At 71.1% G+C, this 56,610-nt stretch carries 55 protein-coding genes, 1 pseudogene and 1 riboswitch (2 of these 57 only partly in view); of the genes and pseudogenes, 29 read left to right on the forward strand and 27 right to left on the reverse strand.

From position 1 onward, the window contains the following. Both RR3_RS08365 and RR3_RS08370 read left to right on the forward strand, forming a co-directional pair. Positions 1-471, forward strand: the 3' portion of a protein-coding gene (locus RR3_RS08365) for a metal-dependent hydrolase (RefSeq protein ID WP_059174729.1). 456 nt of this gene lie to the left of the window's left edge; the window shows 471 of its 927 coding nt (coding positions 457-927); the start codon falls outside the window, past its left edge; the stop codon is at positions 469-471. A 12-nt stretch (positions 472-483) separates the two neighbouring features. Beyond that, positions 484-1,629, forward strand: a complete 1,146-nt coding sequence (locus RR3_RS08370) for a hypothetical protein (protein WP_048770953.1) — start codon at positions 484-486, stop codon at positions 1,627-1,629. 104 nt (positions 1,630-1,733) lie between these two features. On the opposite strand, the gene glnA is transcribed toward RR3_RS08370, so the two are convergent. Continuing rightward, on the reverse strand, positions 1,734-3,170 hold the full coding sequence (gene glnA / locus RR3_RS08375) for a type I glutamate--ammonia ligase (protein WP_010594323.1): 1,437 nt from the start codon (positions 3,168-3,170) through the stop codon (positions 1,734-1,736). Positions 3,171-3,382: 212 nt separating this feature from the next. On the opposite strand from glnA, the gene RR3_RS08380 reads away from it, so the two are divergent. After that, a complete protein-coding gene (locus RR3_RS08380) occupies positions 3,383-3,859 on the forward strand; it encodes an RDD family protein (protein ID WP_026137663.1) in 477 nt (158 codons plus the stop codon). A gap of 72 nt (positions 3,860-3,931) precedes the next feature. Here the strand turns inward: RR3_RS08380 and RR3_RS08385 are convergent, their stop codons facing one another. From RR3_RS08385 to RR3_RS08410, 6 genes are all read right to left on the reverse strand, one after another. Then, positions 3,932-4,672 (reverse strand): DUF4191 domain-containing protein, encoded by a 741-nt coding sequence (locus tag RR3_RS08385; protein ID WP_010594325.1) that lies wholly within the window; start codon positions 4,670-4,672, stop codon positions 3,932-3,934. A gap of 56 nt (positions 4,673-4,728) precedes the next feature. Continuing rightward, positions 4,729-5,739, reverse strand: coding sequence for a lipoyl synthase (gene lipA, locus RR3_RS08390; RefSeq protein ID WP_026137664.1), 1,011 nt, complete (start codon positions 5,737-5,739; stop codon positions 4,729-4,731). Between the two features lie 66 nt (positions 5,740-5,805). Continuing rightward, positions 5,806-6,588, reverse strand: coding sequence for a lipoyl(octanoyl) transferase LipB (lipB, locus tag RR3_RS08395; RefSeq protein ID WP_017680361.1), 783 nt, complete (start codon positions 6,586-6,588; stop codon positions 5,806-5,808). A 46-nt stretch (positions 6,589-6,634) separates the two neighbouring features. Beyond that, the gene (locus tag RR3_RS08400) at positions 6,635-7,525 is read right to left on the reverse strand and encodes a TIGR01777 family oxidoreductase (RefSeq protein ID WP_017680362.1); all 891 of its coding nucleotides are present in this window, start codon (positions 7,523-7,525) and stop codon (positions 6,635-6,637) included. A 111-nt stretch (positions 7,526-7,636) separates the two neighbouring features. Further along, positions 7,637-9,394, reverse strand: a complete 1,758-nt coding sequence (sucB, locus tag RR3_RS08405) for a 2-oxoglutarate dehydrogenase, E2 component, dihydrolipoamide succinyltransferase (protein WP_064066133.1) — start codon at positions 9,392-9,394, stop codon at positions 7,637-7,639. 257 nt (positions 9,395-9,651) lie between these two features. Continuing rightward, a complete protein-coding gene (locus RR3_RS08410) occupies positions 9,652-11,160 on the reverse strand; it encodes a leucyl aminopeptidase (RefSeq protein ID WP_064066134.1) in 1,509 nt (502 codons plus the stop codon). Between the two features lie 74 nt (positions 11,161-11,234). On the opposite strand from RR3_RS08410, the gene gcvT reads away from it, so the two are divergent. After that, positions 11,235-12,335, forward strand: a complete 1,101-nt coding sequence (gcvT, locus tag RR3_RS08415; RefSeq protein ID WP_026137665.1) for a glycine cleavage system aminomethyltransferase GcvT — start codon at positions 11,235-11,237, stop codon at positions 12,333-12,335. Between the two features lie 33 nt (positions 12,336-12,368). Continuing rightward, the gene (locus tag RR3_RS08420) at positions 12,369-13,472 is read left to right on the forward strand and encodes a branched-chain amino acid aminotransferase (RefSeq protein ID WP_010594332.1); all 1,104 of its coding nucleotides are present in this window, start codon (positions 12,369-12,371) and stop codon (positions 13,470-13,472) included. 15 nt (positions 13,473-13,487) lie between these two features. On the opposite strand, the gene RR3_RS08425 is transcribed toward RR3_RS08420, so the two are convergent. Continuing rightward, complete coding sequence (locus RR3_RS08425) at positions 13,488-14,240, reverse strand: adenosylcobinamide-GDP ribazoletransferase (RefSeq protein WP_017680366.1); 753 nt, start codon at positions 14,238-14,240, stop codon at positions 13,488-13,490. Then, the gene (gene cobT, locus RR3_RS08430) at positions 14,240-15,343 is read right to left on the reverse strand and encodes a nicotinate-nucleotide--dimethylbenzimidazole phosphoribosyltransferase (protein ID WP_017680367.1); all 1,104 of its coding nucleotides are present in this window, start codon (positions 15,341-15,343) and stop codon (positions 14,240-14,242) included. The genes RR3_RS08425 and cobT overlap by 1 nt, the downstream gene beginning before the upstream one ends. Before the next feature lie 134 nt (positions 15,344-15,477). Here cobT and RR3_RS08435 point away from each other — a divergent pair, with 134 nt between their 5' ends. Then, complete coding sequence (locus tag RR3_RS08435; protein ID WP_040275257.1) at positions 15,478-15,693, forward strand: hypothetical protein; 216 nt, start codon at positions 15,478-15,480, stop codon at positions 15,691-15,693. 103 nt (positions 15,694-15,796) lie between these two features. Here RR3_RS08435 and RR3_RS08440 read toward each other — a convergent pair whose 3' ends face one another. Continuing rightward, positions 15,797-16,462, reverse strand: a complete 666-nt coding sequence (locus tag RR3_RS08440) for a DUF3043 domain-containing protein (protein WP_010594336.1) — start codon at positions 16,460-16,462, stop codon at positions 15,797-15,799. Positions 16,463-16,607: 145 nt separating this feature from the next. On the opposite strand from RR3_RS08440, the gene RR3_RS08445 reads away from it, so the two are divergent. Both RR3_RS08445 and RR3_RS08450 read left to right on the forward strand, forming a co-directional pair. Further along, positions 16,608-16,958, forward strand: coding sequence for a HesB/IscA family protein (locus RR3_RS08445; protein ID WP_010594337.1), 351 nt, complete (start codon positions 16,608-16,610; stop codon positions 16,956-16,958). 113 nt (positions 16,959-17,071) lie between these two features. Then, positions 17,072-18,043, forward strand: coding sequence for a carbohydrate kinase family protein (locus RR3_RS08450; RefSeq protein ID WP_010594338.1), 972 nt, complete (start codon positions 17,072-17,074; stop codon positions 18,041-18,043). Between the two features lie 63 nt (positions 18,044-18,106). On the opposite strand, the gene asnB is transcribed toward RR3_RS08450, so the two are convergent. Next, a complete protein-coding gene (asnB, locus tag RR3_RS08455) occupies positions 18,107-20,032 on the reverse strand; it encodes an asparagine synthase (glutamine-hydrolyzing) (RefSeq protein WP_010594339.1) in 1,926 nt (641 codons plus the stop codon). 272 nt (positions 20,033-20,304) lie between these two features. On the opposite strand from asnB, the gene ctaC reads away from it, so the two are divergent. Beyond that, entirely contained in the window at positions 20,305-21,369 is a 1,065-nt protein-coding gene (gene ctaC, locus RR3_RS08460) for an aa3-type cytochrome oxidase subunit II (protein ID WP_108754921.1), read from the forward strand. A 31-nt stretch (positions 21,370-21,400) separates the two neighbouring features. After that, the gene (locus RR3_RS08465) at positions 21,401-21,817 is read left to right on the forward strand and encodes a cytochrome c oxidase subunit 4 (protein ID WP_010594341.1); all 417 of its coding nucleotides are present in this window, start codon (positions 21,401-21,403) and stop codon (positions 21,815-21,817) included. A gap of 102 nt (positions 21,818-21,919) precedes the next feature. On the opposite strand, the gene RR3_RS08470 is transcribed toward RR3_RS08465, so the two are convergent. Further along, positions 21,920-22,381 carry a hypothetical protein gene (locus tag RR3_RS08470; RefSeq protein ID WP_017680369.1) on the reverse strand — a complete coding sequence of 154 codons (462 nt, stop codon included), beginning with the start codon at positions 22,379-22,381 and terminating at the stop codon, positions 21,920-21,922. Between the two features lie 17 nt (positions 22,382-22,398). Between RR3_RS08470 and RR3_RS08475 the strand changes: the two genes are divergently transcribed. Then, a complete protein-coding gene (locus tag RR3_RS08475; RefSeq protein ID WP_017680370.1) occupies positions 22,399-23,274 on the forward strand; it encodes a cytochrome c oxidase assembly protein in 876 nt (291 codons plus the stop codon). Positions 23,275-23,412: 138 nt separating this feature from the next. Here RR3_RS08475 and qcrB read toward each other — a convergent pair whose 3' ends face one another. From qcrB to ctaE, 4 genes are all read right to left on the reverse strand, one after another. Then, positions 23,413-25,062, reverse strand: coding sequence for a cytochrome bc1 complex cytochrome b subunit (qcrB, locus tag RR3_RS08480; protein ID WP_010594345.1), 1,650 nt, complete (start codon positions 25,060-25,062; stop codon positions 23,413-23,415). Beyond that, positions 25,059-26,186 (reverse strand): cytochrome bc1 complex Rieske iron-sulfur subunit, encoded by a 1,128-nt coding sequence (gene qcrA / locus RR3_RS08485; RefSeq protein WP_010594346.1) that lies wholly within the window; start codon positions 26,184-26,186, stop codon positions 25,059-25,061. Before qcrA ends, qcrB begins: the two co-directional genes overlap by 4 nt. Beyond that, complete coding sequence (gene qcrC, locus RR3_RS08490) at positions 26,183-27,052, reverse strand: cytochrome bc1 complex diheme cytochrome c subunit (protein ID WP_026137666.1); 870 nt, start codon at positions 27,050-27,052, stop codon at positions 26,183-26,185. The genes qcrA and qcrC overlap by 4 nt, the downstream gene beginning before the upstream one ends. Before the next feature lie 63 nt (positions 27,053-27,115). Then, the gene (gene ctaE / locus RR3_RS08495) at positions 27,116-27,727 is read right to left on the reverse strand and encodes an aa3-type cytochrome oxidase subunit III (protein ID WP_010594348.1); all 612 of its coding nucleotides are present in this window, start codon (positions 27,725-27,727) and stop codon (positions 27,116-27,118) included. A 137-nt stretch (positions 27,728-27,864) separates the two neighbouring features. Here ctaE and RR3_RS08500 point away from each other — a divergent pair, with 137 nt between their 5' ends. Together RR3_RS08500 and trpD are read left to right on the forward strand one after the other, a co-directional pair. Further along, on the forward strand, positions 27,865-28,311 hold the full coding sequence (locus RR3_RS08500) for a hypothetical protein (RefSeq protein ID WP_048770970.1): 447 nt from the start codon (positions 27,865-27,867) through the stop codon (positions 28,309-28,311). A 65-nt stretch (positions 28,312-28,376) separates the two neighbouring features. Further along, a complete protein-coding gene (gene trpD / locus RR3_RS08505; protein ID WP_026137668.1) occupies positions 28,377-29,450 on the forward strand; it encodes an anthranilate phosphoribosyltransferase in 1,074 nt (357 codons plus the stop codon). Positions 29,451-29,533: 83 nt separating this feature from the next. Here the strand turns inward: trpD and RR3_RS08510 are convergent, their stop codons facing one another. Both RR3_RS08510 and RR3_RS08515 read right to left on the reverse strand, forming a co-directional pair. After that, on the reverse strand, positions 29,534-29,809 hold the full coding sequence (locus tag RR3_RS08510; protein WP_003934124.1) for an Lrp/AsnC family transcriptional regulator: 276 nt from the start codon (positions 29,807-29,809) through the stop codon (positions 29,534-29,536). 42 nt (positions 29,810-29,851) lie between these two features. Continuing rightward, positions 29,852-31,633 carry a DEDD exonuclease domain-containing protein gene (locus tag RR3_RS08515; protein ID WP_017680372.1) on the reverse strand — a complete coding sequence of 594 codons (1,782 nt, stop codon included), beginning with the start codon at positions 31,631-31,633 and terminating at the stop codon, positions 29,852-29,854. Positions 31,634-31,828: 195 nt separating this feature from the next. On the opposite strand from RR3_RS08515, the gene RR3_RS24865 reads away from it, so the two are divergent. From RR3_RS24865 to RR3_RS08575, 13 genes and pseudogenes are all read left to right on the forward strand, one after another. Further along, entirely contained in the window at positions 31,829-31,990 is a 162-nt protein-coding gene (locus RR3_RS24865; RefSeq protein ID WP_155621879.1) for a hypothetical protein, read from the forward strand. A gap of 148 nt (positions 31,991-32,138) precedes the next feature. Further along, positions 32,139-32,305, forward strand: a riboswitch (cyclic di-AMP (ydaO/yuaA leader). A 14-nt stretch (positions 32,306-32,319) separates the two neighbouring features. Then, positions 32,320-32,901: a C40 family peptidase gene (locus tag RR3_RS08520; protein ID WP_010594353.1), complete on the forward strand. Its 582-nt coding sequence runs from the start codon at positions 32,320-32,322 to the stop codon at positions 32,899-32,901. A gap of 198 nt (positions 32,902-33,099) precedes the next feature. After that, positions 33,100-34,143, forward strand: coding sequence for an NlpC/P60 family protein (locus tag RR3_RS08525; RefSeq protein WP_174557560.1), 1,044 nt, complete (start codon positions 33,100-33,102; stop codon positions 34,141-34,143). 56 nt (positions 34,144-34,199) lie between these two features. After that, the gene (locus RR3_RS08530) at positions 34,200-35,528 is read left to right on the forward strand and encodes a gluzincin family metallopeptidase (RefSeq protein WP_082900297.1); all 1,329 of its coding nucleotides are present in this window, start codon (positions 34,200-34,202) and stop codon (positions 35,526-35,528) included. Between the two features lie 42 nt (positions 35,529-35,570). Beyond that, on the forward strand, positions 35,571-36,698 hold the full coding sequence (locus tag RR3_RS08535; RefSeq protein WP_017680375.1) for a glycosyltransferase family 4 protein: 1,128 nt from the start codon (positions 35,571-35,573) through the stop codon (positions 36,696-36,698). Between the two features lie 75 nt (positions 36,699-36,773). Next, positions 36,774-37,173 (forward strand): annotated as a pseudogene (locus RR3_RS08540) (polyketide cyclase / dehydrase and lipid transport). 124 nt (positions 37,174-37,297) lie between these two features. Further along, positions 37,298-37,735, forward strand: coding sequence for an SRPBCC family protein (locus tag RR3_RS08545; protein WP_010594359.1), 438 nt, complete (start codon positions 37,298-37,300; stop codon positions 37,733-37,735). Between the two features lie 32 nt (positions 37,736-37,767). Further along, the gene (locus RR3_RS08550) at positions 37,768-38,988 is read left to right on the forward strand and encodes an ArsA family ATPase (RefSeq protein ID WP_017680376.1); all 1,221 of its coding nucleotides are present in this window, start codon (positions 37,768-37,770) and stop codon (positions 38,986-38,988) included. After that, the gene (locus RR3_RS08555) at positions 38,985-39,425 is read left to right on the forward strand and encodes a hypothetical protein (RefSeq protein ID WP_010594361.1); all 441 of its coding nucleotides are present in this window, start codon (positions 38,985-38,987) and stop codon (positions 39,423-39,425) included. Before RR3_RS08550 ends, RR3_RS08555 begins: the two co-directional genes overlap by 4 nt. A 13-nt stretch (positions 39,426-39,438) precedes the next feature. Further along, a complete protein-coding gene (locus RR3_RS08560) occupies positions 39,439-40,413 on the forward strand; it encodes an ROK family protein (protein ID WP_010594362.1) in 975 nt (324 codons plus the stop codon). Between the two features lie 131 nt (positions 40,414-40,544). Then, the gene (locus RR3_RS08565; RefSeq protein WP_010594363.1) at positions 40,545-41,282 is read left to right on the forward strand and encodes a lysophospholipid acyltransferase family protein; all 738 of its coding nucleotides are present in this window, start codon (positions 40,545-40,547) and stop codon (positions 41,280-41,282) included. A gap of 82 nt (positions 41,283-41,364) precedes the next feature. Then, positions 41,365-41,856 (forward strand): polyadenylate-specific 3'-exoribonuclease AS, encoded by a 492-nt coding sequence (locus tag RR3_RS08570; RefSeq protein ID WP_010594364.1) that lies wholly within the window; start codon positions 41,365-41,367, stop codon positions 41,854-41,856. Between the two features lie 90 nt (positions 41,857-41,946). Next, positions 41,947-43,332, forward strand: coding sequence for a class II 3-deoxy-7-phosphoheptulonate synthase (locus RR3_RS08575; RefSeq protein ID WP_010594365.1), 1,386 nt, complete (start codon positions 41,947-41,949; stop codon positions 43,330-43,332). A gap of 13 nt (positions 43,333-43,345) precedes the next feature. Here RR3_RS08575 and pknB read toward each other — a convergent pair whose 3' ends face one another. Continuing rightward, on the reverse strand, positions 43,346-45,346 hold the full coding sequence (gene pknB, locus RR3_RS08580; protein WP_017681751.1) for a Stk1 family PASTA domain-containing Ser/Thr kinase: 2,001 nt from the start codon (positions 45,344-45,346) through the stop codon (positions 43,346-43,348). 134 nt (positions 45,347-45,480) lie between these two features. Here pknB and RR3_RS24870 point away from each other — a divergent pair, with 134 nt between their 5' ends. Then, the gene (locus tag RR3_RS24870; protein WP_156525158.1) at positions 45,481-45,624 is read left to right on the forward strand and encodes a hypothetical protein; all 144 of its coding nucleotides are present in this window, start codon (positions 45,481-45,483) and stop codon (positions 45,622-45,624) included. A gap of 35 nt (positions 45,625-45,659) precedes the next feature. Continuing rightward, positions 45,660-46,031 carry an Rv2175c family DNA-binding protein gene (locus RR3_RS08585; protein WP_026138005.1) on the forward strand — a complete coding sequence of 124 codons (372 nt, stop codon included), beginning with the start codon at positions 45,660-45,662 and terminating at the stop codon, positions 46,029-46,031. Positions 46,032-46,041: 10 nt separating this feature from the next. Here RR3_RS08585 and RR3_RS08590 read toward each other — a convergent pair whose 3' ends face one another. From RR3_RS08590 to RR3_RS08605, 4 genes are all read right to left on the reverse strand, one after another. Continuing rightward, on the reverse strand, positions 46,042-46,950 hold the full coding sequence (locus RR3_RS08590; RefSeq protein WP_010594368.1) for a phytoene/squalene synthase family protein: 909 nt from the start codon (positions 46,948-46,950) through the stop codon (positions 46,042-46,044). Then, the gene (locus RR3_RS08595) at positions 46,947-48,617 is read right to left on the reverse strand and encodes an alpha-(1->6)-mannopyranosyltransferase A (protein ID WP_072786378.1); all 1,671 of its coding nucleotides are present in this window, start codon (positions 48,615-48,617) and stop codon (positions 46,947-46,949) included. Before RR3_RS08595 ends, RR3_RS08590 begins: the two co-directional genes overlap by 4 nt. A 116-nt stretch (positions 48,618-48,733) precedes the next feature. Continuing rightward, positions 48,734-50,266, reverse strand: a complete 1,533-nt coding sequence (gene crtI, locus RR3_RS08600) for a phytoene desaturase family protein (protein WP_017681753.1) — start codon at positions 50,264-50,266, stop codon at positions 48,734-48,736. Further along, positions 50,266-51,312, reverse strand: coding sequence for a polyprenyl synthetase family protein (locus RR3_RS08605; RefSeq protein ID WP_040272706.1), 1,047 nt, complete (start codon positions 51,310-51,312; stop codon positions 50,266-50,268). Before RR3_RS08605 ends, crtI begins: the two co-directional genes overlap by 1 nt. Positions 51,313-51,519: 207 nt before the next feature. On the opposite strand from RR3_RS08605, the gene metF reads away from it, so the two are divergent. After that, on the forward strand, positions 51,520-52,488 hold the full coding sequence (gene metF, locus RR3_RS08610; RefSeq protein ID WP_172603580.1) for a methylenetetrahydrofolate reductase [NAD(P)H]: 969 nt from the start codon (positions 51,520-51,522) through the stop codon (positions 52,486-52,488). Positions 52,489-52,540: 52 nt separating this feature from the next. Here metF and RR3_RS08615 read toward each other — a convergent pair whose 3' ends face one another. The 4 genes in view from RR3_RS08615 to RR3_RS08630 are tightly spaced (at most 31 nt apart) and all read right to left on the reverse strand, a layout consistent with a single transcriptional unit that may run on beyond the window. Beyond that, complete coding sequence (locus tag RR3_RS08615; RefSeq protein ID WP_064066191.1) at positions 52,541-53,674, reverse strand: glycosyltransferase family 2 protein; 1,134 nt, start codon at positions 53,672-53,674, stop codon at positions 52,541-52,543. Between the two features lie 3 nt (positions 53,675-53,677). Then, on the reverse strand, positions 53,678-54,379 hold the full coding sequence (locus tag RR3_RS08620; RefSeq protein ID WP_010594375.1) for an LppM family (lipo)protein: 702 nt from the start codon (positions 54,377-54,379) through the stop codon (positions 53,678-53,680). A 31-nt stretch (positions 54,380-54,410) separates the two neighbouring features. Next, entirely contained in the window at positions 54,411-55,217 is an 807-nt protein-coding gene (locus RR3_RS08625; RefSeq protein ID WP_010594376.1) for a carotenoid biosynthesis protein, read from the reverse strand. Continuing rightward, positions 55,214-56,610 carry the 3' portion of a phytoene desaturase family protein gene (locus RR3_RS08630; protein ID WP_010594377.1) on the reverse strand. 193 nt of this gene lie beyond the right edge of the window, so 1,397 of the gene's 1,590 nt are visible here — the last part of the coding sequence; its start codon lies off the right edge, out of view — the gene reads right to left on this strand; its stop codon occupies positions 55,214-55,216. The genes RR3_RS08625 and RR3_RS08630 overlap by 4 nt, the downstream gene beginning before the upstream one ends.

The raw sequence follows: 56,610 nt of genomic DNA on the forward strand, positions 1-56,610 counted from the left end.
TCGCTGTTCATCTGGCACTTCGTCGAGGAGGTCGAACACCGGAGTTCGGCGCTCGTCGTCTTCGACTCCGTCGTCGGCTCCGACATCTACCGGATGCGCGTGGCCCCCTCGGTCTTCCGTCATGTGCTGCACGTCATCCGGCTGGCCTGCCAGGGCTTCAACGACCACGTTCCGTTGGAGGATCGCGGGATCGACGCGCTGTCGATGTTCGCGTCGTACCGGCGCGCCCAGCGTCTGCGCAGATGGTTGCCCCTCCTGCGCGCGCAGGACCACGGCCCGATGCCACGCGCCTTCGACGATCTGCCGCTCGCCGAGCAACTCGTCGCACTGGCGGGAGTGGTGCGCAGCCAGTTGCCGAAGCACGATCCGGCCCACGAGAAGTTGCCGGTACTCGCGGACGTGTGGTTCCGGCGCTACGAGGACGGCTACGACGTCACGCGCTGGTACACCGCCGACGCGGTCGCATCGTAGGGAGCCGCCTCGATGACCGACCTGTGCTCACCCACCTTCGCCGAACTCGCCGCGTCCCTGGGCTTCTCGTGCCAGGAGGCCGGTGGCCTCGTCGAGGTCCGCAACCCCTCGGCCCTGGAGAACTGGACCCTTCCCGTTCTCGAGGTCACCATCGTGCTCGGCGCGGTGCTCGCGCTCGTGCTCGCCGTCGTGCGCCTGCGCCGCCACGGCGACCCCACCACTCTGGTGCTCTGGTTCGGTGCCACCGCCTACCTGTTCGTCATCGAACCTCCGCTGTACTTCCCGGCTGCCTTCGGCATCGAGGAGCACGTGGACACGATGTTCGCCCACAACGTGTTCACCGTGGAATTCCTGTGGGGCCGGCTCCCGCTGTACATCGTCGCGATCTACCCGCTGATGGCCACGCTGGCGTTCGAGATCGTCAGAATGCTGGGGGTGTTCCGCCGCCACGGAGTTCTCGTCGGGGCCGTGTGCGTGGGATTCGTGCACCACGCGTTCTACGAGATCTTCGACCATCTCGGACCCCAGTTGCGCTGGTGGCACTGGGCGGTGACGAATCCGATCAACCAACCCCTGTTCGATGCGGTCCCGCTCCCGAGCGTGGTGGTGTTCGCCGCGCTCTGGCCGATGTCGCTGGCGCTGTGCGTGCAGTTCTTCGTCGGTCGCCACGTCGACCGCGGCCGACACTTCTCCGGTCTCGAGCTGGTGTGGCGCACCGTCGTGATCGGCCTGCTGGCGTCACTGGGCACGTTCGTTCTCCCGCTCCCGGCGACCGTCCTGGGCATGGGCAGTACCACGGTCCGGGCGGTGGTCTACGTGGTGGAACTGGCCGTCGTCACCGTCGTCGGGGTCGTGGTGCTCGTTCGCCGCTGGGTGTGCCTGCGACGGGGCGAGCCGGCGGTTCCCGCGTACACGAACCGATTCGTCCAGGTCTACAGCGTGGTGTATCTCGTCGTCATGGCGTTCCTGTGGGTCACCGCGCTGCCTGAGTTCTTCCGTGCCGTCGACGGCGTGACGAGCACCGGCGACCCGGTGGGCAACCTGTGGTACGCGCTGGCGTGCTTCGTCGTCGCGGCACTGTGCGTGGCCGCCACGCTGACCGTGCCGCAGGGCACGAGCGACACCACGCCCGCCCACGCGCGGGCGCCTGCCGCATAGCGGATCCGCGTACCCCGCAGGTACGAGGGGCCGCAGACACGAGTCCACCCGCCTCGCGGAACGCAAGGCGGGTGGACTCGTGACGAACGACGTGCGGAATCGACTCAGCAGTCGTAGTACAGCTGGAACTCGTACGGGTGCGGCCGCAGGTTGACCGGGGCGATCTCCTGCTCGCGCTTGAGCGAGATCCAGGTCTCGATCAGGTCGGAGGTGAACACGCCGCCCTCGGTGAGGTACTCGTGGTCGCGCTCGAGGTTGTCGATCACGGTCGCGAGGCTGGTCGGGGCCTGCGGGATGTTCCGGGCCTCCTCCGGCGGGAGCTCGTAGAGGTCCTTGTCGACCGGCGCCATCGGCTCGATCTTGTTCTTGATGCCGTCCAGACCGGCGAGCATCTGCGCCGCGAACGACAGGTACGGGTTGCCCGAGGCGTCCGGCGCGCGGAACTCGAGGCGCTTGGCCTTCGGGTTGTTGCCGGTGATCGGGATGCGGACCGCGGCGGAGCGGTTGCGCTGGCTGTAGACCAGGTTGATCGGGGCCTCGTAGCCGGGCACGAGGCGGTGGTACGAGTTGATCGTGGGGTTGGTGAACGCCAGCAGCGACGGCGCGTGGTGCAGGATGCCGCCGATGTACCAGCGCGCGAGGTCCGACAGGCCCGCGTAACCGGCCTCGTCGTGGAACAGCGGCTTGCCTTCCTTCCACAGCGACTGGTGCACGTGCATGCCCGAGCCGTTGTCGCCGAACAGCGGCTTCGGCATGAAGGTCACCGACTTGCCGTGCTTCCACGCGGTGTTCTTGACGATGTACTTGAACAGCTGCAGGTCGTCGGCCGCGCCGAGCAGGGTGTTGAACTTGTAGTTGATCTCGGCCTGACCGGCGGTACCGACCTCGTGGTGGCCGCGCTCGAGTTCGAAGCCGGCGTTCTGCAGGTTGGTGGAGATCTCGTCGCGCAGGTCCACATAGTGGTCGTACGGCGCGACGGGGAAGTAGCCGCCCTTGGGGCGGACCTTGTAGCCGAGGTTCGGCGAGCCGTCGGCGTTGGCCTCGACGCCGGTGTTCCACGCGCCGGAGACCGAGTCGATCTCGTAGAACGCGCCGTTCATCTGCGAGTCGTAGCGGATCGAGTCGAAGATGTAGAACTCGGCCTCGGCACCGAAGAACGCGGTGTCGGCGATGCCGGTGCTGGCCAGGTACTCCTCGGCCTTACGGGCGACGTTGCGCGGGTCGCGGCTGTAGGACTCGCGAGTGAACGGGTCGTGGACGAAGAAGTTGACGTTGAGCGTCTTGGCGGCGCGGAAGGGGTCGATGCGCGCGGTGGTCACGTCCGGCAGCAGCATCATGTCCGACTCGTGGATGGACTGGAAGCCGCGGACGGAGGAACCGTCGAACGCCAGGCCGTCCTCGAACACGTCCTTGGTGAACGCAGCCGCGGGGATCGAGAAGTGCTGCTGGATGCCGGGGAGGTCGCTGAACCGGACATCGACGTACTCGACGTTTTCGTCCTCGATGTACTTGATGACCTCTTCGGCCGAGGTGAACGCCACGCTTGTGCTCCTTCAGTCAATGCGCGCCATGGGGATGGGGCGTCTGCGTCGGATACAGACCGTATTGAGCTGGTGTTGCCCGACCATCAATCCCATGTTTCACCGATGTTACAGCTCGTCTTCCGGTGTCGTGAGGACTGCATTTGTGGTAGAAGTCACCGGCGGGCACGTGGGTCGGGCCGGTCCGTCCGTTGCACCCTATCCTGGACACCATGGCACGCATGACCGGCAGCTGGCTCTCCGGACCCGCTGCGGCGATCCCCAAGGGGCAGGACAAGGCCCAGGACTACCGCGGGCAGCTGCTCGGACTACCCGCGAGCGGGCGCGGTGCGCTCGCCGGTACCGGCCGGCGCGCGAGCGCGCTGGCGATCGACTGGCTCACCTCCGTCGGCATCGCAACCGCGATCGTGGGGGAGCGGCCCTTCGAGAATCCCCAGCTGTCCACCTACACCCTGCTCGTGTGGTTCGTGGTCGGGGTGCTCACGGTGACGCTGTTCTCGTTCACGCCGGGCCAGTATCTGGTCGGCCTGCAGGTCGCCCGGGTCGACGCGCCGGTGCGGGTGGGACTGATTCGCGCCCTGGCGCGGCAGCTGCTGCTCGTGTTCATCGCGCCGGCCGTCGTCACCGACGTCGACGGCCGCGGCCTGCAGGACCGGGCGACCGGCACGGCGCTCGTGCGGTCCCGCTGACGCGTCCGTCCCCGAAACGTCGAACGGGAGCCTGCACCGGGTAGGTGCAGGCTCCCGTCGTCGGGACGGACCTCAGCGCCGGCGCATGGTGCGCTGCACGCTGCGCATCTTCGCACCGGCGGGCATCGGACCCTTCGGGAGCGCGGCGCCGGACTTCTTCGTGCTCAGGGCGGCCAGCCGGCCCTCGATCGCGTCCATCCGCTTGGTGTCGATGTTGCGCGGCAGTTTCGACAGGTGCTTCTGCAGCTGTGACAGCGGGACCTGACCCTCGTCGTTGCCGACCACGATGTCGTAGATCGGCGTGTCGCCCACGAGGCGCGCGACTCGCTTCTTCTCCTGTGCGAGAAGGGCTTTCACGCGCTGCGGGGCTCCCTCGGCCACCAGGATCACGCCCGGGCGGCCGATGACGCGGTGCACGGCGTCGAGTTGCGTGGTGCCGGCCACCGCATGCGTGACGCGCCAGGAGCCCTGCAGGTTGTCCAGCGCCCACGCCGCCGCACCGGCCTGGCCCTCGGCCTTGCCGTACACCGTCTTCTGCACCCGGCGACCGAAGATGACGAACGCGAGCAGCACGCCCACGAGCAGGCCGACCGGCAGAAGGAACCACTCGATACCGAAGATCAGCCCGATCAGGAAGAACACCAGGGTGGAGACGACGATCGCACCGATCATCCACGGCAGCAGCAGCTTGTCTTCCTTGCGCTGCAGCTGGAACGCCTGCCAGAGCTGGGTTCGCCGCTCCTTCGACGCCTGCTTGCGCGCGGCCTTCGCTGCGGCCTTCGCTTCCTTGTCGGGTTTGCTGCCTCTCGCCATAGCACCCAGGATACTTTCCCCGCGGTGTCCTTCTCGCCACCGCGGGTCCGGTGCGGCTACGAGGTCAGACGCGCCAGCACGGAGCTGGCTTCCTGGGCCGCCGTGCCCCCCTCGGCCAGGTGCGCCTGTGCGGCGGGCAGCTCGCGGCCGTGGTGCGCCATCGCCTGCGCGTACAGGCGCCCCGCGCGGTACGACGACCGGACCAGCGGCCCGGCCATCACGCCGGCGAACCCGATCTCCTCGGCGGTCTTCGAGTGCGCCACGAACTCCTCGGGCTTGACCCAGCGCTCGACGGGATGGTGCCGCGGCGACGGGCGCAGGTACTGGGTGATGGTGACGATGTCGCAGCCGGCGGCGTGCAGGTCGTGCAGCGCCTCGGTGACCTCCTCCGGCGTCTCGCCCATGCCGAGGATCAGATTGGACTTGGTCACCAGCCCGAACTCGCGGGCCGCGGTGATCACGTCCAGCGACCGCTGGTAGCGGAACGCCGGGCGGATGCGCTTGAAGATCCGGGGCACGGTCTCGACATTGTGCGCGAGCACCTCGGGACGTGATTCGAAGACCTCGGTGAGCAGCTCCGGCTTGCCGTTGAAGTCGGGGATGAGATTCTCGACGCCGGTGCCCGGGTTGAGCTCGTGGATCTGCCGCACGGTCTCGGCGTAGAGCCACGCACCGCCGTCGGGCAGGTCGTCGCGGGCGACACCGGTGATCGTGGAGTACCGCAGGCCCATGGCCTGCACGGACTCGGCGACCCGGCGCGGCTCGTCGCGGTCGAGCTCGGCGGGCTTACCGGTGTCGATCTGACAGAAATCGCATCGACGGGTGCACTGCTCGCCACCGATGAGGAACGTCGCCTCCCGATCCTCCCAGCATTCGTAGATGTTGGGACAACCGGCCTCCTCGCAGACCGTGTGCAGGCCTTCGCGCCGCACCAGTCCCTTCAGCTCGGAGTACTCCGGGCCCATCTTCGCCCGGGTCCTGATCCAGTTCGGCTTACGTTCGATCGGCGTCTGTGCGTTTCGGGTCTCGATCCGCAGCAGCTTGCGTCCTTCTGGGGCCACAGTCACGGACCCGATCCTACGCCCGACGGTACGGACCGGGCTCACCCCGGGGCGGGCCCCCGGAGGCGCCGCTCAGCCGTACCGCACCGTGGTGAACTCCGGGCGCGGGGTCTGCGGCGGCTCGGCACCGACAGCCTGTTCGAACGTCACCCGTTCGATGTCGTGGTCCGTCACCGGCAGGCGGCCGTCGAGCGCGTCGATCACCGCCGCCGTCACCGCCGGCATCACCTCGGCGACGGTGACGTCCCGGCCGAGCTCACCGGTGAGCGAGGTGACGCCCGCGTCGCGGATGCCGCACGGCACGATCGAGTCGAACGCGTCCAGGGTGGCGTCGCAGTTGAGGGAGAACCCGTGCATCGTCACCCCGCGCTGCACCCGCACCCCGATCGCGGCGACCTTGCGCTCGGGCAGCCAGTGCCCGTCGCGCAGCTCGGCCGGCAGCCACACCCCCGAGCGGCCCTCCACGCGGCCGCACGTGAGCCCGAGGTCGGTACAGACCTCGATCAGTGCCTGCTCGAGACGTCGCACGTAGCCGACGACGTCGATGGGTTCACCGAGCCGGATGATCGGGTAGCCCACCAGCTGTCCGGGTCCGTGCCAGGTGATCTTGCCGCCGCGGTCGACGTCGATCACCGGCGTGCCGTCCGTGGGGCGGTCCTCCGGGTCGGTGCGCTTGCCGGCGGTGTACACGGGCGGATGCTCGAGCAGCAGCAGGGTGTCGACACCGCGGCCCTCGGCCCGGTCGGCGGCGATCTCCCGTTGCCGCTCCCACGCTTCCAGATAACCGATCAGCCCCAGATGCGCCACCGCGACGGGTTCGGAATCGAAACGGGCGGAGGAAGATGCGCTGCTCATAGTCCTCGACCCTACGCCGTCGGAGAGCCGTCGCGAAGAGGTGGCTTCAGGTTCCGAGCGTGTGTGCCAGGGCGGCTCCGATCGTCGGATACCGGAACTCGAAGCCCGCCGACTCGAGGACCGCCGGCAACGCGCGCTGCCCGGTGAGCACCAGGGCGTGCGCCATCTCCCCGACGACCGCGCCGACCACGAATCCGGGCGTCGTCCACGGCGCCGGGCGGTGCACCGAATGCGCCAGCGCTTCCGTGAACCGGGCGTTGGTCACGGGAGCGGGGCCGGTGACGTCGACCGGACCGGCGATATCGCCGCGGCCGAGGACGAAGCCCAGCGCCGCCACCACGTCCTCGAGCGCCACCCACGACATGTACTGCCGGCCGTCACCGAGCCGGGAACCGAGGCCGAGCCGGAAGAGCGGATGGAGGCGGCGCAGGATGCCGCCGTGCGGGCTGAGAACGATCCCGATGCGGAGGACGATCGTGCGCACCCCGGCGGCGCGTGCGGGCGCGGTGGCGGCCTCCCAGTCGCGGCACAGGTCCGCGACGAACCCCCGCCCGGCGGGGCTGCGTTCGTCCACCACGTCCTCGCCGGTGTTCCCGTAGACGCCGACGGCGCCCGCATTGACCAGCGTCGGCACCCCGGCGGAGGCGGCGGCGGTGGCGAGGACGTCGGTCGGGACGATCCGGCTGTCGCGCAGTTCCTGCTTGACCGCGCCGGACCAGCGACGCTCGTCCATTCTCGAGCCGCACAGATTCACCACGGCGTCGACGCGGTCGAGCGCCGCGGGATCGACCCGGCCCGTCGGCGGGTCCCAGAACCATTCGTCCGGCGCTGCCGGCGGACGGCGGACGAGGCGACGCACCTCGTGCTCGTGCGCTCGCAACCATGCCACCGAGGCCGTTCCGATCAGCCCCGACGAGCCCGCCACGAGGATGCGCATGCCGGTGATTGTCCCGCATTCGCAGAGGCCGGGACGCGGAAGCGGGGGCCTCGTCGGTGTGACGATGCCCCCGCTTCCCGGTCCGGTGAGTGCCGGGCTACACCCGGTGGATCACAGGCCCAGATCGGCGTCGAACGCCGCTTCCTCGAGACGGTGCTTGATCGTGGTGAGGAACCGGCCCGCGTCCGCACCGTCGATCAGGCGGTGATCGTAGGTCAGCGGCAGGTAGCACATCGACCGGACACCGATCGACTCGTTGCCCACCTCGTCGGTGACGACCACCGGTCGCTTGACGATCGCGCCGGTGCCCAGCATCGCCGCCTGCGGCGGCACCAGGATCGGCGTGTCGAACAGGGCGCCCTGGCTGCCGATGTTCGTGATCGTGAAGGTGCCGCCGGCCAGCTCGTCCGGCTTCAGGCCACCGCTGCGCGCCCGCTTGGCGATGTCCGCGATCGCGCGGGCCAGGCCGGCCAGCGACAGGTCGCCGGCGTTGTGGATCACCGGGGAGAGCAGACCCTGCTCGGTGTCCACGGCGATGCCGAGGTGCTCGGCGGCGTGGTAGGTGATCTCCTTCTTGTCCTCGTCGTAGGAGGCGTTGATGTTCGGATGCGCCTTGAGGGCCTCGACGACGGCCTTTGCGAAGAAGGGCAGGAAGGTGAGGTTGACGCCCTCACGTTCGGCGAAGGTCGCCTTCGCCTGCGACCGCAGATGCGCGATCTTGGTGACATCGACCTCGAAGGTCTGGGTGAGCTGTGCGGTGGTCTGCAGGGACTCGCGCGTCTTGATCGCGGTGATCTGGCGGATCCGGTTGACCTTCTGCGTGGTGCCGCGCAGGTGGGCGAGCTCGGGCCGGACGCCGGCGGTCGTGGCCGGAGCGGCGGCCGGAGCCTTGGCGGCGGGAGCCTTCGGGGCCTCGGCAGCGGGGGCCTTCGCGGCCTCGGCGGCGGCGAGCACGTCCTGCTTGCGGATGCGTCCGCCGACTCCGGTGCCGGACACCTTCGACAGGTCGACGTCGTGCTCGGCGGCGAGCTTGCGGACGAGGGGCGTGACATACGGCGTGGCGCCACCCGGGGTCTCCGCGGCAGCGGGCGCCGGGGCGGGCGCCGGAGCGGCCTGCTTCGCGGGCTCCGGGGCGGGCTGCTTCGCGGGCTCGGGGGCCGCCTGCTTCGCCGGCTCGGGCTCGGGCTCGGGCTTCGGTTCCGGCTTCGGTTCCGGCTTCGGTTCGGGCTTCGACGGCGCCGCGGCCGGGGTTCCCGACCCGATCACCGCGAGCTGTCCGCCGACCTCGACGGTCTCGTCCTCGTCGGCGTTGATCTCGAGGAGCACACCGGCCACAGGGGACGGGATCTCCGTGTCGACCTTGTCCGTGGACACCTCGAGCAGGGGTTCGTCTACCGCGATCTCGTCTCCGACAGACTTCAGCCACCGGGTGACGGTGCCTTCGGTCACGGACTCACCGAGCGCCGGCATGGTGACCGGAGTGCCTTCGGCGGAGCCGGTGTCGGAACCGGACGAAGCCGGCGCCGGCTCGGGTTCCGGCTCGGGTTCGGGCTCCGGGGTGGACTGCTCCTCGGGCGCCGCCTCCTCCGACGGGGCGGCAGTGGGAGCGGTCGACGATCCTCCGTCGTCGGCGGAGTCACCGATCACCGCCAGCTCACCGCCGATCTCGATCGTCTCGTCCTCCTGGGCGACGATCTTCACCAGCACACCGGCCGCGGGCGAGGGGATCTCGGTGTCGACCTTGTCCGTGGAAACTTCGAGCAGCGGCTCGTCGACTTCGACCGTGTCTCCTTCCTGCTTGAGCCATCGCGTGACAGTTCCCTCGGTGACGCTCTCACCAAGCGCTGGCATCTGGACGGAGAAGGCCATGTCTGTTGACTCCTCGACGGTTGTATTCGGGTGTGTTGAGTTGTGCCGACCGATGGTCGCGGACCATTGTGTGGTCGCTGACCATTGTGCTCGAGGCCACGGTCTCGTGCGGTGTCTTGCGGTGTTCGGTTGAGACCACACCCGATGCCGGGTATGACCTCGACCATCCTTGCACTGATCCCTCGGCGGCGTTCGACGAGGGTTGGGTCGCGTGCGCCCGCGCGTCCCCGCAACCCGGCAGGGACGCGCGGGACGGATCACCCGTTGTTCGCGATGTCCTCGATGACGGCGATGAGGGTGCGCACCGGGACGCCGGTGCCGCCCTTGCCGACATAGCCGAACGGGCTCCCGGTGTTGAAGGCCGGCCCGGCGATGTCGATGTGGGCCCACTGCACACCCTCGGCGACGAACTCCTTCAGGTACAGGCCGGCGGCGAGCATCCCGCCCCAGCGATGCGGCGTGACGTTGGCCAGGTCGGCGACCCGGGACTTCAGGTCCGCGCGCAGCTCGGCCGGCAACGGCATCGCCCACCCGTTCTCCCCCACCTCCTGCGAGAGCCGGGCGACGCGGTCCCGGAACTCGTCGGTGCCCATGACGCCGGGCGTCCGCGTCCCCAGCGCGACCATCTGCGCGCCGGTGAGCGTCGCGGTGTCGATCAGGTAGTCGGGCTCGTCCTCGCAGGCGCGGACGATGGCGTCGGCCAGGATGAGACGGCCCTCGGCGTCCGTGTTGATCACCTCGACGGTGGTGCCGCCGTACTGGGTCAGCACGTCGCCGGGTCGCTGTGCCGTCGCGGACGGCATGTTCTCGGCCATCGGTACCGTCGCGGTCACGTCCGCCGCCACGCCGAGCTTCGCGGCGAGCACGACCGTCGCGACCACCGCCGCCGCACCCCCCATGTCGGACGTCATGTTCTCCATCCCGGCGGCCGGCTTGATGGAGATGCCGCCGGTGTCGAACGTGATGCCCTTGCCGACGAGCGCGACCTTCGGAGCCTTCCGCTTCTTCGCCGAGTAGCTCAGGCGCACGAGCCGCGGCGGACGCGACGATCCCTTGCCGACCCCGACGATGCCGCCGTAACCCTGCTGCTCGAGCGCCTTCTCGTCCAGCACCTCGACCTTCAACCCGGCGGCGGTGCCGAGCGCCTTCGCGCGCTCGGCGAACTCGGCCGGGAACAGGTGACTCGGCGGGGTGTCGACGAACCGGCGGGCGGTGGCGACCGCCTCGGCGACGGCGACCGACCGGGCCAGCTCCGCCTTGGCCTCTCGGGCGCGGGGCGACGAGACGAGCAGTTCGATCCGGGCCGGCGGCTGCGCGTCGCCGGCGTTCGACTTGGTGGTGCGGAACTCGGTGAACGTGTAGGCGCCGAGCGCGAAGCCCTCTGCGGTTGCGCCGAGATCCACGGCGGACAGGGTCGTCGCGACCACGGGGACGCCGGCGAGGGCGCGCGCCGCAGCGCCGGCGGAGCGGCGCACCTGCTCGGCGTCGAGCTTGTCGGCGGCGCCGAGCCCGACGGCGAGGACGCTGGTGACCGGCAGGGCGGCGGGCGCGGGGATCCGGGTGACCTCCTCGGCTCTGCCCTCGGCGCCGACGGACTGCAGGGCGTCGAGCAGTCCGCCGAGGACGTCCTCGTCCACCAGGCCGTCGCCGAGCAGGGCCTCGGGGCCGCCGTCGCCGGCGGTCAGCCCGACGACGAGGACGTCCGCGCGCTTGGACACGCTTCCGGCGAGAACGAGTTCGGGAAGGGTGGGCGAAAGGGCACTCACAGGCGTCTCCTAGGGGGGAAGGGGGTCGTGGCACCGATGCTAGTGATCTCGGGGGGTGGGATAGCGTGGGGCACATGAGCGACCAGCCACTGCTGCAGGGCCCGATCCACGCCGTCCACACCGAACTCGGAGCGACCTTCGCGGCCTTCGGTGGCTGGCAGATGCCCGTTTCGTACGCCGGTACCGTGGCCGAGCACACCGCCGTGCGCGAGAACGTCGGCCTGTTCGACGTCAGTCATCTGGGCAAGGCTCTCGTCGCCGGACCGGGCGCGGCGGACTATGTCGACGCCACCCTCACCAACGACCTGCGCAAGATCGGGCCGGGCAAGGCGCAGTACACCCTCTGCTGCACCGAGTCCGGCGGTGTCACCGACGACCTGATCGTCTACTACGTCTCCGACGAGGAACTGTTCCTCGTGCCGAACGCCGCGAACACCGCAGCGGTCGTCGAGGTCCTCGCCGCGCATGCCCCCGAAGGCGTGACGGTGACGAACCAGCACCGGGACCACGGTGTGTTCGCCGTGCAGGGACCGAACTCCGAGGCCGTCCTGCAGGGGCTGGGGCTGCCCACCGACCTGGGCTACATGAGCTTCGTGGACGCCCGGTGGAACGATCTGCCGGTACGGGTGTGCCGCACCGGATACACCGGTGAGCGCGGCTTCGAACTGGTGCCGCGGTGGGCCGACGCCGAGTCGCTGTTCCGTGCCCTGGCCGACGCCGTGCGTGCGGCCGGCGGTCAGGCCGCCGGCCTCGGGGCTCGCGACACTCTGCGGACCGAGATGGGATACCCGTTGCACGGGCACGAACTGTCGGAGGCCATCTCGCCCCTGCAGGCTCGCTGCGGGTGGGCCGTGGGCTGGAGCAAGCCGGCCTTCCGCGGCCGCGCGGCGCTCGTCGCGGAGAAGGAGTCCGGTCCGGCGCGGCGACTGTGGGGCGTGCGGGCGCTCGACCGCGGGGTGCTGCGACCCGGCCTGAAGGTGTTGCGCGACGGAACTCCGGTGGGGGAGACGACGTCCGGCACGTTCTCCCCGACGTTGAAGGTCGGGATCGCGCTGGCGCTTCTCGAGACGGCGGGGGACCCGGCCGCCGGTGACGAGGTCACGGTCGACGTCCGTGGACGCGCCCTGCGCGCCCAGCTCGTCGCGCCTCCGTTCGTGCCCGACCACACCAAGTAGGACCGTGCGGGCGGTTCGATAGGATCAACGGTCATGACCGGTGTCCTCGAATTCGCCCATGTTCCGCACCCCTCGCCCGCTTCCGCGGAACGGCGCGGAGAAGTATTGGCGGATCCCGGTTTCGGCCGGTACTTCACCGATCACATGGTCACGATCGACTACACCGAGGGCCGCGGCTGGCACGACGCCACCGTCCAGCCGTACGGACCGATGCAGCTCGATCCGGCCGCGATGGTGCTGCACTACGGTCAGGCGATCTTCGAAGGTCTGAAGGTCTACCGTCAGCCCGACGGCAGCATCGCGGCCTTCCGCGTCTACTCCAACGCCGAGCGGATGCGCCGGTCCTCGCGGCGCCTGGCGATGGCCGAGCTGCCGGACGAATTGTTCGTCCGGTCCATCGCGGAGCTGGTCGACGCCGACCACGAATGGGTGCCGGCCGCCGGGGGTGAGGAGTCGCTGTATCTGCGGCCGTTCATGTTCTCCACCGAGGCGGGTCTCGGCGTGCGGCCCGCGAACCAGTACCGGTACGTGCTGATCGCCTCCCCGGCCGGCGCGTACTTCCCCCGCGGCGTCAAGCCGGTGAGCGTGTGGATCTCGCAGGAGTACGTGCGGGCCGCCCCGGGCGGCACCGGCGACGCCAAGTTCTCCGGCAACTACGCGGCGTCGCTGCTGGCGCAGGCGCAGGCCGTCGAGCAGGGGTGCGACCAGGTGGTGTGGCTCGACGCCGTCGAGCGCCGCTACATCGAGGAGATGGGCGGCATGAACCTGTGCTTCATCTTCGGTTCGGGCGCCGACGCGAAGCTGGTGACGCCGGAGCTGTCCGGCTCGTTGCTGCCCGGCATCACCCGGGACTCGCTGCTCACGCTGGCCAGGGAGGCCGGCCTCGAGGTGGAGGAGCGCAAGATCTCGGTTCAGGAGTGGGAGTCCGAGGTTGCCGACGGGCGGATCACCGAGGTCTTCGCGTGCGGGACCGCGGCGGTGATCACCCCGGTCGGCACCGTCAAGAGCCGTGACGGCGAGTTCACCGTCGGCGACGGCGAGCCCGGCAAGGTCACCATGGCGTTGCGTGACACCCTCACCGGGATCCAGCGCGGCACCTTCGCCGACACCCACGGCTGGCTGACGACGCTGCGCTGAGGCCGGCGGCCGTCGCTACCCGACGGCCGCGCTCAGCGCCGCCGCCACCACCGTCACCGTCGTCTCGAGGCCGGCTCCGAGCGCGTCGCCGTTGAGGCCGCCGAACCTGCGCACGCAGTGCCGCACCAGCAGCAGTGCGGCCACGAGCCCCACGGCGACCGTCGCCGGACCGGTCCACCAGGCGCCGGGCACGCACCAGGCGGCCGCGACAGCAGCGACGACGGCCCACAGGACGCCCACCCCCAGCGGCTGCGTCCCGGCGACCAGGGCACCGAACCCGCTGCCCGGTGCTGCGGCCACACCGCGGCGGCATGCGAGCACGACCGCGACCCGGCCGGCGGTGACCGCGAGGACCACGGCGAACCAGGATCGAGCGTCGGCGAGCGCCCCGAACGAGGCCGCCTGCGCTCCCAGCACGAGTACCAGGGTGGCCACCCCGAACGGCCCGGCGCCGCCCGACTTCATCACCTCACGTGCCCGCTCCGGCGGCCCGTAGCAGCCGAGCCCGTCGGCGGTGTCGCACAGGCCGTCGAGGTGCATGCCCCGCGTCGCGAGGCCCAGAAATCCCACCCCGATCAGGCCGGCGAGCAGGGGAGTGCAGCCGGCGGCGACGGCCGCCCAGAGCGCGCCCGCGGTGCCCAGGCCCAGCACGAGGCCGGCCACCGGTGCCGCAGCGATGGCCGCGCCCGCCGCGCTGCGATCGATGTGCCCCGGCCCCCGGATCGGCAGCACCGTGAGCCAGGACAGAGCGAGAGCGACGCCGCGCATCAGTCGCCGCGCGGCTCGGCGACCGGCGCGCCGTCCTCGTCGCGGGTGCTCACGCCGGCCTCGGCGAACGTGGCCATGTTCGTGAGCACCGCGACCGCACCGTGCAGGATCGGCAGCGCGGCAACCGCTCCCGAACCCTCGCCGAGACGCATTCCCAAGTCGACGAGGGGGTCGAGGTTCAGGTGCCGCAGGGCCAGCGTATGGGCCGGTTCGGTGGAGCGGTGCCCGGCGACCCACCAGTCCCGGGCCCCGGGAGCCAGCTCCTCGGCGACGAGCGCGGCAGCGGTGACGACGACCCCGTCGAGCACGACCGGGGTCCGGCGCACCGACGCCTGCGCGAGGTAACCGGCCATCGCGGCGAGGTCGGCACCGCCGGCGGTGCGCAGCAGGGCCACCGGGTTGCGGGCGTGAGGCCGGGCGCGGCGCATTGCGTCGCGGATCGCGGCGACCTTGCGCATCCAGGCGGCGTCGTCGATCCCGGTGCCACGGCCCACCGCCGCGACGGGTTCGGTGCCGGTGAGGGTGGCGATCAGCGCCGTGGCAGGGGTGGTGTTCCCGATACCCATGTCGCCCGCGACGAGGAGGTCGGCTCCCGCGTCGACCTCCTCGTCGGCGACGGTTCGTCCGGCGGCGATCGCCTGCAGGGTCTCCTGCTCGGTGAGCGCGTCCTCCCGGTCGACGGCGCCGCTCGACCGGCGCACCTTGTGCGCGGAGACGGCCGGATCCGTGTCGCCGTCGACGGCCATGTCCACGACCCGGACCCCGGCGCCGGCGACCCCGGCGAGCACGTTGACCGCGGCGCCACCGGCGAGGAAGTTGGCGACCATCTGAGCGGTGACCTCGGGGGGGTACGCGGAGACGCCGCCGCGGGCTACCCCGTGATCACCGGCGAACACCACCACGCGGGGGCGGGCGAACGGCCGGGGCGGGACCTGCCCCTGGCAGGACGCGACCCAGCAGCCCAGTTCCTCCAGCCGGCCGAGGGAACCGGCAGGCTTGGTGAGGTCGCGCTGTCGGCCTTCGGCGCGCCGGCGGACCTCCGGATCGGGCGCGACGACGGGCGGGAAGACGACGTCGGCGGAGGAAACGGATTCGCTGCTCACGGGGCACCTTTCACGAAGTCGCGGAGGCCGAAGCCACCGCTGGACGCTATCAACCCGCTCTGCGGCAGAAAATCGACGGTAGATGGCCTTGCTGCCACTGTCTCGGCCGGGTCGCCGGCGACAGACTGTCCGTCATGAGCCAGGTCGTCGTGATCGTCCTCGTGCTGGCCACGCTCTTCGCCGGGCTCGAGCTCGCGCGGGCCCGTTCCCGTCCCGCGCCGCGCTGGGTGACCCGGGCATGGTGGCGCTGTGACCATTTCCGGCCGCACGATCCGTCGCCCCACGGTGGCGACCCGTCGGCCGGCTGGGTGCGCACCACGATCGACGCGCGCCGGTCGCCGCAGCACTGATCGGCGTGCCGGTCGCCGCAGCACTGACCAGTGTGCCGGTCGCCGCAGCACTGACCGGTGTGCCGGTCGCCGCAGCACTCACCGGCGTGCCGGTGGGCTGCGGTCAGACGGCGTCGCCGGGGGAGACCCGGGGCAGCGGCGCCCGGAGCTTGCGGATCTGGGAGGCCCGCACGAACGCGTACCACCCGAGACCGAAACCGCCCTCGGTGGTGTCGGGGAAACGGGCCCGGACCTTCTTGTTCACGAGACGGCCGAGGTAGATCCCCTCGATCACCATGAGCACGATCATCGCGAACATCGCGAGCGTCACGTACTGCTGGACCACCGGACCGAGGAACATCGTCATGATGAGGATGAGCGCCATCGGCATGAACAGACCCACGAGGTTGCGGCGGCTGTCCACCAGATCGCGGACGTAGGCCCGCACGGGACCCTTGTCGCGGGGCAGCAGGTACTTCTCCTCGCCGGCGAGCATCCGGGTGCGGCGCTCGCCCGCGGCGGCGCGGCGCTCGGCGGCTCGAGCCTTGCGTTCGTCCTTGGAGAGGGACTGCTTGGCTGCCTTGCGGCGTGCCCGCGCCTCCTTGGCGGTCAACGGAGCCGGAGCGACGGGACCGCGCCGACGCGCTTCGGCCTCCCGGCGCTTCGGAGTGGGACGGCCCTTGCCGGTCGTCCCCTTGCCCCCCTCGGACTGCGGGGCGGCGACGGACTCGGACACACCGAGGTCCTCGTTGTCGGATTCGTCGGAACCGCCGCGGCGTAGCAACTTCACCCCTCCAGGCTATGGGAAAACCGGCCCGGCCGGGAAATCGCCCCCGGTCAGGCCCCCGCGCGGTCCGGTACCGCGCATGAGGAATAGATCCGCGCGCGGTACCGTTGAGGGAACCGGGTTTCACACGAAAGACGAGGGAGCGCCCATGACTGTGCAGGACGAGACCGCCACTCACGGCGTCACCATGACCGAGGCCGCCTCCGCCAAGGCGAAGGCACTGCTCGACCAGGAGGGCCGCGACGACCTCTCGCTGCGCATCGCCGTGCAGCCGGGTGGGTGTGCCGGCCTTCGCTACCAGCTGTTCTTCGACGACCGGACGCTCGACGGTGATCTCACCCGTGACTTCGGTGGCGTCGTCCTCGCCGTCGACCGGATGAGCGCGCCCTACGTCGAAGGCGCGTCGATCGACTTCGTCGACACGATCGAGAAGCAGGGCTTCACGATCGACAACCCGAACGCCACCGGCTCCTGCGCCTGCGGCGATTCGTTCAACTGACGCAGGTCCCGTAGTGCGGCCCCGGCGCGATCTCGCGTCGGGGTCGCACTGCTGTCCGGTGGGTGCGGGTAGCGTGAGATCGATCCCAGTCCTCCGCTGAAAGGCCCAGCCACGTGACCATCGCCGTGACCGGTTCCATCGCCACCGACCACCTCATGCGTTTCCCCGGACGCTTCGCCGAGCAGCTCGTCGCCGACCAGCTCAGCCACATCTCGCTCAGCTTCCTGGTCGACGACCTGGTGGTCCGCCGTGGCGGTGTGGGCGGCAACATCGCCTACGCGATGGGCGTGCTCGGCGGGGCACCGGTGCTCGTCGGAGCGGTGGGCGCCGACTTCGCCGAGTACCGCGCGTGGCTCGAGGGCAACGGCGTCGACTGCAGCCCCGTGCACGTGTCGCAGACCGCGCACACCGCGCGTTTCGTGTGCACGACCGACGAGGCGATGGCCCAGATCGCGTCGTTCTATCCGGGCGCGATGTCCGAGGCGCGGGACATCTCCCTCGCCGGGGTGACCGGGGCGCACGGTGTCGACCTGGTCCTGATCGGCGCCAACGACCCGGAGGCGATGGCCCGGCACACCGACGAATGCCGGCAGCTCGGCGTGCCGTTCGCGGCCGACCCGTCTCAGCAACTCGCCCGCCTCAGCGGTGAGGAGGCTGCGCGGCTGATCGACGGCGCCGCCTACCTGTTCACCAACGAATACGAGTGGGGACTCCTGCAGCAGAAGACCGGCCTGACGGAGGAGCAGATCCGCGCCATGGTCGGGTTGCGGGTCACCACGCTCGGCGGTAACGGTGTCGAGATCGTCGAACGGGACGGCCGCCGGACGCACGTGGGCGTCGTGCCCGAGCGGGCCAAGGTGGACCCCACCGGCGTCGGCGACGCGTTCCGGGCGGGGTTCCTGCTGGGACACCGGGCGGGCCTCACCCTCGAACGCGCCGCCCAGCTCGGCTCGCTCGTCGCGGTTCTGGTGCTCGAGACGACCGGCACCCAGGAATGGACTTTCGACCGCCCCGACGCGGTCAAGCGGCTGACGGTCGCGTACGGGCAGGCGGCCGCGGACGAGATCGCCGCAATCCTGCCGTGACCGGCCGGTGTGCCTTTTGGGCGGTCCCCACCGCCCAAAAGGCACACCGGCCGCGGAGCGGCCCTACACCTCGACGGGGTACGCCGGCTCCTGGATCTCCGGCACGATGCGCTGCTCGACGAAGATGCCGTGCCAGATCATGAACACCAGCACCGTCCACAGCCGTCGGCTGTGATCGGTCCGGCCCTCGCGGTGCTCGTCGAGCATCCGGGCCACGGCCGCCTTGTCCAGCAGGTGCTCGGTGCCCGACTCGGCGATCACGTCGCGTGCCCAGTCGAACAGTTCGGGTCCGCGCAGCCAGTGCCGCAGCGGCACGGGGAAGCCGAGCTTCGCGCGGTGCAGCACGTGCGGCGGGACGATGCCCTCGAGGGCTCGTCGCAGCGCGTACTTGGTGGTGTTCTTCGTGATCTTCTGATCCAGCGGCACCTGTGAGGCGACGCGGAAGACCTCCGGGTCGAGGAACGGCACGCGCAGCTCCAGCGAATTCGCCATCGTCATCTTGTCGGCCTTGACGAGGATGTCGCCGCGCAGCCAGGTGAACAGGTCGAGATGCTGCATCCGCGCGACAGGATCCCACCCGGCCGAGCGGGCGTAGATCGGCGCGGTGACGTCCTGGTGCGTCCACTCCGGACGGAAGTCGCGCAGCACGGCCCGCAGCTGCGCGTCGTTGAAGCTGCGGGCGTTGCCGTAGTACCGCTCCTCGAGCGTCATCGACCCGCGATGGAGCAGGCTCTTCCCGCGGGTGCCCTCGGGGATGCGCTCCGACAACTTGCCGGCCGCACGCCGCATCGGCTTCGGCAGGTACTCGAACGGCTTCAGCGACAGCGGCTCGCGGTAGATGGTGTAGCCGCCGAACAACTCGTCGGCGCCTTCCCCGGACAGCACCACCTTCACGTGCTTGCGCGCTTCCTTGGCGACAAACCACAGGGGCACCAGCGCGGGATCGGCGACGGGGTCGTCCAGGTACCACACGATCTCGGGGATCGCGGCGGCGAACTCGGCGGGGGAGACGACCTTGACGACGTGGCGCGCGCCGATCGCGGCGGCGGACTCGGCGGCCACGTCGACCTCCGAGTAGCCTTCGCGCTCGAACCCGGTGGTGAAGGTGATCAGATTCGGGTTGTGCCGCATCGCGAGAGCCGCGACGGCCGTGGAGTCGATACCGCCGGACAGGAACGATCCCACCGTCACGTCGGCGCGCATGTGCTTGGCGACGGAGTCCTCGAGCGCCTCCGCGATCTCCCGGTACCGGTCGTCCTCGCGACCCGCGGCGAAGGGACGGACGGGGAACGTCGGCTCGAAGTACCGGGTGATCTCGGGGCGGCCCCCCGGACGCACCCGGGCGAAGCACCCGGACTCGAGCCGCCGGATCTCCGCGTGCAGGGTTTCCGGTTCGGGCACGTACTGCAACACCGTGTAGTGCTCGACGGCGCGGGGATCGAGTCCGGTGCCGATCCCGATCACCTCGGCCAGCTCGAGCAGGCTCTTCTTCTCGCTGCCGAACGCGGTGCCACCCGTGCCCGTGGCCAGGAACAGCGGCTTGATCCCGAACGGATCGCGGGCGAGGAACAGCTCGCGCGTCTCGGTGTCCCAGACTGCGAACGCGAACATGCCGCGAAGTCGTCGCACCGCGTCGGCACCCCAGTGGTGGAACGCGGCGACGATCGTCTCGCTGTCGCCCTCGGTGGCGAACTGTGTCCCGTACTTCTCGGTCAGCTCGGCACGCAGCTCCAGATAGTTGTAGATCTCACCGTTGAAGGTCAGGGCATAGCGCTCCGGAGACTCCGGCGGGCCCCAACGCAGCGGCTGGTGCGAGTGCGCGATGTCGATGATCGACAGCCGATTGAAGCCGTAGACCAGGTCACCGTCGTGCCAGGTGCCGTGCTCGTCGGGTCCGCGGTGGCGCAGGCAGTGCATCGCGGAGTCGACCTTGGCGACGGCGTCGTCGCTGGTGCCGTCAGTGGTCAGTAACCCGAGCAGTCCGCACACGGCGTCCGATACCTCATTCCGGTTGGGATGGATTCGGCCCCCGGGAATGTTGCCGCGGCAGGGACCGACGGTCTGCATGGCAGTATGCCGCAGCCCGGGGGTTGCGGCAGCCGGCGGCCGGTGTCGACCCTGTCGTGAGCAGCGGGCACGCAACGACGCGACACGTTGTGTGCGCCCCGGGGATGGATCGCAGCCGGGTTTGGTCTACGCTGCGTAGTAATTGGGTCTGCCCTCCGGGTGTGCCCTAGTGGAATTGCGGCGATCAGGAAGGCGTGAACGTGGCGCAAGGTCGGATCCTTCGGCGGTTCGGGCTGGCAGCATCTCTCGGTATTGCAGCCCTGCTGCTGACGGGATGCAGCAGCGAGGAAGTCCTGCGTTTCGGCTGGCCGGAGGGGATTACCCCGCAGGCCGAGCGTATGCGTGAGCTGTGGACGTGGTCGGTCGTCGCCGCCCTCGTCATGGGTGTGCTGGTGTGGGGCCTGACCTTCTGGGTGGTCATCTTCCACCGCAAGAAGAAGGACTCGCCGGAGTTCCCGCGGCAGACGGCGTACAACGTGCCGCTCGAGCTGCTGTACACGGCTGTGCCGTTCGTCATCATCGCGGTGCTGTTCTACTTCACCGTGGTGGTGCAGAACTACGTCCTCGAGAAGGAGGACAACCCGAACGTCGTGGTCGACGTCACGGCGTTCCAGTGGAACTGGAAGTTCGGCTACCGCACGATCGATCTCGGTGAGGGCACGGCACGCTACGAGGGCACCGACGAGATCGCCCAGGCCGCGGTCGCCGGTGACGACGAGGAGCATGCCGGCGGCGAGCACGAGGTGCCGGCACCGATCCACGGTCAGGAGGCCGAGGACCTGTCGTACCTGCACTACAACAAGATCGAGACCGTCGGCACCAGCAGCGAGATCCCGGTCCTCGTCCTGCCGACCGACCGCCGGATCGAGTTCGTGCTCGCCTCCTCCGACGTGATCCACTCCTTCTGGGTGCCGGAGTTCCTGTTCAAGCGGGACGTCAATCCGAACCCGCTGAACAACAGCTCCGATCCCGTCTTCCAGATCTCCGAGATCCAGGAGGAAGGCGCGTTCGTCGGCCGCTGCGCCGAGATGTGCGGCACCTACCACGCGATGATGAACTTCGAGGTCCGCGCGGTGAGCCCGGAGCGGTTCGCGGAGTACATCGAGCTCCGCAAGCCCGTCGAGGACGGCGGTCAGGGCCTGACCAACGCGCAGGCGCTCGAGCGTATCGGCGAGTCCCCGGTCGCGACGTCCACCACCCCGTTCAAGACCGACCGCACCGACCGGGCGGCCAGCGGCGTCGTCACCGCGGGCAACTGACCGGTAACCCTCCGACCAAGGACAAGCTGATATGAAGATCGAAGCCAAGCTCTTCGAAGTCGTGACGGTGTTCTTCGTGCTCGTCGCCATCGTCTACGGAGTGTTCACCGGACTGTCCCGCACGGGCATCGAGTGGGCCGGCCTCACGGCGATCGTGCTCTCGGCGGGCCTGACCCTGATCGTCGGCACCTACTTCCGCTTCGTGGCCCGTCGCCTCGACACCCGCCCGGAGGACTACGAGGAGGCCGAGATCAGCGACGGCGCAGGCGACCTGGGCTTCTTCAGCGCGGGGAGCTACTGGCCGATCCTGCTGGCGGGGGCGGCCGCCTTCGCCGCCATCGCGCTGGCCTTCTTCCAGCCGTGGCTGATCGTCCTCGCCGTGGTGCTGATCCTGGCTGCGGCGGCCGGCCTGGTGTTCGAGTACCACGTCGGACCCGAGAAGCACTGAGCGCACGCAGAAGCACGACGCCCGCGGGGCGGCCTCATCGTGAGGCCGCCCCGCGGGCTTCTGCGTCTCCGGGAGCACCGTGCTGCGGACGACGGTCGGGGGTCACCGTGGCGACCGGCCCGAGGCGAGGTCGCGGGGCACGGGACCGACACCGGCATGCCGGCCCGGCAGAGTCGCGGCGTGCAGCTGTCCCGGTCCGCGGCCCCGGCGAGCTGCCAGAGCGTCCGCGACCACCCCGGTGACGAAGGCGTACACCGCCTTGTGCAGGACGTCGACCACCAGTTCCGAGCGTGGCCACGTCTGTGGCGGGGCACCGACCCCGGTGGCGTTCTCCAGGATCTGATCGTTGGTCAGCCGCAGAACCGTGAACTTCGCGGACGCCCACGGCCCTCGTAACCCCACCTCCGACATCACCGACCGCACGACTCCCAGCACGGCACCCTGCCCGTAGTCCACGGCCCGGTTGTCGAGCTGCTGCCGTACGACCTCGCCTGGAACGGTTTCGCCCTGGTGCTCCTCGTCGTGGGCGCGGTCCTGCTGGTGCGGGCAGTCCGTGCGGACCACCGGTAGGCGGCGACGGCATGCACGACCACTCGATGCTCGCCCCGGGCAGTCCGGGGCTGCTGCACCTGCTCGTGGTCGTCGTCGCCGCGGCAATCGCCGGTACCTACCTTGCCGCGTCGAGCCGTCTTCGGCGGCGCGGCGACGTCTGGTCGCGGGCACGGGATGCGTCCTTCGTCGCCGGGTGTGCGATCGTCGCTGCGGCGACCGTGCCCCTGCCGGTGCCGGCTTTCACCGGCCACATGGGTGTCCACTTGGGGGTGGGGATGGTGGGCCCGGTGCTGCTCGTGCTCGCACGCCCCGTCACGCTCGCCTTGCGAGCGGTGCAGCCGGGTCCCGCGCGACGGGCGCTGGTGTCGGTAGCGCACTCGGGGCCCGTCGCGGTGCTCACAGCTCCGCCGGTCGCGGCCGTTCTCGATCTGGGTGGGCTGTGGCTGCTGTATCGCACCGGCCTGTTCGCGGTCATGCACCATAGTCCGCTGCTCGGGGCGGTCGTCCATCTGCACGTGTTCGCGGCCGGGGTGCTGTTCGCCTACGCGATCTGCCAGGTGGACCCCGTCCGGCACCGCTACGGTCTCGGATCGCGGGCAGCGGTCCTGTTCCTCGCCGGGACGGCACACGCGATCCTGGCCAAGAGCCTCTACGCGTCCCCACCGCCCGGTCACGAGGTCGCCACGTCGGATCTGCAGGCCGGTGCGTTGGTGATGTACTACGGCGGTGACCTCGTCGAGGTGGCGCTCGCCGTCGTGCTGGCCGTGGAGTGGTACCGCCGTACCGGCCGGGACCGGGCCCGGAGCGTCCGCCGGGACGCAGCCGAGGGCCTCCACGCTCCTCCTCGGACCGGTGTCGGCGCGACGCCGCGTGGGCACCGGAGTGCCGACACACCCGGACGGTAGCGGGCGGTCGCCCCGGGCGTCTGCCGAGGTGGGGGAGCGGTCGGATGCGCGCACGCGGCTCGGAGGGGTGCGGGATGCCCGCGAACGGCAGAGGCCCCGAACCGCGTGCGGTTCGGGGCCTCCGGCTTCGGACGGGCGTCAGTGCGTCCGGCCGTCACCGTCCGTCGGCGTGCCGTGGACGCGTTCCTGGTACTCGCTCAGGATGGCACGCTGCTCGACCTCAGCCTCGTGGTGCGCGGCCTCGAGGGCGGTCGCCTCCTCGGCCGGGTCCGCGCTCCACCAGCTGCCCGCGCCGGGCTTGCCGGCGGTGCCGAGCTTGTTCATGCGCTTGGGCACCGGAGCGCCCTGGTACTCGAGCGGGATCGGATGGCCGTGCTCGTCCACCGGGCCGAGCGGCTGGTGGATCTCGATGTACTCGCCGTGCGGCAGGCGACGGACGATGCCCGTCTCGATGCCGTGCTCGAGCACCTGACGGTCGCTGCGCTGCAGGCCCAGGCAGAACCGGTAGGTCAGGTAGTAGGCGAGCGGCGGGCCGAGCAGGATGCCGATGCGGCCGATCCACGTCATCGCGTTCAACGAGATGTCGAACTTGTAGGCGATGATGTCGTTGATGCACATGATGGTCGCGATGGCGTAGAAGGTCAGGGCCATCGCGCCGATCGCGGTCCGGACCGGGACGTCCCGCGGACGCTGCAGCAGGTTGTGGTGCGCGTCGTCCTTGGTGAACTTCTTCTCGATCCACGGGTAGGCGATCAGCACCGCGAAGACCAGGCCCATGATCACCGCGATCCAGAACACCGCGGGGATCGTGTACCGGCCGAACAGGTAGATCTCCCAGGCCGGCCAGATCCGGGCCAGGCCGTCCGTCCACATCATGTAGATGTCGGGCTGCGAGCCGGCGGACACCTGCGACGGGTTGTACGGGCCGATGTTCCAGACCGGGTTGATCTGGAGCAGACCGCTCATCAGGGCCAGCACCGCGAAGGTGATGGCGAAGAACGCGCCGGACTTGACGGCGAACACCGGCAGGATCCGGACGCCCACGACGTTCTGCTCGGTACGGCCGGGGCCGGGGAACTGCGTGTGCTTCTGGTACCAGACGAGCGCGAGGTGGGCTGCGATCAGGGCGAGAATGATGCCCGGAAGCAGCAGGACGTGCGCGACGTACAGGCGCGGGATGATGAGCATGCCCGGGAAGTCGCCGCCGAAGATCAGCCAGTGCATCCACGTGCCGATCACCGGGATGCTGATGGTGATGCCGGACAGGGCGGCGCGAAGACCGGTGCCGGAGAGCAGGTCGTCGGGCAGCGAGTAGCCGAAGAAGCCCTCGAACATCGCGAGGATCAGCAGCAGCGAGCCGATCACCCAGTTCGCTTCGCGCGGACGGCGGAACGCACCGGTGAAGAACACGCGCAGCAGGTGCACGATGATCGACGCGGCGAACATCAGCGCAGCCCAGTGGTGGATCTGCCGGACGAACAGACCGCCGCGCACCTCGAACGAGATGTCCAGGGTCGTCTCGTACGCGCGCGACATCGTGACGCCGCGCAGCGGGGTGTAGGCGCCGTCGTAGACGACGTGCGCGAGGGACGGATCGAAGAACAGCGTCAGGTACACGCCCGAGATCAGCAGGATCACGAAGCTGTACAGCGCGATCTCACCCAGGAGGAAGGACCAGTGGGTGGGGAACACCTTGTTGATCTGACGCCGCAACCCGGCCGCCGGGTGATAGCGCGAGTCGATGTTCTCCGCCGCGTGGGCGGCGCGGGACGGTGTTGCAGTACTCACGGGCGACGCTCCCAAAATGCCGGACCGAGAGCCTCGATGAAGTCGCCGCCGGCGACGAGGAAGCCCTCTTCGTTCACTGTAATAGGCAACTGCGGCAGTGCGCGAGCAGCAGGACCGAACAGGGGCTTGCCGTACTCCAGAGCATTGAACTGCGACTGGTGGCAGGGGCACAGGATGCGGTTGGTCTGCTGTTCGTACAGCGAGGTCGGGCAGCCCAGGTGGGTGCAGATCTTCGAGTAGGCGAAGTAGTCGCCGTAGTTGAAGCTCTCCTGGCCCTTGCGCTTGATCACCTTCGCGGTGTCCTCGGTGCGCAGGCGGATCAGCATGACGGCGTTGCGGATGCCGCGCAGGCCCTCGAGGAGGGCGTGCTCGTCACCGCGGTCGGACTCGCGGAACGGGAACACGGTCTCCATGCCGCCGGCGTCGAGGTCCTCCGGGCGGACCAGGACGATGTCGTTCACGCGCCCGGTGTCGCGGCGCAGGTAGATCGTCTCGCCCGGGTACCGGGGGGTCCAGCCCGAGACCCACAGCGGGGAGTCGTCGCCTTCGGCCCAGGGGTTCTTGATCAGGCCGCCGAGCGGCATGATCAGGCCGAGGCCGAGGGCACCGCCACCGAACAGCGCCGTGCGCTTGATCAGCTTGCGGCGCGGCAGCGTGGAGGTGTCCAGCGAGTCGGAGAGCTCGGCGACGATCGTGCGCCGGTCGACCTCCGAGGAGACACCGTCGTGCCGATCCTGGATCGACACCTCCTCCGGAATGAACTTCTTGGTGAACTGCACCGCACCGACGCCGACGCCGAGGATGGCCAGACCCAGGGTCAGGCCCAGCAGCGGCGTGTACAGGTTGTACAGCGCGTAGTTGTCCTCCCCGGGGCCCTGGTACTCCCACGGCCAGAAGATGAACACCGCGATGAACGCGAGGGCCGACACGCCCGCCAGCCCGAACCAGAAGGCGACGTTGCGTTCCGCGCGCTTCTCGGCGCGGGTGCCGCCGACGGGCCAGCGATCCTTGCGGAACGCCACGTCCACACCGTCGAGGTTGGTGCCGAGCGCGACGAGATCGTCGCGGCTCATCTGATCGAGATTCTCGATCGTGTGCTTGTTCGGCGTTTCGCCGCCACTCATGACCTTGCTCCGATCCACAGTGCCGCACCCACGACGGCGACGATCCCGACCACCCACATCGTCGGGCCCTCGGAGGCGGGGCCGAAGCCGCCCAGGCCGTATCCGCCGGGGCTCTGCGTCTCGCTGGACGCCTTGACGTAGGCGATGATGTCCTGCTTCTCCTCCAGCGTGAGCTGACGATCGGAGAACTTGGGCATGTTCTGCGGACCGGTCAGCATCGCGGTGTAGATCTGCTGCTCGTTCGCCGGGTCGAGGACGGGCGCGAACTTGCCGGACGACAGTGCGCCACCCCGGCCGGTGAAGTTGTGGCACGAGGCGCAGTTCTGGCGGAACAGTTCGCTGCCGCGCGCGACGTCGTCGCCGCGCAGCGAGGACTGCGCGATCTCACCGTTCTCGTCGCGGATGAGCGTGGGGCCGCCACCGTTGGCCTGGATGTAGGCGCCGAGGGCGTCCGTCTGGGCCGCGTCGAACTTCGGCGTCTTGCGCAGGGCCTGGGCCTCGTTGCGCATCATCGGCATGCGGCCGGTGGAGACCTGGAAGTACACGGCTGCCTCGCCGACACCGATCAGGCTCGGGCCGCGGTCCTGCACACCCTGCAGGTTGGCGCCGTGGCACGTGACGCAGGAGGTCTCGTAGAGCTGCTTGCCTTCGCGGATCAGTGCCGACTGATCCTCGTTCGCCGTCGCCACCTGCGGCGCGGGGGTCAGCGCGGAGGCGAGGAAGCCCGCGCTGAGCAGGCCGAGGGCGAGCACCAGCGCACCGGTGACGCGGCGGCGCAGCTTGCGCTGACGGCGGGACTTGGCGGACGCGGCCGCGGACTGACCGGGCATGTCACCCTCGGAAGCGAGAGGTGGGGATGAACTCATCTGTATCCCTTTGGTATGTCGGGACGGACTGGACGTCAGGGGGCTGCCTGGGCGTTCAGCTGGCTAACGGATGAAATAAATCGTGGCAAACAGCGCAATCCACACGATGTCGACGAAGTGCCAGTAATAGGAGACGACGATCGCTGCGGTGGCCTGCGCCGGCGTGAACTTGCTGACCCTCGTGCGTACGAGGAGGAACACGAAGGCGACGAGGCCGCCGATGACGTGGAGGCCGTGGAATCCGGTCGTGATGTAGAAGACCGACCCCCAGACCATGCTCGAGATCGTCACGCCTTCCGCGACCAGCTGGGTGTACTCGAAGCCCTGGCCGAGCACGAAGAACGTGCCCATGGCGAGGGTGATGAGGTACCACCGCCGGAGGCCGAACACGTCGCCGCGTTCGGCGGCGAACACGCCCATCTGGCAGGTGAAGGAGGAGGCGATCAGCACGAGGGTGACCGGCACCGCCAGCGCCAGATTGAGATGGACAGGCTCCGGCGGCCAGTTGCCGTCGGCCTGTGCCCGGGCCACGAAGTACATGGCGAAGAGCCCTGCGAAAAACATGAGCTCACTGGACAACCACACGATGGTGCCGACGCTGACCAGATTGGGCCGGTTCAGCGAGTGCACGCGCTGGGTGATTGCAGTTCCTGAAGTCCCTACTGCGCTCGTCACGTTCGCAAGTATGACTGGTCGTAGTAACTCTTGGGCACTCGGGGCTGAAATCGGCGCGTCTTTGCTGGTGACCGGCCTGTGAGTCCCCGATCCGGGGGGTCGTCGCGCCCCGTCGCCGAGCATGGGATCGTGGTGCGATGAGCAGTGGTGCAGGGGTGTGGAGCCGGGTCCGCCGGGTGTTCTCACGCAGGCGTCCGGAGCCGCTCGATCCGTCGCGGCCGGACCTGGTGGTGGTGGTCTCGTCCTTCGACGACGTCGAGGCCTGTTCGACCGCCCTCGAGCGGGGCTCGGCGTCGGAACCGGCCTGGTCCCCGGAAGCGGAAGCCGTGCTGCGCCATCACCTCGAACTGCCGGCCGATTCGGTGGATCAGGCGATCGCCCTCTGTGGACGGGACGGGTACGCCCCCGCACAGCCCGCGCGTCCCGCCGGGACCGGCCTCGAGGCCGTCCTGCTGCAGCGGGTGCAGGTGCTCGATGCGCTGCACTGTTCGCAGGAACGGTCGCGGATGGCCTCCCTCGCCCAGCGCCTGGGCGGCACCGCGCTGGGGTGGGACGCCCTGCAGCCGGCGACGGGCGCTGACTAAGCTCCTCCGTGCGCCGCCGACGACGGCGTCGGACAAAGGAGCGAGATGCGGCGAGGGCAGGTGCGATGAACGCTGGACGACAGGCGGATGCGGTGGCCCGGAGCTGGCCGGCGGTCCTCGGTGCGCTCACCGCCGGACGCGACCTCGCCCGGGCGGAGGCCCAGTGGGCGATGGACGAGATCATGTCCGACAACGCCACGGCCGCGCAGATCGCCGCGTTCGGCGTCGCGCTGAAGATGAAGGGCGAGACCCCCGAGGAACTGCTCGGCCTCGCCGACTCGATGCTCGCTCATGCGCGCCTGGTGCCGGTGGACGACGACGTCGTCGACATCGTGGGCACCGGAGGGGACCGGGCGAACACGGTCAACATCTCCACCATGGCGTCGCTGGTGGTGGCGGCGTGCGGGATCCGGGTCGTCAAGCACGGCAACCGGGCGGCGTCGTCGAAGAGCGGCGGCGCGGACGTGCTCGAAGCGCTGGGCGTGCACATCGACCTCGGTCCCGAGGCCGTCGCGGAGTCGGTCGCCGAGGCCGGTATCGGCTTCTGTTTCGCACCCGTCTACCACCCGGCGCTCCGGTTCGCAGCCGCACCGCGCAAGCAGATCGGCATTCCCACGGTGTTCAACGTGCTCGGGCCGTTGACCAACCCGGCCCGGCCCCGCGCCGGCCTGATCGGATGCGCCTTCCCGGAGTTGATCGGCACGGTCGCCGGGGTCCTCGCCGAGCGGGGCAACTCGGCCCTCGTCGTGCGCGGCGACGACGGTCTCGACGAACTGACCACGTCCACGACGTCGACGGTGTACGTCGTCCGGGACGGCCACGTGAGCACCGTGAGCCTCGATCCCACCGACCTGGGCGTCGCCCGGGTGCCGCTCGAGGCGCTGCGCGGCGGCGACGCCACCGACAACGCCGTGATTGCGCGGGCGGTCCTCGCCGGGGAGCACGGCCCGGTGCGCGATGCGGTCCTGCTCAACGCCGCCGGGGCGATCGCCGCCTTCCGGGGGTTCGAGGGGTCGCTCGCCAGTGCCCTGGCGGCGGGGATGCAGACCGCAGCCGAGGCGCTGGACTCGGGCGCTGCGGCGGCTGTCCTCGCTCGCTGGGCCGAGGTGACCACCCGGCTCGCCGCCGGGTCGAGGTGACCACCCGGCTCGCCGCCGGGTCGAGGTGACCACCCGGCTCGCCGCCGGGTCGAGGTGACCGCGGGGCGGGCCGGGCATCCGTCCTATTCGCCGATCGAGAACCCGGCCTCGACATCGGCGCTCGAGTACGACTGGAAGGCGATGTGCGTCGCCGTCTTGGCCACGCCCTCGAGTTTGTTGATCCCGCGGGTGACGACCTCGGCGATCTCTTCGTGGTCCCGCACCCGCAGCAGCGCGATCAGGTCGATGTCGCCGGCGCAGGAGTACACCTTGTCGACACCGGCCAGATCCGCGACCGCCTGAGCGGTCTCCGGAATCCGGTGGGCGTCGGCGTGGATCAGGACGATGGCGTGGATCATGAGCTCTCCTCGGCTGCCGGGAACGGACGTGCGGGCGAGCACTCAGCGTAGGGGGTGCGCGACCGGGACCGGCTCGGCCCCGGCACGTGCCGTCCGGGCGAGTTCACCCCACTGCGCCCAGGCGCCGGCGCCGCGAAGCGGCTCGGACCAGCCCTGGGAGGTTCGGACGATGCGGACCCCGTCGTCGTGGAGCCAGCGGACCAGCAGGCCGAGTTCCTCGACGAGCGCGCCGCGCAACGGCGCCGTCGTCGGCCGCACCGTCTCGGCTGCCGCGACGATCGCGTCGACCACGGGCATCGGCGGGACGCCGCGCGGAGCGACTCCCGCCCCCGCGAGCCGGCCCGCCCGGATCACCGCGAACTCCCAGCCGCCCTCGACGCGCCGGCGGGCGGCGACCAGCTCGTCCACCGCCGCGAGCGCGGCCAGGCGCTGCGTCCGGCGCAGTGCGAGCACGGCGTCGGCCGTCCGGTCCCGCAACCGGGCCGCGCTCTCGAACAGTTCGGCAGCGCCGAGGTGTTCGACACGCCGGCGCATCCGATGCAGCGGCTCGTCGTCGTCGCCGCGAAGCAGGGCGCGGGCGAGATCCACCTGCTGCGCGTACTCGGCGGGTGTCTGCAGTCCGGCTACTGCGGCAGCGCAGGCTCCGACGGCGTCCGGCGGGCAGTGCTCGCCGTGGCGCTTCGTGCGGGGGATCCGGCGGGTGCAGGTCCGAAGGCGGCAGAACTCGGCGACGGTGGTGGCGACGGCGGCGGCGTCGGCCCGCGACGAGAACGGGCCGACGGCGTCGACGGTGGGGCCGCCGACCGGATGCGGGGGAGCCGCGGCGGGTGTCCGCACGACGGACAGCCGGGGGAACGCCTCGTCGGTGAGGGTGATCCACCAGCCCCGGGCGGGGAACTTGGAGCGGCGGTTGTAGGGCGGGGCGTGCGCGGCGAGCAGCCTCAACTCCCGCACCCCCGCCTCGAGGGCATGGGCGCATTCCACGTGGTCGATCCGGGTGGCGAGCGCCACCATCTCCCTCAGCCGGGGCCGGGTCTCGGAACCGGTGAAGTAGTTGCGCACGCGGCGGCGCAGGTCGACGGCCGTACCGATGTACAGCACCTCGTCGGAGGGCCCGCGGAACAGGTACACACCGGGCCGTCGCGGCAGGTGTGCCGCGAGGGACCGCTTGGCGCGTTGCTCCGCGGTGACCGCCGGCAGATAGTCCCGCAGTTCGGTGAGGCTGTGGACGCCCTGGTTCCCGACGCGCTCGATGAGCGCGTGCAGGACGTCGACGGTGGCGCGGGCATCGTCGAGAGCACGGTGCGTGGGCGTGGTGGACACACGGAACAATTCGGCCAGCGCCGACAGTCGCACGGACGGGGCCTCGTCCCGGCCGAGCACGCGGCGGGCGAGCTTGACCGTGCACAGCACCGTGAACCGGGGCCACGCGACCTCGGCGCGGGACGCTGCGGCCCGCAGGAACCCGACGTCGAAGCCCGCGTTGTGCGCGACGAGCACGGCCCCGGCGGCGAACTCGAGGAACGAGGGCAGAACCTGCTCGATCCGGGGCGCGGAACGCACCATGGCGGTCGTGATGCCGGTGAGCTGGACGATGTTCGGCGGGATCGAACGGCCCGGGTCGACGAGCGTGGCGAACTCGCCGAGAACCTCGCCGCCACGGATCTTGACCGCGCCGATTTCCGTGATGGCGTCGTCCGTGGAACTGCCGCCGGTGGTCTCGAGGTCGACGACGACGAACAACGTCTCCCGCAACGGCGTGTCCAGTTCGTCGAACCCGAGCTGCACCCCGACGGCGGGATCGGGTCGGCGGGGCACGGTCACGTCGTCAGGGTAGGAGTCGGGTCCGACACCGCGGGGAGGGGGATCCGGCACGCCGGCAGAGGGATCCGACACCGCCGGGTGGGGGAAGAGGGGGGTCGGACGCCCGGAGTCGGCTCGACGAGACGAGGATCACATCGTCGATCGCCCGGGCGGGTGTGGGCGGCGTGCCGACGGGGTAACAACGCGGGTGGTGCGGTGGGACGTGTCGCCGCGGTGGGCGGTGTCGCGGGCGTCCTCGCCGCCGCGATCGCCCGCGAGACCTGCGACGACGTGGCAGCGGGCCGGTGGTCGGCGCGGGACGTGCCGGAGGTGGCCGCCGTGCCGTCGTCCTTCGAACCGACCGTTACGTTTCCGTGATCGAACGGCCGGAGCCGTCCGGCCCGAATCGGGCATATCCGTCAATCCGCGGCGCGTACGGCGCGGGCGGTCGACATCCTCCGATGCGATTTCGTAATCTTTTCGAGACCAAGCGGTGAGGATGTCGAACCACCAGAGGGGAGACGCCGCTCGGTCACCGCCTAATCGGCGCATCCGCAACGGGTGCCCGAGCCGGGGACCCACGTTGTCCTCTGGGGTGAATCCCTCCGACCGCACCCGCGGAACGGGGGGTAGGGCTGATCTTCCCAGCCCGAACCCGTCAGCTAACTCGGTCGGCGGACGAACGGAAGAAATGGAGCAAACCCCTCGTGGCGTCTCAGATTTCCAAGCGCACCGTCCGGCGCGCTGTCGTTGCCGGTGCCCTCGCTCTCGGTGCGGTCACCGTCTCTGCCGGACCCGCACTCGCCGAGCCGGTCACCATCCCCGGCGTCGGCTCGTTCGACCTGCCGGCCGGCGTGACCCTCCCGCCGGAGGTCGCCAACCTCGTCCCGCCGGCCCCGCAGGGTGCCGCACCGGCTCCGGCCGCGCCCTTCAGTGCGCCGGTCACCTCGGTCGCCCAGCGCGCCGTGGACGCAGCCCACAGCAAGCTCGGCGCCCCCTACGTCTACGGCGCCGCCGGTCCGAATGCCTTCGACTGCTCCGGCCTGGTGCAGTGGGCCTACAAGCAGGCCGGTCTGAACCTGCCGCGCACGAGCTACGACCAGGCCGCCGCCGGCAGGGCCGTGGACGTCTCCGCGCTGCAGCCCGGCGACGTCGTGTCGTTCTACGGCGGTAGCCACTCCGGCATCTACATCGGCAACGGCAACGTCATCCACGCGTCGACCTCGGGTCAGCCCGTGAAGATCGCGCCGATGAACTCGATGCCGGTCGACGGGGCCCGCCGCTACTGAGCGACGACTCCACGACTGTCACGCACTGCAGCGGGGGCGGACCGGTCGACGCCGGTCCGCCCCCGCTGACGCTCCGGACGGGCACTACCGGCGCAGGGTGAGCTACCGGCGGGTAGACACGAACCGGAGCCCTTCCGTAACCTGATCGAGATTTTTCGGGTAACGGGTGCGCAACGTCGAACGAAAGGACCTGGTCCCGTGGTGGTGGACAGGACGAAACGGTCGCTTCGGGCGCTGATGATCGGGGTGCTCCTCGCGGTGTTCTCGGTGGCCGTCCCGGCCGGTGCCGATCCGGTGGGGGAGAGCCCCACCGCCGCACTGGAACGGCTGGCCGAGTTGTCGCGCAAGTCCGAGCAGACCACCGAGGCGCTGCACAACGCCGGAATCGACCTCGACGCGAAGGTCGAGGCCCAGCGGGCCGCCGAGGCAGCTCTGGCGCGCGATCGCGAGGCGCTGGCCGCCGCGGAAGCGGAACTGGCCGTCTTCCGGCCCACCGTGGACAAGCTCGCCGTCGCCAACTATCGCGGCGCCCGCACCAACCGGCTGTTCGCCCTGATGGTCAGCGATTCGCCCCAGCAGCTGCTCGACCAGATGTCGGCGCTCGACGTCATCGCCCACCAGACCGCCGACCAGGTCGCGGGATTCCGCACCGCGTCGGCCGCGGCCGCGGAGGCTGCGCTCGCATCCGAGCGTTCGGCCGACGAGGCCCGCGCCGCCGCCGAGCAGGCCCAGGTCGTGCGGGACGAGCTGCAACGGCAGCAGAGCGAACTCGAGGCCCGGATCGACGAGGTGCTCGCGGCCTTTGCCGACCTGAGCGCCGAGGAGAAGGCCACCCTGGCCGGCGCCCCCTTCCCCCCGGGATTCGATGCCGAGAAGATCCTGTCGAGTCTGGCCCCCGGCAGCGGCAGCGGCGCCCTGCAGGCCGGCATGACCCGGATCGGCAGCCCGTACAGCTGGGGTGCCACCGGCCCGTCCGAGTTCGACTGCTCCGGCCTGGTGGTGTGGGCCTACAAGCAGATCGGCAAGAACCTGCCGCGGTCGAGCCAGGCCCAGGCGCAGGGGGGCACCCCCGTCCCGCGGGATCAGCTCCAACCCGGCGACGTCGTGACGTTCTACGACGACGCCTCGCATGTGGGGCTGTACGCGGGCAACGGCAACGTCCTGCACGCCTCCACCTACGGCGTGCCGGTCAAGGTTGCCCCGATGGACAGGATGCCGTTCCACAACGCCCGCCGGTACTGACGTCCGTCGCGCCCACCCCCGCGGCGCGGTCGTGGGCGCGACCTACACTGGCCGCCGTGCCCGCGCCCTACTCGTCGCCCCGTCCCCCTGGCAGTCGCCGGTGGGAACGGCTCGGTGTCGCCGGACTGGTCGTCGCGGTCGTGGCCGTCGGTCTCTCGCTCGCGTTCACGCCCGACGACGGCCCGGCCGAACCGGCGTCGCACCGCGCCGTGCAGGGACTGCTCGATGCATGGTCCCGGGCCGTGCGCACCGCCGACCGGGCGGTGCTCGCCACCGTCGTGGATCCCCGCGCCCGCCCGGGTCTGCTCGAGGCGGAGGTGCGCCGCGCCGAAGCCCTGGCCGCGTTGCCGCTGGCGGACTTCGCCTACGAGCTCGGACCGGACCTCGGGACCGACGTCACCGGCGACCTGGTGGCCCGGCTCGGCGCCGACGAGGCCCGTGCCCTCACCGTCCTGCTGCGCTACGCCGTCGAAGGGATCGACGACGAACCCACGCGCAAGCCCGTGACGGTGGTCCTCGCCCGCCGGGGAGAGCGGTGGCACCTCGTCGACGACCGCCCGCTGCCGGGTACGGACACCACTACCTGGCGGGGGCCGTGGGACTTCGGCCCACTCGAGGTCCGGGCAGTGGAGACCGGGGCCGGGAACCGGTCCCTCGTCGTGGGCCACCCCGAGCACTCGTCCCTCGTCGCCGACATCGCCGCCGAACTCGCCTCCGCCGTCGAGGCCGTGGACGCCGTGTGGGGAACCGGATGGCCCCGCCGCGCCCTCGTGCTCGTCACCGCCTCGCACGACGAGTTCACCGCGCAGGTCGGCAGCCGCTACAACGGCGCGGACATCGCTGCCGTCGCGGTCTCCGACGTCGTCGACCACGAGCGGGGCCGGGCCACCGGTCAACGCATCGTCTTCAGTCCCGCCGCCGAGCAGCGGCTGGAGGAGGCGGGGCTGCGGGCGATCCTGCGCCACGAACTCACCCACGTCGCGGCGCGCACCGACACCGTGGACGGGTCGCCGCTGTGGATCCTCGAGGGCTATGCCGACTACGTGGGCTACCGCGGTGCCGGCGGCGACCTCGCCGCGATCGCGCCCACCCTCGCCGCGGTCGTCGCCGAGCGCGGGGCGCCGAGCACGCTGCCCGCGGACGCCGAGTTCGCCGGCGACGGCGCGCGTCTGGCGTACGAGAGCGCGTGGTCGATCGCGGCGTTCGTCGCCGAGGAGTTCGGCAGCGAGCGGCTCACCGCCCTGTACCGGCGGCTGTCCGCCGGGCCTGCCGACACCCGGGAGCTCGACGCCGCCCTCGGCGACGTGCTCGGTGTGGACGCGGATCAGCTCGTCGACCGATGGGGGAGCCGGCTCGAGAGGCAGGTGCCGGCTCCCGTCGGCTGACCCGCCGTCCGGACCCACCGCGGCACCGCCTACGGTGAGCGCATGCCCCGAACGCTGCTGGTCACCAACGACTTTCCGCCCCGGCCCGGGGGGATCCAGTCCTACCTGCAGGCGTTCGCGGCCCAGGTGCCGCCCGACGACCTGGTCGTCTACGCCCCGCGATGGCGAGGGGACAGTCACGTGACGTTCGACGCCCGGCAACCCTTCGAGGTCGTCCGCCACCCCACGACCCTGATGTTGCCGACCCCCGCCGTGGCCCGGCGGGCGGCCCGGCTGATGACCGATCGCGGCTGCGAGACCGTGTGGTTCGGCGCTGCGGCGCCGCTGGCCCTGCTCGCTCCCGGGTTGCGTCGCGCCGGCGCCCGCCGGATCGTGGCCAGCACCCACGGGCACGAGGTCGGCTGGTCGATGGTGCCCGCCGGACGGCGGGCGCTGCGCCGCATCGGCAACACCACCGACGCCGTCACCTACGTCAGCCGGTACACCCGCGGTCGATTCGCCTCGGCGTTCGGGCCCGGCGCAGGTCTCGAGCACCTGCCGTCCGGCGTGGACACCGAGGTGTTCCGGCCGGATCCAGCGGCGCGCGCGGACCTGCGCGCCCGGTACAGGCTCGGGGACCGCCCCACCGTGCTGTGCCTGTCCCGGCTCGTGCCGCGCAAGGGCCAGGACATGCTCATCCGTGCACTGCCCGAGATCCGGCGCCGTGTCGACGGGGCGGTGCTCGTGATCGTCGGCGGTGGCCCGTACCACGACCGCCTCCGCAAGCTGGCCCGCACGGTCGGAGTCGAGGACCACGTCGTGATCACCGGAGGAGTGCCGGCCGCCGAGCTCGCCGCCCACCACACCCTCGCGGACGTGTTCGCGATGCCGTGCCGTACGCGCGGCGCCGGCCTCGACGTCGAGGGTCTCGGAATCGTCTATCTCGAGGCCTCCGCCACCGGGGTGCCCGTGGTGGCGGGCCGCTCCGGCGGCGCGCCGGAAACCGTGCGGGAAGGAGAGACCGGTGTCGTCGTCGACGGCACGTCGGTCGCGGCGGTGGCGGCCGCCGTCGCCGACCTGCTCGCCGACCGCGACCGCGCGGCGGCGATGGGCGCGGCGGGCCGCGCCTGGGTGGGCGCCGAATGGCGGTGGGACGTGCTCGGCGAGAAGCTGCGGCGTCTGCTGGCCTGACGTGCCGACCGTCCGGCCCCGACCCCATGCAACCCCCTGGACGAGCCGGGACCGGCCATGTGTGAAGCTGTCCCCGTGAGCAGCATTCAGGTGGCCGATCAGGCCTTCATCGCCGCGGCGCCGAGGCGGATCGCGGCCGAGATCGCCCAGCCCCACCGCTGGCGTTCGTGGTGGCCCGACCTGGACCTCACGGTCCGAGAGGACCGAGCCGAGAAGGGCATCCGATGGTCGGTCGGCGGGGCGCTGACCGGCACGATGGAGGTCTGGCTCGAGCCGATGCTCGACGGCGCGATCGTGCACTACTTCCTGCACTGCGAACCGGCCGGGATGCCGCCGGAGAAGGCGGGGGGGGTGGGATCTCGCCGCCATGAATCACCGGCGCCGCGTCGCCGGCAAGGTCATGACGTTCGACGTCAAGCGGCGGCTCGACGCCGGGCGCGCCGCCGGCGAACCTCCACAGGACCCCCGCCCCTGACCGACGGGGCCGTACCTGCAGGCGACGAGCCCGCACCGGAACTACTACGGTGTGATAGACAGCGGTTCCCGCGTGTGCCGATCCGGTAGGACGAGGGGACAGACGGAAAGGAAGCGTTCGTCGCATGGCCGAGAAGACCAAGCGGTCGATCACCATCGATGCTCCGTCGGATCGGGTGATGGCCGTGATCGCCGATTTCGACGCGTACCCGGCCTGGGTCTCGGCAGCGAAATCCGTGGAAGTGCTCGCCGTCGAGTCCGGAGGCCGCGCCGAACGGGTCCGGTTCGTGCTCGACGCAGGCGTGGTGCGCGACACGTACGAGCTGGTCTACGAGTGGGCTTCCGACGGCCGGTCGGTCAGCTGGGAGCTCGTCGCCGGGGAGATCCAGAAGGCCCAGTTCGGTTCCTACATCCTCACCGAAGCGCCGGAGGGCGGCACCACCGTGTACTACGAGCTGACGGTGGACCTGACCATCCCGATGATCGGACTGTTCAAACGGAAAGCCGAGAAGGTGATCACCGACACCGCGCTGAAGGAACTCAAGAAGCGGGTGGAAGGCTGAGCGGGCTCGCCGGGCGGCCCGGCCCCGCCGCCGTGCGGCTGTTCGTCGGCAAGGGGGGCGCCGGAAAGACGACCCTCGCCGCGGCGACCGCCCTCGCGGCAGCCCGCTCCGGAGTTCCCACCCTCGTCGTCTCGCTCGATCAGGCGCACTCGCTGACCGACGTGCTGGCCGTCGATCCGGCGTCGACCGGGTCCGTGGACGCCCGCATCGTGCCGGTCGCCGAGGGTCTCGACGCGCTGGAAATCGATTCGCTCGCGCTGCTCGAGCAGCGGTTTGCGCTCCTGACCGCGCTCGCCGCCGCGGGCGGTGCCCACGGGCACGGTGACCGGTTCGGGATCCCCGCGGCCGAGGAACTCACCGGCCTGCCCGGCGCGCAGGAGATCCTCGCCCTCGGGGAGGTGGCCCGCCTGGCCGAGTCGGGACGCTGGGGCGAGGTGATCGTCGATCTGCCCGCATCCGCGGACGCCTTCCGCATGCTCGCCGCGCCGGCAACGGCCTCGGAGTACATCGAGCGGATCTGGCCCCGGCACAGCCGCATCGTCGCGGCGACCGGGGCTGACCCGCGCCTCGCCCTGGTCGTGGCACTGGTCGACCGCGTCGTCGAACACGTCTCGACCGTGCAGGACCTGCTCGGCGACCGCACGCGCACCCGAGTCGACCTCGTCGCCACCGCCGACCGGCTCGGCATCGCCGAAACGCGACGACTCCGGTCCTGGACGGCCCTGTCCGGGCTACGGCTGGAACGCGTGATCCTCAACCGGATCGTCCCGGACCTCCCGGCAGAGGAGACCGGACCCGCCGCGGCCTGGCTCGCCGAACAGCGCGGCGGACAGCGCCGGATCGTGGCCGAGATCGCGTCGACCCTCGGCGACGTCACCGTGGTCGAGTGCGAGCAGCGGTGTGCCGAACCGGTAGGGTTGGCCTCTCTGGCGGCGCTCGCGGAGTCGCTGCATCCGGACGGAGCAGCACCGCTCACGCAGGAGGATGCCGGCCTCGAGCCGGTGCGGGTCCAGCATGAATCGGGGACAGGGGTGGATGCGGTGTACACGATGCGGATGCATCTGCCGCTGGCGGATGCGGCATCGCTGACGCTCGGCCGGGTCGACGACGACCTGGTGATCGGCGCCGACGGCCTGCGCCGCCGGGTGCGGCTCGCGTCCGGTCTGCGGCGCTGCACCGTCGCCGGCGCCGAGTTCGAAGGATCCGACCTGCTGGTGCGGTTCCGTCCCGATCCCGCGGTGTGGCCCCGATGAGCGCCGACCACGACGTCCTCGTCGCCGAACTGCGGGCGCTGGCCGATGCCGTCCTCGACCGGCTCGAGCAGACGGTGCAGCGATTCGCCGAGCCGGAGTCGTCCCCCCGGTCGCCGGCGCCCGGCTCGGTGTCGCCCGATTCGGTGTCGCCCGATGCGGGGACCGAGCCCGCTACCGACACGTCCGCCTCGACGGCGGGCGGTTGCAGCTGGTGCCCGCTGTGCGCCGTGGCCGCCGCCGTCCGGGGCGAGCCGCACGAGCTCCTCACCCGGCTCGCAACTCAGATCGCGGCCCTGATCGCGCTGCTGCGGGACCTGCTCGCCCGGTACCTTCCGGCCCGAGGACCCGCCCCCGACGCGCCCGGTCCGCAGGACCCGCCTCCGGCTCCCGGCCGCAACGGCACGTTCGTGCCGATCTCGGTCACGATCCGACGCTGATCGGACCCACGCCGTGAGCACGGATCGACTCACGATCGGAATCGACGTGGGCGGCACCAGCATCCGCGCGGCCGTCGTCGACGGTACCGGCACCGTCGTCGACACCGTCCGGGCGCCGACCCCGCACTCGGCCCGTGCCCTCGACGGCGCCCTCGACCGCACCGTCGCCCTCCTGGCGGGCCGCAACGAGGTCACCGCCGTCGGTCTCGCCGTCGCCGGGTTCCTCACCGCCGACCGTCGCGTCGTCCGCTACGCCCCGCACCTCCCGTGGGCGGATGTGCCCGTGGCGGAGCGGATGAGCGCGCGGATCGGCCTGCCGGTGGTTCTCGAGCACGACGCCAACGCCGCCGCGTGGGCCGAGTACCGGTTCGGTGCCGCCGCGGGTGTCCGGACGACCGTGCTGGTCGCCGTCGGCACCGGGATCGGCGCCGCCCTGCTGCTCGACGGTGTGCTGTTCCGGGGTGCGCACGGCATCGCCCCGGAACTCGGGCACCTGCAGGTGGTTCCCGACGGGCGCGCCTGCGCGTGCGGGAAGCGCGGCTGCTGGGAGCGGTACTGCAGTGGCACCGCGCTGGTCGACACGGCGATCGAGCTGCTCGCAGCAGGTCCGGACCGCTCCTCCCAGCTCACCCGCGACGTCGCGGCGGATCCCGGCGCGCTGACCGGACGACGGATCGCCGGAGCCGCGCAGGACGGCGACCCGCTCGCCGTCGCGGCGATGGGGGAATTCGCCCGCTGGCTCGGACTCGGCCTGGCCATGGTCGCCGACCTCTTCGACCCGGAACTGGTGGTGGTCGCCGGCGGAGTGTCGGAGTCGGCGTCCCTGTTCCTCGACGACGCCCGCGGACACTACGCGGCGGCCCTGACCGGCCGGGGCCACCGGCCGCTCGCGCGGGTCCGTGCCGCACACCTCGGCGACGCCGCCGGCCTGGTGGGCGCGGCCGACCTCGCCCGGCACCGGTCCGGACGAAACGGACCGAGCGAGTGAGATGCTCGTCACGTCCGTCGGTGTGAGGCGGGACCCCGGCATGCCACGGTGTGCACGGCAACACCTCGCCGTCGTAGAGTCGATCGGCAGGCACGGTCTGCCTGCGCGTTTCGGAGACGGGGAAGGACGCCATGTGGTATTGGCTATTCAAGTACGTCCTGCTGGGGCCGCTGCTGTGGCTCATGGGGCGGCCGAAAATCGAAGGTGCGGAGAACATTCCGACCGACGGCCCCGCGATCCTCGCCAGTAACCACAAAGCCGTCCTCGACTCCTTCTTCCTTCCGCTCGTGGTGCGGCGGCGCATCACCTTCCTCGCCAAGAGCGAGTACTTCACCGGCACCGGATTCAAGGGCCGGTTCCAACGTTGGTTCTTCTCCGCGGTCGGTCAGGTCCCGATCGACCGCACCGGGGCGGATGCGGCGCAGGACGCCCTCAACGCCGGTGTCCGCGTCCTCTCCCAGGGCAAGCTGCTCGGCATCTACCCGGAAGGCACCCGGTCGCCGGACGGGCGCCTGTACAAGGGCAAGACCGGCATCGCCCGGCTCGCCCTGCAGACCGGCGTCAAAGTGATCCCCGTGGCGATGATCGGCACCGACGAGATGAACCCCATCGGGTCGAAGATGTGGAAGCCGGCCAAGGTGACGGTCCGGATCGGTGAACCGATCGACTTCTCCCGCTTCGAAGGCATGAGCGGCAACCGATTCGTCGAGCGCACCGTCACCGACGAGGTGATGTACGCGCTGATGCGCCTGTCGGACCAGCAGTACGTCGACATCTACGCCGCCACCCTCAAGAACCGGCCCGCCGAGGAGGATGCGGCGTCCGCAGCCGCCGACGCGGACCGCCTGCCCGACACGCAGGCCGGCTGACGCCGGCGCCGGCGGCACCGTCCCGGCCGTGACCGGGCGCCGGCGGCACCGCCCCGGCCGTGGCCGGGCATAATGTGCGCACGTGCGTTACTTCTACGACTGCGAGTTCATCGAGGATGGTCGCACCATCGAGCTCGTGTCGATCGGTGTCGCCTGCGAGGACGGGCGCGAGTTCTATGCGGTGTCGACCGAATTCGATCCCGAGCGGGCCGGGCCGTGGGTACGCCGGAATGTGCTGCCGAAGCTTCCGCCCCCCGCGCACCCCGCCTGGAGGTCCCGGACCCGCATCCGCGACGACCTGCTGTCCTTCCTGATCCCCCGGCCGGGCATCCAGCCCGAACTGTGGGCCTGGCTCGGGGCCTACGATCACGTCGCGCTCGTCCAGCTCTGGGGCACGATGCCGGAACTGCCCGACGCGCTGCCCAAGTTCACCCGCGAGTTGCGCCAGCACTGGGAACAGCACGGCAGGCCGCCGCTTCCGGCCGTACCCGACGACAATCACGACGCCCTCGCCGACGCGCGTCACAACCTCGCCAAGTTCGAGGCCATCGAGGCCGCCCGACGACGCCGCTGAGGTCCCGAGCCGAGGTCGGCGCGGGGGGTGTGGCGTCGACCTACCCGGGGGTGCGTATCCGTCGTCGCGCCGGGGCCATATCCTGATGGTGTGAACTGGACTGTCGATGTGCCGATCGACCGCTTGCCGACCCTTCCGCCGCTCCCCGACGAGCTGCGCGAACGGCTGGACGCGGCCCTGGCCAAGCCCGCCCTGCAGCAGCCGAGCTGGCCCGAGGACCAGGCGTCGGCGATGCGCACCGTGCTCGAGAGCGTGCCACCGATCACCGTGGCCCGCGAGGTCGAGGAGCTGCAGAACCACCTCGCCGCGGTCGCGCGCGGCGAAGCCTTCCTGCTCCAGGGCGGCGACTGCGCCGAGACCTTCGCCGACAACACCGAGCCGCACATCAAGGCCAACATCCGCACGCTGCTGCAGATGGCCGTCGTGCTGACCTACGGCGCGTCGCTGCCGGTCGTGAAGGTCGCACGGATCGCCGGGCAGTACGCCAAACCGCGATCGTCGGACATCGATGCGCTCGGGCTGCAGTCGTACCGGGGCGACATGATCAACTCCCTCGTCGCGGACGCGGCCGTGCGCGCACACGATCCGTCCCGGCTCATCCGTGCCTACGCCAACGCCAGCGCCGCGATGAACCTGGTCCGGGCCATCACTGCCGCCGGCGAGGCGGACCTGCACCGGGTGCACGACTGGAACCGGGAGTTCGTCGCCTCGTCGCCGGCCGGTGCGCGGTACGAGGCCCTCGCCTCCGAGATCGACCGCGGCCTGCGTTTCATGGACGCGTGCGGCGTCGTCGACCCCAATCTGAAGGCCGCCACCATCTACGCCAGCCACGAGGCGCTGGTCCTCGACTACGAGCGGGCAATGCTGCGGCTCGACAACACCGACGGGCACCCGCGGCTGTACGACCTGTCCGCGCACTTCCTGTGGATCGGTGACCGTACCCGGCAGCTCGACGGCGCCCACATCGCCTTCGCCGAGCTACTCGCGAACCCGATCGGCCTGAAGATCGGTCCGAGCACCACGCCCGAGATGGCGGCTGAGTACGTCGAGCGGCTCGATCCCACCAACAAGCCGGGCCGGTTGACCCTCATCTCCCGGATGGGGCACGCGAAGGTGCGCGATCTGCTACCTGCGATCATCGCGAAGGTGCAGGCGACCGGACGTCAGGTCATCTGGCAGTGCGACCCGATGCACGGCAACACGCACGAGGCGTCCACGGGGTACAAGACCCGGCACTTCGACCGGATCGTCGACGAGGTGCAAGGCTTCTTCGAGGTGCACAACGCACTCGGCACGCACCCGGGCGGCATCCACATCGAACTCACCGGCGAGGACGTCACCGAGTGCCTCGGCGGCGCGCAGGACATCTCCGACATCGACCTGCACGGCCGCTACGAGACGGCGTGCGATCCCCGCCTGAACACGCAGCAGTCGCTGGAGCTGGCGTTCCTGGTCGCGGAGATGCTCCGCGGCTGACTCCGGCAGGGTCTCAGGGCAGGGCGGTGAGGGTCACCGTGCCGCCCGGCTCGACCCGGTCGCCCGCCCCCGGGCTCTGACCGATCACCACCGAGCGGTCGGAGCCCGCGAACTGGCGCACCTCGACGTCCAGACCGAGCCGGCCGAGTTCGTCGCGCGCCGCGGCGACCGTGCGGCCCAGCAGTGAGGGCACCTTCACGGCATTCGACACCAGCAGCGTGACGCTGCCGCCGGCGTTGACCCGGTTCCCGATCGCCGGATCGGTGCCGACGACTCGTCCCGCATCGACGTCCGCGTCGAACACCTCCCGCGACTCGCGCACCGTGAGTCCCACCGTGTCCAGGGCCCGCCGGGCCTCGTCGACGGTGCGGCCCGCGACGTCGGGCACATCCACCGGCGGTGACCCCTTGCTGACGATCACCGCGACTTCCGCCCCCACCGGAAGGACTGTGCCGGGTGCCGGGTCGAGCGCGGCGACCCCGCCCTCCTCGACGGCGGTGCTGTAGGCCGAGCCACCGTCCACCGGGACAAAGGTCCGGTTACGCAGTTCCTGTTCGATGACGTCGCGGTCGCCGTCACCGACGATCGTGGGCACGGTCGGCCGGCCCAGCGAGACGAGCAGCACGACCTCGTCGCCCCGGGCGACCCGGCTGCCGGCCTCCGGGTCGGTGCCGAGCACGGTGTCGACGGAGGCGTCGTCGGAGTACTCCCCCCGTACCTCGGGGGTCACGTCTGCGGCCTGCAGGGCCGCGAGCGCGGTGTCCCGATCGGCCCCGAGCACGCTCGGGACGGTGGTCATCCGCCCGGACCCGAGCCACCATCCGCCGAAGCCGACGGCCAGCGCCAGGACCAGGATCGCCAGTAGCCACAGCAGCGTCGTCCGCCGGTTCCGTCGGCGCTCGGCGGCGAAATCGGCCGGCTCGGCCCGGAGCCCCGAGGTCTCGGCACGCGGGTGTTGCTGGGTGACGACCTTGGTGTGCTGCGGACCGGCGGGGGAGAGCTGGGCGGCGAGACCCGGAGCCGCCGGAGGGGGCAACGGTCGCGACGGCGGTGCCGCTGCGCGCACGGCCACGGTCGGTGGCGCGGGAACCACCGTAGCCGTCGCCGGTTCCGCGGCGGCCGAACGATGCTGCGCGGACCGCTGCGGAGCGGGCACCCGGTAGCGGGGCAACGCCAGGGCATCGCAGACCTCGCTCAGCGCGGCGGCCATCGCCCCGGCATCCGGGAACCGCTCACCGGGCTCTCGTTCGGTGGCGTGCCGGACCAGCTCGTCGAACTGCTCCGGGACCCCGTCGATGAGGGCGCCGGGGTCCGGGACGTCCCGATCGACCCGCTGGTAGGCCACCGACAGCGACGTGTCGCCGGTGAACGGGGTGCGTCCGGTCAGCATCTCGAACAGCAGGATCCCGGTCGCGTACACGTCGCTGCGTGCGTCCGCGGTACCCGTGGTCACCTGTTCCGGCGACAGATATGCGGCGGTCCCCAGGATGACACTGCGCGACGTCGTCGTTGCCGCGGCGACCGCACGCACCAGGCCGAAATCGGCGATCTTCACCTCCCCGGCATCGGAGATCAGCACATTCTCCGGCTTGACGTCACGGTGCACCAGGCCGGCGCGGTGCGCCACGGCGAGCGCCCCCAGCACCGGCGCCGCGACGGCCGCCGCCGCGTGCGGGGGCATCGGGCCCCGCTCGCGCAGCAGTTCACGCAGCGTGCCGCCCTCGACCAGTTCCATCACCAGGAAGACGTGGTCCCCGTCCTGTCCCTGGTCGTACACCGCAACCAGACCCGGATGGGTCAACCGCGCCACCGAGCGCGCCTCGAACTCGAACCGCGCCAGGAACTGGGGATCGGCCGCGAACTGCGGATCCATGACCTTCACCGCCACCGGACGGTCGAGTCGCAGGTCCGTGCCTCGGTACACGATGGACATGCCGCCGCGGGCGATCGGTGCCTCGATGCGGTAGCGCCGTTCGAGCACCGTGCCGATCAGGCGGTCGCCTCCAGAGCTCACCCGGTGTACCCCCGTGTCCGTGCCGTCGTCTTGCTGCGTCAGGTGCGGCGTACGCGGGGAAGACCGCCGGGTTCGCCTCTGTCGATCGTAGCCAGCGCACCAACCGTCCGGTCGCCCGAGCGCGGCTCGCCGCGGTGACACCTGCGCGGCTCGCCGCGGTGACACCTGCGCGGCTCGCCGCGGTGACACCTGCGCGGCTCGCCGCGGTGACACCTGCGCGGCTCGCCGCGGTCACTCCTGCGCGGCTCGCCGCGGTGGCCACCCGTACCGGCCGTTGACGGCCCGCCGCCGTGGACCCGATAACGTTGGCAGCGTGAGTGCTATCCCTTACAGCGAAGACGTCCTCGACCGCTCCGTACCCGTGCTCCAACTGGTCGACGTGGCGAAGCAGCTCGGTCTGGTGATCACCCGGGTCCACCAGCTGCTGCGTGACCGCCAACTCCTGGCGATCAAGCGGGACGGCGTGCTGGCGGTGCCTGCGGCATTCTTCGACGACGACGGTCAGATCCTCACGGGCATCCCCGGTCTCATCGCGGTGCTGCACGACGGAGGATTCCGGGACGACGAGATCCTGAACTGGATGTTCCGGGACGACGACACGCTCACGGGCGGCTCTCCGGCCGCGGCGATGCACACCCACGCGAGGCGGGAGGTCATGCGCCGGGCGCAGGCACTCGGCTTCTGACTCCGGGCGTTCAGCGCAGGCGGGCCAGCTGGGTCAGCGCAACCCGCGCACGGCGCCGGCCGGGGACCACGGCGCGCTCGTCCAGGACGCGGTAACCGCTGCGCTCGACCTCGTCGAGGATTCCGCCGTACAACGCGAAGGCGGTGCGGATGCCGGGCCGGATCCGGTCCGGCAGCAGCGCCAGACCGGGCTCGGCGCGCCGGTACTCCGCGCGCGTGAGCGCCACGAAGTGGGCCAGTGCCCGGCGCACCCGCGGATCCGGGGTCCCGCCGGTCCGCCGACCGTGCTCGAGCAGCGCGACATCGACCCCGAAGGCGGCCCACGTGTCGGCCGGCAGGTAGGTGCGTCCCCGGTCGAGGTCCTCGCCCACGTCCCGGATGAAGTTCGTGAGCTGGAAGGCTTCTCCGAGCGCCGCGGCGTAGGGTGCAGCCGCGTCGATGTCGGCCACCTCGAACACGGGCAGCAGCTGCAGCCCGATGACCGCCGCCGAACCGTACATGTACTCCCGCAGCTGCGGCATGTCGTCGTAGCGCGGGCGGAACTCGGGGGTGCCGGGAATGTCCATCCGCATCGACCGGACGAACGCCTCGAAGTACTCCAGAGGCAGGTCGTAACGCCGGATGGTCTCGGCCAGCGCCCCGACCACCAGACCGGTCGCGTCCGCCGGTCCGGGGTCGCCCGCGAGCGCGGCGTGCAGCCGGCGCTCCGTTTCGGTCACCTGCAGGGCAGCGGCGGCCGGGTCGTCGACGGCGGTCACGTCGACGATGTCGTCGACGAGACGAGCGAAGCCGTAGAGGGCGTGGACCGCCGACCGCCGCGGCCGGGGCAGGAGACGAGTGGCGAGATAGTACGTCCGGCCGTGTGTGGCCGCCAGTTCCTCGCAATAGCGGAATCCTGCGTCGGTCTCGGGCACGGTCACCTCGGATCCGGGCGGACGGTGGGGACGGGCGGTTCCCGTCGCGCGCGCAGCCGCAACGGGTCGACGGTACGCAGCGACGCGGCGGCGATCACCGAGGCGACCACAGCCAGGAGCACATGGGCGAGGTTGTACATGCCGATCGAGCCGTCGGGGTTGAAGATCAGCATCAGCCAGGTCGACAGGCCCACGAGCACCGCCAATGTGGTCGTCGACAGGGCGAAGCCCGCGGCCACCGCGAGCGGCCACGAGTAGTACCACGGCAGGGCGGCCGGCGAGAGCATCGTGATCGCGGTCAGCGTGATCACGATGCCGAGCACCGCATCGCGCTCGGTGCGCCGGAACCGCCACCACGTCACCACCATGATCACCAGCAACGCGACGGCGCAGAGCATGCGGGTGACATCCAGGATCGAGCCCAGCTGCCACGGCGTGAACCACGTGACCGCGTGCGCCATGATCGTCGGCAGCGACAGCCAGTTGATGATCTTCGACGAGCCGGACAAGGCCGTCAGCCAGCCGATGCCGACTCCTGCGAGCGCCGAGGCCGCCCCGAACACGGCCGCGAACACCAGCAACCCCGCGCCTGCGGTCTTCCCGAACAGCACGATCGGCGATGCCGGTTCGCGGCCCTGCGCCCGCGCCCGGTCCCGCTCGTGCAGAATCCAGATCCACACCAGGAAGGGCAGCGCGATTCCCGCCGATGCCTTGACCGCGGCGCCGACGGACACGAGGGCGATGCCGCCGACGTGTCGGCCCTCGAGTACGAGCACGATGCCGGCGATCATGAACCCGACCATCAGCATCTCGTTGTGCACACCGCCGATGAGGTGGATCAGGATCAGGGGGTTGAGCACCGCCAGCCACAGGGCGATGCGGGGGTTGCCGCCGAGCCGGCGTGCGAGCTTCGGCACGGCCCACGCGGTGAGCACCAGCCCCGGCAGCATCGTCAGCCGCAGCAACCAGGTACCGGTGACGACATCGTCGCCGGTCAGCGACGTGATGCCCGCGCCGAGCAGCAGATGCACCGGACCGTACGGGGTGGTGGTCGTCTTCCACACGTTGCTCACGTTGTCGAGCAGCACACCCGGGTTGACGACCGGACCGTCGAGGTACGGGTCGAAGCCGTCGCGCAGCATCGCCCCCTGGGCGAGGTAGGAGTAGGCGTCGCGGCTGAACATCGGCGGCGCCACCAACAGCGGCGCCACCCACATCGGCAGCACCGTCCACAGCTCGCGCAGGGTCACGTGCCCGGAGAGTGTGCTCCGGCCCAGCCGCACCCAGGCCGCGATCATCAGCAGGACGCCGGCCCAGATCAGGATCGTCGAGAGCAGCAGGCCGTGCCCGAACCGCAACCAGGACAGGTACAGCTCTTCGAGCAGCGGGTCCTGCCGCCGGACGCTGCCCGCCCCGAAGCCGCCGAACGTGACGAAGGCGGCGCCGAGGGCGCCCAGGAGGCCCGCATTGCCGGCCGGGCTCCGCAGGAAGTCGCCCGGTCCGCTCCGCGCGGGCCGCGAGGCGGCAGGCTGCTGTTCCGGCGGGCGCTGCTGTTCCGGGGGACGCTGCTGTTCCGGGGGACGCTGCTGTTCCGGGGGACGCTGCTGTTCCGGGGGACGCTGCGGTCCGGACGGATGCTGTGGAGCAGCGTCGGAAGGGGCAGGGGACGACATGGTTGCGAGTTCCTCCCCCGGGAAGTCGTGGACGGTGCGGGGCCCGGGCGCGGCGCGGGCGGACAGGTGAACGAGGTGACAGTTTAGTTCAGCCGCCACCGTCCGCGGTCCACCACTCACCGCGAGGTGCGGACCCCGAGCCGCTCGGCCGCGAGCCGGCCCGACAGAACGACCGTCGGCACGCCGACCCCCGGCACGGTCCCGGAGCCCGCGAGCACGACGTTGGGATGGCGCGGATCCAGGTTCCGCCGCCGGAACGGGCCGGTCTGCCGGAAGACGTGCGCCCCGGAGAACGGGCTGCCTTCCAGCATGCCCCGGGCCTGCCAGGTGGCCGGGGTGTCGATGTGGTCGATGCGGAACTCGTCGGCGACGCCGTCGTATCCGCGCCGGCCGAGGACGGTCAGCAGTTCGGCGGCGTACGGGTCGGCCAGAGCGGACCAGTCGTACGGGGCGCTGTCCAGGTTGGGGCACGGCGCGAGCACCGACAACGGCTCGTGCCGGACGCCGTCGCGGACGAAGCCCTGACCCGGGTCGCTCAACGCCGGCCGGGTGATCAGCAGCGACGGGTCGCTCATGAGCCGGCCGCGGCCGCGTCCCGCGCTGATCTCGGCGAACGTCTCCTCCCACGACGCCCCGAAGTCGATGGTGTGGTGGTGGGTCGCGGGCCAACGCGCGGCAACGGCGGACGGCACGCTCCCGTGCAGCACCACGGCCGACGGTGACGCGAGCACGCGGCGCCGCCGACGTGGCGGCAGCAGCCTGTCCACGACCGGCAGGTCCGGGCTCAGCACCACGGCATCGCACAGCACGCGTTCCCCCGAGGCGGTGCGCACGGCGGTAGCCGTGCGGCCGTCGAAGTCGAGACCCGTGACCTCGGTGCCGAGGCGCAGGTCCCCGCCGGCAGCGACGATCGCGTCGGCCATCGCGCGGGCCAGCACCCGCATGCCACCCTCCACCGCATACACGCCGAGGGAGGTGTCCATGTGGGCGATGGCGCCGTACACCGCCAGGGCCCGGGCGGGTGCGACGCCCGCGTACAGCGCCTGGAAAGTGAACACGCGGCGCAACCGCGGGTCGGTGATCCGGCGGTTCACCTGGGCCCCGAGCCGGCCGAACCCTCCCAGCCGGAGCAGCGTCGCCAGGTCCCGCACCGCCGCGGGGGAGGCGACCAGGTCGAGGGGGGAGTCGAAGTTCCCGGCCATGAACCGGTCGAACTCGGCGTCGAAGATCTCCGCGAGCCAGGAGCGCAGCCGAAGGTAGCGTTGCGCCTCCTCGGCCCCGCACACCCGGGTGATCTCGGCGACCATCGCGTCCGGATCGGTGTGCACGTCGAGGGTCGTGCCGTCGGCGAACCGGGCGTGGTACGCCGGGGCGAGCCGGCGCAGCCGTACCGCCGGGGTGACGGACTCGAAGTCGGCGCCGACCGCCGCCAAGGCGTCGGCGATGAGTTCCGGCATGGTGAGCACGGTGGCGCCGTTGTCGATCTCGTAACCGGGTCCGGTGTGCACCCCCACCCGGCCGCCGACGGTCGCCTCGCGTTCGAGGACGGTCACCTTGCGGCCGGCGCCGAGCAGGTACAGCGCCGTCGAGAGCCCGGCCAGGCCGGCGCCGACGACGACCACGCGCTCGGCGCCCGTCACGGTGCGCATCAGGCGGCCCGCCGCGTCGCGTCGAGCGCCGCCGCCCGCAGGCGGGCCTTGCCCTCGTCCGTCGCGCCCGAGCCGTCGAGCGTCGCCAGCGCGGCGTCGGTGAGCGCGGCGATGCGCCGCTCCACCCGGTCCACGGCTCCGAGCTCGGTGATGACCGTCCGCAACCTCTCGACGTCCGCGTCGGACAGGTCCGAACCGATACTCTCGCGCAGCAGCCGGGCGGCCTCGGGATCCCGGGCGTCGGCGGATTCCAGGGCCAGCGCGTACAACACCGTCCGCTTGCCCGACCGCAGGTCGTCACCGGACGGCTTGCCCGTGACCTCCGGATCCCCGAACACGCCGAGCAGGTCGTCGCGAAGCTGGAAGGCGAGCCCGATATCGGTGCCGAACTCCCGGTAGGCGGTGATCAGCGCGTCGTCGGCGCCGGCGAGCGCGGCGCCGAGATGCAAGGGCCGCTCGATCGTGTACGCGGCGGTCTTGAACCGGTTGACACGCATCGCAGCGGGCACGGACTCGTCGGCGGACACCTCGCCCGCGATGTCGAGGAACTGCCCGCCGAGGACCTCGGTGCGCATCGCCGACCACACCGGTGCGATCCGCGCGGTCGTGGCCGAATCCAATCCGGCCTCCCGGACCATGTCGTCGGCCCAGGCCAGAGCGAGGTCACCGAGGAGGATGGCCACGGCGGTACCGAACTGCTCGGGCCGGCCCCGCCAGCCCGATGCGCGGTGCTGCTCGGCGAATTCGACGTGCACGGTCGGGAAGCCACGACGGGTGGTGGACGCATCGATGATGTCGTCGTGGACCAGGGCGCAGGCCTGCACCAGTTCGAGTGCCGAACAGGCCCGCAGCACGGCGGGTGCGTCGAGACCGGACGGATCGCCGCCGGCGCCGATCCAGCCGTTCCACGCGAACGCCGGACGCACCCGCTTGCCGCCGCGCAGCACGAAGGACTCGAGTGCCGTCACGGCCTCGGGATAGCCACCGCCGATCGGCTCGACGAGATCGATCCGCGAGACGAAGAAGTCGCGCAGGGCGCCCTCCACGAGATCGGGGAACAAGGCGGTGGGCACGGGTTCGGATCCGGTGAACAGGGCGTCCTCCTGGTCGTGTGTGGAGCGGCCCGTCGGGCGACGGCGGGTGCGGCCCGATCGCGCGACGAAACGCGCCGAGTCCACCCGCGCCCAGCCTATCCGGCGGCCGGGGGGCTTGCCCCGGTTCGGCCCGCTCCGACGTGCCCCTATGCTGGTCGGGTGACATTCGATTCCGACAGCGGGCCGGTCGGCGGTGGAGAATCCCGTACGCCGTCGGTGGTGGACCGTCTCCGTGCGCCCCGCGGCGCACGCATCCCGTTCTCGGTGGAGTTCTCCCCGCCGCGCGACGCCGACGCGGAGGCGCGCCTGTGGCGCGCCGTGCGCGAGTTCGAACGCCTCGGCCCGGCCTTCGTGTCGATGACGTACGGAGCGGGTGGTTCCACCCGGGACCGCACCGTGCGGGTCACCGGTCAGCTGGCGCAGGAAACCACGCTCCTGCCGGTCGCGCACCTGACCGCCGTCGGGCACAGCATCGACGAACTGCGCGCCATGGTCGGTGCCTACGCCGATCGCGGTATCACCAACATCCTCGCGTTGCGAGGTGACCCGCCGGGCAATCCGCTGGGTGAATGGACCCGGCATCCGCAGGGGCTCGAGTACGCGGAGGAACTCGTCCGTTTGGTCCGCGACCTCGGTGACTTCCATGTGGGGGTGGCGTCGTTCCCCGAGGCGCACCACCGCTCCCCGGACCTCGAGCACGACACGCGGTATCTCGTCCACAAGCTGCGCGCGGGCGCCGAGTACTCGATCACCCAGATGTTCTTCGACGTCGAGGACTACCTGCGACTGCGGGACCGGGTCGTGGCCTACGATCCGGAGCAGGGAGCCAAACCGATCATCCCGGAGATCATGCCGATCACGTCGTTGCGCACGGCGCGGCGCAGCCTCGAGCTGTCCGGGTCGAAGCTCCCGGCCACCCTCGAAGAGCGCCTCGTCCGGGCCGCCGGGAACGGCCCGGAGGAGGACCGTGCCGCCGTGCGGGAAGTGGGCATCGACGTCGCCACCGAGATGGCGGAGCGGCTCATCGCCGAGGGCGCGCCCTGCCTGCACTTCATCACCCTGAACTTCGCGCGGGCCACCCGCGAAGTGCTCGCCCGTCTCGGCATCGCGGTGCCCACGGCGGTCTGACCGGACGCTCGGAGCGGGGCACTCAGGGCAGTGGCACTCAGGGCAGGGGCACTCAGGGCAGGGGCCTGTCCTTCCAGCCGAGCCGGCCGGTGCGTCGCGCACGGAGCGAGTCGATCGCCAGCGCCGCGAACGCGCACACCGCGAACGGGTGGGTGCAGCCGGCCGCCACGTCGGACCGGTCGGGGCCGCCGCGTTCGGTCGCCCGGGCCACGGTCCGGGACACGATCGCCGCGGCGGTGCCCACGACCCCCCAGCGCCGGGCCGGTCCGGGACCGAGAACAACCGCCACGGGCGGCAGCACGTAGGTCACCGCGGCAGCGACGAGCACCGCCGCGGACCCGGCGGGGGAACCGAATGCCGACCACAGCCAACGCGTGTATCCGGCGCGCAGCGGCGCTGCGCCCTCGTACATCCGGCAGGACGCGAGGTTGCCGGCCGCGGCCACCATGGTGCGCCGCCCGGACCGGCGCAGAGCCCGGGCGAGGTCGAGGTCCTCGGTGGGGCTGGCCGCGACGGCGACGTGTCCGCCCACGGCGGCGTACGCCGACGCGTCGAACACCAGGAACTGACCACACGAGACCGCCATCGACGGTCGGTTCGAGCGGTGGGACACCGCGATCGGCAGCGTCGCGAACCAGGACCAGAACAGCAGCGGCTGTACGAGGCGTTCGGCGGCGGACCCGGCCTGCTGGAAGGGCCACGGGGTGAGCAGGTGGGCCCGGCGGTCGCGCAGCACGGTCACCGCGGCCGCCACTGCACCCGGGGCCAACCGCACGTCCGCGTCGACGAAGGCGACCACGCCGGACGGATCGGTGGCCGCGTAGGCACGTGCGCACGCCGCGGCCTTGCCCGTCCACCCGGGGGGTGGTGGCGCGGTCGAGCGGATCACCGTGACGCGGGGATCGTCCCCGGCCGCGAGCCGGGCCGCCTCGGTCGTGCCGTCGACCGAGTCGTCGTCGAAGATCACCACCCGCAGCCGGCGCAGACCGCGCTGGGCGCGCAGATCCGCGACGAGCGGGGGCAGGCGACGGGCTTCGTTGCGGGCGGGGACGATCACCGTCACCGGTTCGTCGACGACAGCGCCGGGGGCGAGCCTGGGCAGGGTGAGGCGATTGGCGACAGCCACGGCGGCTCCCAGTGTCGCGGCGACGGCCCCGGCACGGACGACGCCGACCAGCGCCCGCATCGCCTACGACGCCGTCGCGTCGTCGCGAGCTCGCCGCGGGGGAGCGGGGTTGCGGTTCATCCAGGCGAGCGCTCCGATGATCGCCGCGACACCCGTCGTGACACCGGCGACGATGCCTGCCCAGCCGGCGAATCCCCTGGTGTTCGGATCGGCGTAGCGGACCTCGGCGCGCAACGTGCTCACCTCCCCGGCCGGCAGCTTCCACGTGACGATCGAATCGGAGTCACGGTTGCCGTTGGTCGTCGCGACCCGGGCCGGGAACGCGATCGTGATCTGCACGTCGGTGCCCTGGACGGGTACCGACTCGAGGTCGACCTTGCCGTTGACGCTCACCAGGTCGCCGGCGCGCTGCAGCGCGAGCTGGAAGGTGCCCGAGGTCTGGTCCGACATCGACCCCAGCTGTTGCACGTCCCCGAAGCTCAGATCACTGAAGAACACCTGACTACCGACGTACCCGTCCTGGTCGTACTCCTGCACGCGGACCTTGCCGGCGAGCGAGTCGGGAGCCGTCAGTTGCGGTCCCTTGTCGTTCTCGTCGGCGGGGATCGTCGCGGCCACGATCTGCCCGGAGACACGGTCGTCGGCCGAGACCCCCATCGTCGCCTGCACCCGCAGGCACCCGGCGAGGACAGGGACGAGCAGGAGCAGGAGCGCCGCCGCCGCGAGGGACCGGCGGCGGGAGCGGGGCGAGGTGGGCGGCTGCACAGCGACATCGTGCCAGGAGCGGGGGGACGTGTCAGACGCGAGCCCCTACCCCGGCGCGTCGCCGCAGGGACCACAGCAGCGGGACGCCGAGCGTACTCATGACCGCCGCCCCGTAGAGAGCCGAGTACTTCAGCTCGGGTACGCCCAGGAAGACGCTGTGGGCGAGCGCGGACCCGAGCCACGTCCACAGGAACAGCACCAGTGGGACGGTGTCGGTGCCCGGCTGCACCGGTCCGGTCCGGTCGAGCAGATCCAATCCCACGGCCATCAGCGTGGCGACGACGATCCAGCCGAGGTAGTTGGTGAGCGGGATCTGCTCGAGACCGGGCAGGCCGCCGCCGTTGCACCAGCTCCACTGACCGTCGGAGACCATCTGCGGATCGAGGTACAGGTCCCAGCCGACCATCCCCACCGTGGTGAGCGCGATGCGGGTCACCCGCTCGCGGTTCCCGTCCGGCCGCGAGATCCCGCCGCGCCCGGCGAGCAGCGAGGCCACGTACCAGACCGGGTACATCCCCGCCGTCCAGGCGAGCGGCACCACGAGGGGCACGTCGAACAGCGCGGGACCGAGCCGGTCGACGGCGTATGCGTAGCAGCCGTACGGGTACCCGGTCGCCGTGCCCACCACCTCGGAGGCGAAGCCGACACCTGCCGTGATCGCGAAGAATCCGGCGGTCCAGACCGGGCCGCGTCGCGTCGCCGCGTGCGCGAGCCCGGCGGCCGCGAGGAGGGTGACCACGGCGACGGTGACGAGGTCGCGGGCCTGGCCGGAGGTCAGCGGGTAGGCGATCTGCGCGGCGATGGCACCGCCGGCGAGAACGACGGGAAGCCGGTTCATCGACGCCACCGCCCCAGCGCACGGCGCACCGGGCCACCCGCGGAATCGGCGAGCGCGCGCTGCGCGGCAGCGCGTCCGCTCGCGCCGGAGACCCCGCCCCCGGGGTGGGTGGACGCGCCGGTCAGATAGACCCCGTCGGCGCCCGGGACCCGGTGCCCGGACAGCTCCGGCAGCGGCCGCCACATGAACATCTGGTCCAGCGACATCTCCACGTGCATGACATTGCCGCCGAGCAGGCCCAGTTCGCGTTCGATCTCGTGCGGCGTCTGGATGTGCCGGTGCCGGACGGAGCCGGCGAAGCCGGGCGCGAACCGCTCCATCTCGGCGACGATCCGATCCGTCTCCGACTCGGCCAGCGCGGACCACTGCCGGCCGCCGGAGAGCCGGTACGGGTGCCACTGCGACCACAGGGTCACCTGGTGTTCGCCGGGCGGGGCGATCGACGGATCGAGCGCCGTGAAACTCATGGCCAGCACGGCCGGTCGCGGCGGCAGTTCCCCCGCCAGGGCGGCGCCGTGCGCGAGGCGGAGCCGGGCCCGGTCCTCGACGAGCAGCTGCAGACCGCGCACGGTCTCGGCGGCATCGGCGGGACCACTCGGATACCGGGGCAGCGCGTCGGTCGCCAGGCGTACCACCATGCCGATACCCGGACCGACGCGGATCCGTCGCCGCCACGCGTCGAGGCGGGCGCGGTCGAATCCGCCGCGTTCGAGCAGATCGAACGTGGTCAGCACGTGACAACCGGCGATCACGGCGCGCGCGGTGACGACCCGTCCGGAATCGGTGCGGACCGCCCAGCCGTCCCCGGCGCGGCGGATCTCGGTGACGGCGTCGCCGAGCGCGACGACGCCACCGTCGGACCCGAGACGGGCGGCCAGGGCCTGCGTCAGCGCGCCGCTCCCGCCGATCGCCCGGCCGGGCGGCAGGGTGTGCATCAACGCCGCGACGCCGACCATGGGTGCGGTGCCGGGCTCGGACATCGGGGGCCCGGACTGGGCGCCGAACCAGGCGAGGGCGGCTTTGAGCGGTTCGTCGTCGAAGTACTCGTCGAGGAGGGCGTCGCCGGTGCCGAGGAACTGGCGGGAGAGGTCGCTACCGCCGCTGCCGGTGTCGAGACCCCAGAAGGACGAGAGCAGGTGCCGGCCGGTCGGCGGCGCCGAGAACGAGCGCATCACGCGGGCGCTGCGCGGACCCCACACCGTCACGAAGCGGCGGTAGGCGTCGGCCTCGCGTGGACCGCACGCGGCCTCGACGGATCGGCACGTGCGGTCGAGATCGCGATGGAAGACGATCCCCGGGCGGTCGCTGCCCGCCGGGGCGGGAGCGAACGCCCACGGGTCGCAGTCGACATAGTGCAGGCCGTGCGCGGCCAGATCGAGTTCCTCGACGATGC

Source organism: Rhodococcus ruber NBRC 15591, from assembly GCF_001894945.1.
Lineage (GTDB): Bacteria > Actinomycetota > Actinomycetes > Mycobacteriales > Mycobacteriaceae > Rhodococcus > Rhodococcus ruber.

Excerpts from the sequence above, each read along its gene's own strand:
- RR3_RS08595 (WP_072786378.1), bottom strand. The coding sequence starts at position 48,617 with ATGTCGTCCCCTGCCCCTTCCGACGCTGCTCCACAGCATCCGTCCGGA.
- RR3_RS08435 (WP_040275257.1), top strand. The coding sequence starts at position 15,478 with ATGAGCCAGGTCGTCGTGATCGTCCTCGTGCTGGCCACGCTCTTCGCC.
- qcrA (WP_010594346.1), bottom strand. The coding sequence starts at position 26,186 with ATGAGTGGCGGCGAAACGCCGAACAAGCACACGATCGAGAATCTCGAT.
- qcrC (WP_026137666.1), bottom strand. The coding sequence starts at position 27,052 with ATGAGTTCATCCCCACCTCTCGCTTCCGAGGGTGACATGCCCGGTCAG.
- RR3_RS08445 (WP_010594337.1), top strand. The coding sequence starts at position 16,608 with ATGACTGTGCAGGACGAGACCGCCACTCACGGCGTCACCATGACCGAG.
- RR3_RS08400 (WP_017680362.1), bottom strand. The coding sequence starts at position 7,525 with ATGCGCATCCTCGTGGCGGGCTCGTCGGGGCTGATCGGAACGGCCTCG.
- RR3_RS08545 (WP_010594359.1), top strand. The coding sequence starts at position 37,298 with ATGGCCGAGAAGACCAAGCGGTCGATCACCATCGATGCTCCGTCGGAT.
- trpD (WP_026137668.1), top strand. The coding sequence starts at position 28,377 with ATGAACGCTGGACGACAGGCGGATGCGGTGGCCCGGAGCTGGCCGGCG.
- RR3_RS08500 (WP_048770970.1), top strand. The coding sequence starts at position 27,865 with ATGAGCAGTGGTGCAGGGGTGTGGAGCCGGGTCCGCCGGGTGTTCTCA.
- RR3_RS08510 (WP_003934124.1), bottom strand. The coding sequence starts at position 29,809 with ATGATCCACGCCATCGTCCTGATCCACGCCGACGCCCACCGGATTCCG.
- crtI (WP_017681753.1), bottom strand. The coding sequence starts at position 50,266 with ATGCGCACCGTGACGGGCGCCGAGCGCGTGGTCGTCGTCGGCGCCGGC.
- RR3_RS08420 (WP_010594332.1), top strand. The coding sequence starts at position 12,369 with ATGACCGGTGTCCTCGAATTCGCCCATGTTCCGCACCCCTCGCCCGCT.
- RR3_RS08475 (WP_017680370.1), top strand. The coding sequence starts at position 22,399 with ATGCACGACCACTCGATGCTCGCCCCGGGCAGTCCGGGGCTGCTGCAC.
- sucB (WP_064066133.1), bottom strand. The coding sequence starts at position 9,394 with ATGGCCTTCTCCGTCCAGATGCCAGCGCTTGGTGAGAGCGTCACCGAG.
- lipB (WP_017680361.1), bottom strand. The coding sequence starts at position 6,588 with ATGAGCAGCGCATCTTCCTCCGCCCGTTTCGATTCCGAACCCGTCGCG.
- RR3_RS08385 (WP_010594325.1), bottom strand. The coding sequence starts at position 4,672 with ATGGCGAGAGGCAGCAAACCCGACAAGGAAGCGAAGGCCGCAGCGAAG.
- RR3_RS08555 (WP_010594361.1), top strand. The coding sequence starts at position 38,985 with ATGAGCGCCGACCACGACGTCCTCGTCGCCGAACTGCGGGCGCTGGCC.
- RR3_RS08615 (WP_064066191.1), bottom strand. The coding sequence starts at position 53,674 with ATGCGGGCGCTGGTCGGCGTCGTCCGTGCCGGGGCCGTCGCCGCGACA.
- RR3_RS08380 (WP_026137663.1), top strand. The coding sequence starts at position 3,383 with ATGGCACGCATGACCGGCAGCTGGCTCTCCGGACCCGCTGCGGCGATC.
- RR3_RS08465 (WP_010594341.1), top strand. The coding sequence starts at position 21,401 with ATGAAGATCGAAGCCAAGCTCTTCGAAGTCGTGACGGTGTTCTTCGTG.
- RR3_RS08370 (WP_048770953.1), top strand. The coding sequence starts at position 484 with ATGACCGACCTGTGCTCACCCACCTTCGCCGAACTCGCCGCGTCCCTG.
- RR3_RS08535 (WP_017680375.1), top strand. The coding sequence starts at position 35,571 with ATGCCCCGAACGCTGCTGGTCACCAACGACTTTCCGCCCCGGCCCGGG.
- RR3_RS08625 (WP_010594376.1), bottom strand. The coding sequence starts at position 55,217 with ATGAACCGGCTTCCCGTCGTTCTCGCCGGCGGTGCCATCGCCGCGCAG.
- RR3_RS08425 (WP_017680366.1), bottom strand. The coding sequence starts at position 14,240 with ATGCGCGGCGTCGCTCTCGCTCTGTCCTGGCTCACGGTGCTGCCGATC.
- gcvT (WP_026137665.1), top strand. The coding sequence starts at position 11,235 with ATGAGCGACCAGCCACTGCTGCAGGGCCCGATCCACGCCGTCCACACC.
- RR3_RS08565 (WP_010594363.1), top strand. The coding sequence starts at position 40,545 with ATGTGGTATTGGCTATTCAAGTACGTCCTGCTGGGGCCGCTGCTGTGG.